The sequence below is a fragment of the Halomonas sp. GFAJ-1 genome (genome assembly GCF_000236625.2).
Lineage (GTDB): Bacteria > Pseudomonadota > Gammaproteobacteria > Pseudomonadales > Halomonadaceae > Vreelandella.
This window is the reverse complement of record NZ_AHBC01000029.1, coordinates 1-57,671: the sequence shown is the minus strand read 5'-3', so window position 1 is coordinate 57,671 and position 57,671 is coordinate 1. Positions and strand designations below refer to the sequence as shown.

The 57,671-nt window shown below is 53.9% G+C and carries 49 protein-coding genes and 1 pseudogene (1 of these 50 running past the window's edge); 38 read left to right on the top strand and 12 right to left on the bottom strand.

Annotation, left to right across the window (positions count from 1 at the left end; all coding sequences use genetic code 11):
- The 4 genes in view from MOY_RS08615 to MOY_RS08600 are tightly spaced (at most 36 nt apart) and all read left to right on the top strand, a layout consistent with a single transcriptional unit that may run on beyond the window.
- On the top strand, positions 1–230 hold the end of the coding sequence (locus MOY_RS08615; RefSeq protein ID WP_009098705.1) for a response regulator. Its footprint begins 472 nt before the window's first position; the window shows 230 of its 702 coding nt (coding positions 473–702); the start codon falls outside the window, past its left edge; the stop codon is at positions 228–230.
- Positions 227–1,567: an ATP-binding protein gene (locus MOY_RS08610; RefSeq protein WP_009098703.1), complete on the top strand. Its 1,341-nt coding sequence runs from the start codon at positions 227–229 to the stop codon at positions 1,565–1,567. Before MOY_RS08615 ends, MOY_RS08610 begins: the two co-directional genes overlap by 4 nt.
- Positions 1,568–1,603: 36 nt before the next feature.
- Positions 1,604–2,290, top strand: a complete 687-nt coding sequence (locus tag MOY_RS08605) for a c-type cytochrome (RefSeq protein WP_009098702.1) — start codon at positions 1,604–1,606, stop codon at positions 2,288–2,290.
- Entirely contained in the window at positions 2,287–3,342 is a 1,056-nt protein-coding gene (locus MOY_RS08600) for a c-type cytochrome (protein WP_009098701.1), read from the top strand. The genes MOY_RS08605 and MOY_RS08600 overlap by 4 nt, the downstream gene beginning before the upstream one ends.
- Before the next feature lie 80 nt (positions 3,343–3,422).
- Here the strand turns inward: MOY_RS08600 and dsbG are convergent, their stop codons facing one another.
- The 3 genes from dsbG to MOY_RS08585 all read right to left on the bottom strand — a co-directional run bounded on the left by dsbG (position 3,423) and on the right by MOY_RS08585 (position 6,995).
- A complete protein-coding gene (gene dsbG / locus MOY_RS08595; protein ID WP_009098700.1) occupies positions 3,423–4,217 on the bottom strand; it encodes a thiol:disulfide interchange protein DsbG in 795 nt (264 codons plus the stop codon).
- Positions 4,218–4,262: 45 nt separating this feature from the next.
- Positions 4,263–5,078: a TlpA disulfide reductase family protein gene (locus tag MOY_RS08590; RefSeq protein ID WP_009098699.1), complete on the bottom strand. Its 816-nt coding sequence runs from the start codon at positions 5,076–5,078 to the stop codon at positions 4,263–4,265.
- Between the two features lie 153 nt (positions 5,079–5,231).
- Positions 5,232–6,995 (bottom strand): sugar phosphorylase, encoded by a 1,764-nt coding sequence (locus tag MOY_RS08585; protein WP_009098698.1) that lies wholly within the window; start codon positions 6,993–6,995, stop codon positions 5,232–5,234.
- 138 nt (positions 6,996–7,133) lie between these two features.
- On the opposite strand from MOY_RS08585, the gene nrdR reads away from it, so the two are divergent.
- The 12 genes from nrdR (at position 7,134) to MOY_RS08525 (ending at position 22,094) form a co-directional block, all read left to right on the top strand.
- On the top strand, positions 7,134–7,634 hold the full coding sequence (nrdR, locus tag MOY_RS08580; protein ID WP_035540466.1) for a transcriptional regulator NrdR: 501 nt from the start codon (positions 7,134–7,136) through the stop codon (positions 7,632–7,634).
- Positions 7,634–8,803, top strand: a complete 1,170-nt coding sequence (ribD, locus tag MOY_RS08575; RefSeq protein ID WP_009098695.1) for a bifunctional diaminohydroxyphosphoribosylaminopyrimidine deaminase/5-amino-6-(5-phosphoribosylamino)uracil reductase RibD — start codon at positions 7,634–7,636, stop codon at positions 8,801–8,803. Before nrdR ends, ribD begins: the two co-directional genes overlap by 1 nt.
- A 73-nt stretch (positions 8,804–8,876) precedes the next feature.
- Positions 8,877–10,043: a bifunctional 3,4-dihydroxy-2-butanone-4-phosphate synthase/GTP cyclohydrolase II gene (gene ribBA, locus MOY_RS08570; protein ID WP_009098694.1), complete on the top strand. Its 1,167-nt coding sequence runs from the start codon at positions 8,877–8,879 to the stop codon at positions 10,041–10,043.
- 4 nt (positions 10,044–10,047) lie between these two features.
- The gene (ribH, locus tag MOY_RS08565; protein ID WP_009098693.1) at positions 10,048–10,536 is read left to right on the top strand and encodes a 6,7-dimethyl-8-ribityllumazine synthase; all 489 of its coding nucleotides are present in this window, start codon (positions 10,048–10,050) and stop codon (positions 10,534–10,536) included.
- The gene (nusB, locus tag MOY_RS08560) at positions 10,533–11,036 is read left to right on the top strand and encodes a transcription antitermination factor NusB (RefSeq protein ID WP_009098692.1); all 504 of its coding nucleotides are present in this window, start codon (positions 10,533–10,535) and stop codon (positions 11,034–11,036) included. The genes ribH and nusB overlap by 4 nt, the downstream gene beginning before the upstream one ends.
- Before the next feature lie 34 nt (positions 11,037–11,070).
- The gene (thiL, locus tag MOY_RS08555) at positions 11,071–12,048 is read left to right on the top strand and encodes a thiamine-phosphate kinase (protein WP_009098691.1); all 978 of its coding nucleotides are present in this window, start codon (positions 11,071–11,073) and stop codon (positions 12,046–12,048) included.
- Entirely contained in the window at positions 12,045–12,518 is a 474-nt protein-coding gene (locus MOY_RS08550) for a phosphatidylglycerophosphatase A family protein (protein WP_009098690.1), read from the top strand. The genes thiL and MOY_RS08550 overlap by 4 nt, the downstream gene beginning before the upstream one ends.
- Positions 12,519–12,649: 131 nt before the next feature.
- On the top strand, positions 12,650–13,903 hold the full coding sequence (locus tag MOY_RS08545) for a DUF945 family protein (RefSeq protein ID WP_009098689.1): 1,254 nt from the start codon (positions 12,650–12,652) through the stop codon (positions 13,901–13,903).
- A gap of 122 nt (positions 13,904–14,025) precedes the next feature.
- Positions 14,026–16,503 (top strand): endopeptidase La, encoded by a 2,478-nt coding sequence (gene lon / locus MOY_RS08540; RefSeq protein ID WP_009098687.1) that lies wholly within the window; start codon positions 14,026–14,028, stop codon positions 16,501–16,503.
- A 185-nt stretch (positions 16,504–16,688) separates the two neighbouring features.
- Positions 16,689–18,848: a methyl-accepting chemotaxis protein gene (locus tag MOY_RS08535; protein ID WP_009098685.1), complete on the top strand. Its 2,160-nt coding sequence runs from the start codon at positions 16,689–16,691 to the stop codon at positions 18,846–18,848.
- Positions 18,849–19,117: 269 nt separating this feature from the next.
- Positions 19,118–20,962: a dihydroxy-acid dehydratase gene (gene ilvD / locus MOY_RS08530; RefSeq protein WP_009098684.1), complete on the top strand. Its 1,845-nt coding sequence runs from the start codon at positions 19,118–19,120 to the stop codon at positions 20,960–20,962.
- A gap of 76 nt (positions 20,963–21,038) precedes the next feature.
- Positions 21,039–22,094: an oxidoreductase gene (locus MOY_RS08525; RefSeq protein WP_009098683.1), complete on the top strand. Its 1,056-nt coding sequence runs from the start codon at positions 21,039–21,041 to the stop codon at positions 22,092–22,094.
- A 76-nt stretch (positions 22,095–22,170) separates the two neighbouring features.
- Here the strand turns inward: MOY_RS08525 and nudE are convergent, their stop codons facing one another.
- Positions 22,171–22,785: an ADP compounds hydrolase NudE gene (gene nudE, locus MOY_RS08520; protein WP_009098682.1), complete on the bottom strand. Its 615-nt coding sequence runs from the start codon at positions 22,783–22,785 to the stop codon at positions 22,171–22,173.
- A 70-nt stretch (positions 22,786–22,855) separates the two neighbouring features.
- Between nudE and yrfG the strand changes: the two genes are divergently transcribed.
- The 13 genes from yrfG (at position 22,856) to MOY_RS08455 (ending at position 36,238) form a co-directional block, all read left to right on the top strand.
- Positions 22,856–23,518 (top strand): GMP/IMP nucleotidase, encoded by a 663-nt coding sequence (yrfG, locus tag MOY_RS08515; protein ID WP_009098681.1) that lies wholly within the window; start codon positions 22,856–22,858, stop codon positions 23,516–23,518.
- A gap of 26 nt (positions 23,519–23,544) precedes the next feature.
- Positions 23,545–23,934, top strand: coding sequence for a ribosome-associated heat shock protein Hsp15 (gene hslR, locus MOY_RS08510; RefSeq protein ID WP_009098680.1), 390 nt, complete (start codon positions 23,545–23,547; stop codon positions 23,932–23,934).
- 66 nt (positions 23,935–24,000) lie between these two features.
- Positions 24,001–24,876, top strand: coding sequence for an Hsp33 family molecular chaperone HslO (gene hslO / locus MOY_RS08505; protein WP_009098679.1), 876 nt, complete (start codon positions 24,001–24,003; stop codon positions 24,874–24,876).
- A 312-nt stretch (positions 24,877–25,188) separates the two neighbouring features.
- Positions 25,189–26,745 carry a phosphoenolpyruvate carboxykinase gene (locus MOY_RS08500; RefSeq protein WP_009098678.1) on the top strand — a complete coding sequence of 519 codons (1,557 nt, stop codon included), beginning with the start codon at positions 25,189–25,191 and terminating at the stop codon, positions 26,743–26,745.
- A gap of 125 nt (positions 26,746–26,870) precedes the next feature.
- A complete protein-coding gene (gene msrB / locus MOY_RS08495; RefSeq protein WP_009098676.1) occupies positions 26,871–27,368 on the top strand; it encodes a peptide-methionine (R)-S-oxide reductase MsrB in 498 nt (165 codons plus the stop codon).
- Between the two features lie 112 nt (positions 27,369–27,480).
- Positions 27,481–29,847: a Tex family protein gene (locus tag MOY_RS08490; RefSeq protein WP_009098674.1), complete on the top strand. Its 2,367-nt coding sequence runs from the start codon at positions 27,481–27,483 to the stop codon at positions 29,845–29,847.
- A 142-nt stretch (positions 29,848–29,989) separates the two neighbouring features.
- Positions 29,990–31,630 carry a glutamate--cysteine ligase gene (gene gshA / locus MOY_RS08485; RefSeq protein ID WP_009098672.1) on the top strand — a complete coding sequence of 547 codons (1,641 nt, stop codon included), beginning with the start codon at positions 29,990–29,992 and terminating at the stop codon, positions 31,628–31,630.
- Entirely contained in the window at positions 31,627–32,127 is a 501-nt protein-coding gene (locus MOY_RS08480) for a disulfide bond formation protein B (protein ID WP_009098670.1), read from the top strand. Before gshA ends, MOY_RS08480 begins: the two co-directional genes overlap by 4 nt.
- Before the next feature lie 139 nt (positions 32,128–32,266).
- Positions 32,267–32,755 (top strand): Rsd/AlgQ family anti-sigma factor, encoded by a 489-nt coding sequence (locus MOY_RS08475; RefSeq protein ID WP_009098668.1) that lies wholly within the window; start codon positions 32,267–32,269, stop codon positions 32,753–32,755.
- Between the two features lie 258 nt (positions 32,756–33,013).
- The gene (locus MOY_RS08470; RefSeq protein WP_009098666.1) at positions 33,014–33,634 is read left to right on the top strand and encodes an anthranilate synthase component II; all 621 of its coding nucleotides are present in this window, start codon (positions 33,014–33,016) and stop codon (positions 33,632–33,634) included.
- A gap of 36 nt (positions 33,635–33,670) precedes the next feature.
- Positions 33,671–34,690, top strand: coding sequence for an anthranilate phosphoribosyltransferase (gene trpD, locus MOY_RS08465; RefSeq protein ID WP_009098665.1), 1,020 nt, complete (start codon positions 33,671–33,673; stop codon positions 34,688–34,690).
- Between the two features lie 8 nt (positions 34,691–34,698).
- Complete coding sequence (gene trpC, locus MOY_RS08460; RefSeq protein WP_009098664.1) at positions 34,699–35,502, top strand: indole-3-glycerol phosphate synthase TrpC; 804 nt, start codon at positions 34,699–34,701, stop codon at positions 35,500–35,502.
- Positions 35,503–35,674: 172 nt separating this feature from the next.
- Entirely contained in the window at positions 35,675–36,238 is a 564-nt protein-coding gene (locus MOY_RS08455) for a hypothetical protein (protein WP_009098663.1), read from the top strand.
- Between the two features lie 98 nt (positions 36,239–36,336).
- On the opposite strand, the gene ydiJ is transcribed toward MOY_RS08455, so the two are convergent.
- Positions 36,337–39,438 (bottom strand): D-2-hydroxyglutarate dehydrogenase YdiJ, encoded by a 3,102-nt coding sequence (ydiJ, locus tag MOY_RS08450; protein WP_009098662.1) that lies wholly within the window; start codon positions 39,436–39,438, stop codon positions 36,337–36,339.
- A gap of 88 nt (positions 39,439–39,526) precedes the next feature.
- Entirely contained in the window at positions 39,527–40,117 is a 591-nt protein-coding gene (locus MOY_RS08445; protein ID WP_009098661.1) for a DUF4202 domain-containing protein, read from the bottom strand.
- A 393-nt stretch (positions 40,118–40,510) separates the two neighbouring features.
- Here MOY_RS08445 and serS point away from each other — a divergent pair, with 393 nt between their 5' ends.
- Positions 40,511–41,788: a serine--tRNA ligase gene (gene serS / locus MOY_RS08440; protein WP_009098660.1), complete on the top strand. Its 1,278-nt coding sequence runs from the start codon at positions 40,511–40,513 to the stop codon at positions 41,786–41,788.
- Here the strand turns inward: serS and MOY_RS08435 are convergent.
- Positions 41,733–42,560, bottom strand: a complete 828-nt coding sequence (locus MOY_RS08435; protein ID WP_009098659.1) for an SIMPL domain-containing protein — start codon at positions 42,558–42,560, stop codon at positions 41,733–41,735. The two genes, serS and MOY_RS08435, sit on opposite strands and share 56 nt — an antisense overlap.
- Before the next feature lie 213 nt (positions 42,561–42,773).
- On the opposite strand from MOY_RS08435, the gene MOY_RS08430 reads away from it, so the two are divergent.
- Positions 42,774–43,877: an AI-2E family transporter gene (locus tag MOY_RS08430; RefSeq protein ID WP_009098658.1), complete on the top strand. Its 1,104-nt coding sequence runs from the start codon at positions 42,774–42,776 to the stop codon at positions 43,875–43,877.
- An 85-nt stretch (positions 43,878–43,962) separates the two neighbouring features.
- Here MOY_RS08430 and trxA read toward each other — a convergent pair.
- Positions 43,963–44,301: pseudogene (gene trxA, locus MOY_RS08425) on the bottom strand (thioredoxin); the annotation flags it as partial.
- Between the two features lie 327 nt (positions 44,302–44,628).
- On the opposite strand from trxA, the gene cysB reads away from it, so the two are divergent.
- Positions 44,629–45,603, top strand: a complete 975-nt coding sequence (cysB, locus tag MOY_RS08420; RefSeq protein ID WP_009098655.1) for an HTH-type transcriptional regulator CysB — start codon at positions 44,629–44,631, stop codon at positions 45,601–45,603.
- Positions 45,604–45,687: 84 nt separating this feature from the next.
- Here cysB and MOY_RS08415 read toward each other — a convergent pair whose 3' ends face one another.
- Positions 45,688–46,308, bottom strand: a complete 621-nt coding sequence (locus tag MOY_RS08415) for a phosphoadenosine phosphosulfate reductase domain-containing protein (RefSeq protein ID WP_009098653.1) — start codon at positions 46,306–46,308, stop codon at positions 45,688–45,690.
- Between the two features lie 143 nt (positions 46,309–46,451).
- A complete protein-coding gene (gene pabB / locus MOY_RS08410) occupies positions 46,452–47,831 on the bottom strand; it encodes an aminodeoxychorismate synthase component I (RefSeq protein ID WP_009098651.1) in 1,380 nt (459 codons plus the stop codon).
- A gap of 254 nt (positions 47,832–48,085) precedes the next feature.
- Here pabB and MOY_RS08405 point away from each other — a divergent pair, with 254 nt between their 5' ends.
- The 5 genes from MOY_RS08405 to prpF all read left to right on the top strand — a co-directional run bounded on the left by MOY_RS08405 (position 48,086) and on the right by prpF (position 54,986).
- Entirely contained in the window at positions 48,086–48,814 is a 729-nt protein-coding gene (locus MOY_RS08405) for a GntR family transcriptional regulator (RefSeq protein ID WP_009098649.1), read from the top strand.
- A gap of 76 nt (positions 48,815–48,890) precedes the next feature.
- Positions 48,891–49,796 (top strand): methylisocitrate lyase, encoded by a 906-nt coding sequence (gene prpB, locus MOY_RS08400; protein ID WP_009098646.1) that lies wholly within the window; start codon positions 48,891–48,893, stop codon positions 49,794–49,796.
- Between the two features lie 60 nt (positions 49,797–49,856).
- The gene (gene prpC / locus MOY_RS08395) at positions 49,857–50,984 is read left to right on the top strand and encodes a bifunctional 2-methylcitrate synthase/citrate synthase (RefSeq protein ID WP_009098645.1); all 1,128 of its coding nucleotides are present in this window, start codon (positions 49,857–49,859) and stop codon (positions 50,982–50,984) included.
- A 32-nt stretch (positions 50,985–51,016) separates the two neighbouring features.
- Positions 51,017–53,656, top strand: a complete 2,640-nt coding sequence (acnD, locus tag MOY_RS08390) for a Fe/S-dependent 2-methylisocitrate dehydratase AcnD (RefSeq protein ID WP_009098643.1) — start codon at positions 51,017–51,019, stop codon at positions 53,654–53,656.
- A gap of 151 nt (positions 53,657–53,807) precedes the next feature.
- Positions 53,808–54,986 (top strand): 2-methylaconitate cis-trans isomerase PrpF, encoded by a 1,179-nt coding sequence (gene prpF / locus MOY_RS08385; protein WP_009098639.1) that lies wholly within the window; start codon positions 53,808–53,810, stop codon positions 54,984–54,986.
- 136 nt (positions 54,987–55,122) lie between these two features.
- Here the strand turns inward: prpF and MOY_RS08380 are convergent, their stop codons facing one another.
- Entirely contained in the window at positions 55,123–55,407 is a 285-nt protein-coding gene (locus tag MOY_RS08380; RefSeq protein ID WP_009098637.1) for a ComEA family DNA-binding protein, read from the bottom strand.
- A 274-nt stretch (positions 55,408–55,681) separates the two neighbouring features.
- Here MOY_RS08380 and pyrF point away from each other — a divergent pair, with 274 nt between their 5' ends.
- A complete protein-coding gene (gene pyrF, locus MOY_RS08375) occupies positions 55,682–56,383 on the top strand; it encodes an orotidine-5'-phosphate decarboxylase (RefSeq protein WP_009098634.1) in 702 nt (233 codons plus the stop codon).
- 19 nt (positions 56,384–56,402) lie between these two features.
- Here pyrF and lapB read toward each other — a convergent pair whose 3' ends face one another.
- Positions 56,403–57,602, bottom strand: a complete 1,200-nt coding sequence (gene lapB, locus MOY_RS08370; RefSeq protein WP_009098632.1) for a lipopolysaccharide assembly protein LapB — start codon at positions 57,600–57,602, stop codon at positions 56,403–56,405.
- Positions 57,603–57,671: the final 69 nt, after the last annotated feature.

The following is a 57,671-nucleotide window of genomic DNA, read 5'->3' as shown; positions in this document are numbered from 1 at the left end:
TGGAAGCGTTTTTACACGCGCCGCGCAGCGTGCTGTCGGCGGATCAGTTGAAGGATAGCCTGTACGGCTTAAATGACGAAGTAGAGAGTAATGCGCTAAATGTGCATATCCACCATCTTCGCCGCAAGCTCGGCAGCGGGGTGATCGAGACGGTACGTGGCCTAGGGTACCGGCTTGGTAAGCCCGAAGCAGTGCATTTGCCTGGCACACCCTACAAAGGTCAGCAATGAGCTTGCGTGCCCGCCTACTGCTAACGCTAGGCTTAACCCTGGTGGTGTTATGGGGTGTGGCAGCGGCGTGGTTACTAAATGACCTAGAAAAAAAGTTTGTAGAAACCCTTGATCAGCGCTTAGCCCAGTCGGCGCGCATGGTCGCTGGGCTAGTGCTTCAGCTACCCGAAGAGGTATGGGCCCAGAGCGCAACAGCGGCGCTCTCAATTCCCCCGATTGAAGGCTTGGCCTGTCAGGTTCATTCGCCACAAGGCAACATCATTGCTCGCACCCATGCCAACCTTGAAGCGGTACTCTCCCCGGGTGCTAGGGGGCACACCTACCGCCAAGAGGGCGATACCACCTGGCGCGTGTTTACCTATGAGCGTGGTGATTTGGTGATCACCACCGCCGACCGTATGGATGAGCGCGATAAGTTGCTTAGCGATGTCGTTCGCGTGGCCGTGGTGCCTTTTATTGTCGCGCTGATCGGCAGCTTTATCGCCCTGTGGGTGGGGGTATGGCGTGGATTGTTGCCTTTAGCGCGTCTGCGAGCGGCATTGGCTAGCCGCCATCCTGAAGCGTTAGCGCCAGTGTCTACTTATGGCGTGCCTAAAGAGATCAAACCGCTTATTGAGACCCTCAATGGGTTGCTGATCCGCGTGCAGCACACGCTCGTTCGTGAGCAGCGCTTCACGAACGACGCCGCCCATGAACTGCGTACCCCGCTAACGGCGATTAAAACTCACCTGCAAGTCGCCCAGCGTGCCCAAGGGGCCGCGGCTGAAGCGTCGCTGCACCATGCCGAAGCAGGAGTTGTGCGGCTAGCACATACCCTAGATCAGTTACTCACATTGGCCCGGGTGGAAGGACGAATGCGCTTTGACGATGGCGAGCCGAGTCAGGTGGCAGAAATTGTTGAGTATGCGATAGCCGACAGCGTGGCGGCGCCGGGGCAGTGCCTGTCGCCAGAGACGCTTCCCAATGTATGCCTTGCTATGCCCAGAGAACTTGCGATCACAGCGCTGCGAAACTTGCTGGATAACTCGCTGCATCACGGCCCACGTGGCGCTGCGGTCTCCTTGGGTGTGCAGTGCGTGGATGGCCAAGCGACCTTCAGTGTGCATGACCAAGGCCCCGGGGTAGATGAGGCAACGCTGAAGCAGCTCACCCAGCGTTTTTGGCGAGCCAGCAAGCAGCAGGGAAGTGGCTTAGGGCTTGCCATTGTGGAAGCCATTGCTGAGCGCTTTGGCGGCAGTGTGGCGTTTGAAAATGCTGAAGCAGGCGGTTTTAGCGCGCACTTAACGGTGCCTACGGTAACGCTAAACACGCAGAAAGATGGAAGGCGAGACCCTTAATAAAAGAGTGATAACGACCAAGCGATCGGGGGAGACATGAATAAAAAACAGTGGGGCAAGGTGAGTGTGCTGATCAGCGCTTGCCTAGCAGCAGGGGCTGCGTTTGCCGAGGTACAAGAGGGCGATGCGCAGCGTGGCCAGGCCGCAGCGGCAACCTGTACCGCATGCCACCAGGCAAATGGTGGTGGCATGAATATTCCCGGCGGTGAGTCCTGGCCACGTTTGGCAGGATTAGATGCGGGCTATATCGTCAAGCAGCTGCACGATTTTAAAGAGGGGCGCCGACAAAACGCCTCGATGATGCCGTTTGCCAGTATGCTCAGTGACGAGCAGATTGCCGATGTGGCGGCTTACTACAGCCAAATGCCCATTACGCCTGCCCAGGGTGGCGAGAGCGCTAGCGAAGCGGTGCTAGCCCGTGGCCAGCAATTGGCCGAGCGCGGCGATTGGGATGCGTATATCGTGTCGTGTAAAAGTTGCCATGGCCCAGGGGGAAATGGCGCAGGAAGTGATTTTCCAGCTATTACCAGCCAGCATGCGGGTTACCTCAGTAGTCAGCTGCTTGCTTGGAAAAATGATGAGCGCAGCAACGACCCGCAAAACTTAATGGGCGCCATTGCCAAGCGCATGAGCGAGGAGGATATCCAGGCCGTATCCGCATGGTACGCCACGCAAACGGTCAGTGAGCAACCGGTTAATTCAGCAGGGGAGGCAGCGCAATGATGTTTCATAAAAAGCGTCTCGTGTTAGCGCTAGTCGGTAGTTCGTTAGCGACAGGGTTAGTCATTAACGCCTTTGCTGATAGTGGTGCCACCCAGGCAGATGAAGCGCCTTACCAAGGTTTGGTTGAGCTTGGCTTTCCAGCCCCTCAAGAAGGGGAGCTTGTGCATGTGCCGCCTACCATGGAAGACCTTGACGCGGCAGATATTCACCCCGAGCTGAAAAAAGTCATTCGCTACGGCTACGAGCTATTTACCGATACCCAGCAGCTGCGTGATGAGTATGTTTATAACGACATGAACTGCTCTAGCTGCCACTTAGGTGAGGGTCGCCAGCCATTTAGTGCCCCCGTGTGGGCCGCAGCCATCACCTTGCCGGATTTTCGAGGTAAAAATCAGCACGTCAACAACCTTGAAGAGCGTATTGCAGGCTGCTTTGCTTACTCGATGAATGGCACACCGCCTGAATACGGTAGTGATGAGATGCTGGCCCTAAGTGCTTACCACCAGTGGTTAGCGAAAGGGGCGCCCATGTACCCCAGCCAGCCAATTTATGGGCGCGGTTTCCCTGCGCCGGATGAGCCGGAACAGGAGCCCAATTACGCCCGGGGCGAAGCGGCCTATCAGGAGCAGTGTGCCATTTGCCACCGCGACGATGGTTCGGGGCATTATGAGAACGGTGAGTACGTATTCCCCGCGCCGTGGGGCGATGGCTCGAACAACTGGGGCGCAGGCTTGGTGCGGGTCGATACGGCCGCAGGCTTTATCTACAACAATATGCCGCTTGGGCAGCCTCGCTCGCTTAATGAGCAAGACGCATGGGACATCGCGTACTACATGAGCAGCCAAGAGCGGCCCCAAGACCCGCGCTATACGGGCGATGTGGCCGAAACATTAGAGCGCTTTGGCCCCACCTTCCATAATCGCTCGCTCTATGGGCAAACCCGCGAGCACGACGGCCATGTACTGGGCGATCACGCGAATATGGGTGAGAAAGGCAACATTATCCCTTGGAATGTAGGTATGCCTCGCTTTGAGCAGCTTTCTGAGGAGTAAACCGTCAAGCACAGTGATAATCCTAGTAACATGCATCGTAAGTAGGGGCAGCCAAGTGGTTGCCCCTACTTGTTCATCTGTTAGGGTGCTTCGCTGCCCATCATCTCAATCAGGCGTTCTTCGCTAGGCATTCCTTGAATGCGGTCAATACGAATGCTGCCGCTCTCTGTTTCGCGCTGAAAAGCGCTGGTAGGCGTGGCGTACAAGCCTAGCTCTTCAAACAGCTGATTATTGGCATAGACCTGTTCTTCAATATCTCGCGGCTGAGCGCTGGCGCTGACGCGCGTACCTTTACTGTGCGCATTAAGCGCGGCGCTGGGGTCGTCTGCGCCTAGCATTGTGGCCGCTAATGCAGGGCTGTTGGTGGCTAAAATGCCGACCATAATATGGCGCAGTTGGACTTTACCTGCCTCTACCCACGGGCGTGCTTGCTCCCAAAGCTGATGGCAGTATGGGCAGTTGGCATCTGTAAACGTGTAAATAATGCGTGGTGCTGCGGTGTCGCCATCCTGTATCCAGTGGCTCTCTTCCAGCAGTTGCCACGTTTCAGCTTCCAAAGGAACACGGACGTGCTCATCAAGCTGTGCTTCGGTGAGGTCGTTACCGTCGCTATCCATTAACGTACCCACAATCGCGTGCTCACCATCGGGTGTTAAGTAGATCGCCATGTCCTGGCCCTGTACGCTGGCGCCATAGCCTCGTATTCCGCCGGGTGCCTCGAACTGACCGTGAATCGTTAACCCCTGATTGCTCAACGCCTGAACCGGCGCGGGAAGGTCTTCGGCATAGCTTAGCGGGGCAGCGCCAAGACCCGCTAACATCACAAAGCGGCCTAGGGAGGGAAGCCTTAAATGGGAAAGAGTAAAACGTTGCATAACCGTATCCTTAATTAATGTTCAGCATCGTGGCGCTGAAAAACGCTATCTTAAACGCTCTAACCCTTGTTCTAGGGTGGCGCGGGAAAGCTCACCGAAGTGGGTGTTCACCAGTTGGCCTTCGGCATTGTAGTAAAGCGTGGTGGGCATGGCATTGGCGCCAGTAGCTTGACCCAGAGCATTGGCTGGATCTTGCCAAACATTTTCCAACGAAAACGCATATTGGTTCATAAATGACGCTATTTGCTGGGCGCTTTCCCCTTGGTTTACGAACACAAAGGTAATGTCCTGTTCAGCTTGTTGGGCTTGCTCAAACACGGGCATTTCACGGATACAGGGAGGGCACCAACTTGCCCAGAGATTCACCACCATTGGCTGCTGTTCTTGCTGTGCAAAGTGGGGAAGACTGGTCGTGATGCCTTCCTGAGTGGTTAAAGCAATGTCAGGTAAAGGACGGGACTGCTGCTCAATCAGGGTCGACCCTCCGGCAATTAGGCCCCAGGTGAGACCGCCCACCATTAACGCGCCGCTAAGCGGGATGCGTTGACGGGGGGAGCGCCACAGCGCCCAGCCCGCGTAGCCTAGCGCAGCAACGAGCCCTCCCAAAATATCAAAGCCACCGTCGCGAATGTCCAGGCGGGCTAGAAGACTGTCGTACTCTCCCCAATAGCGAATAACAAAAACGCCCCGTGCGGCAATAATCGCGACAAACAGCACGGTAAATAGCGTATCGCTCACTGCGACGCGGTGTCGCTGGCCGATGAGTGCCCCCGCCAGAAGCGCGAGCAAAAAGGCTAACCCAATGACGAGTTGATGAAGGCTAAACCCCATAGGGCCAATCGCAATGCTTTGCTGCAGCATAATTAACTACAATCCTTAGTAATGATCCGTGCCACAGTGTGTCACTGCGTGATTATTTGGCGATTATGTTTTTCTGCACTGAGACGTTATGCCGCAATGCAAGCTTGAAGATTTCTATCCAAGTGCTGGTTTTGTTTTATCAATTGGCCTTGGTCAGTTAATAGCCACCAGCCAGCGTACCGCATAAGGGGATAAAGCGGCTTTTTCCTCTCCTTGGCTATTGGGATTCAAGTCTTGCCAATCATGTAGGCTGAGCGCTTGGTTAACCGCTTCACCCGCGCGCTCTAGTGGAAGCTGTGTGTCGGTAACATTGAAGAGTGCTAGCAAACGACGGCCGTCGCTAAGCGGGCCACGCTCAACCACTAATAAGTCAGGCGGGCTTGGCAGTACACGCTGAGCAGCATGCGGATGGAAGCAGGGCTCGCTGCGGCGCAGTTCCAGCAAGTGGTTAAGCGTATTGAAAACTTTATGGGTGGGTGTAGAGGGGTTTTCAAGCAGCAGTGCCAGCTCATCACGCTTCCAGCGCCGCCGATTAATTGAGCGAAGACGCCCGCTGCGTTCCACGCCTTCTACGTCATTCAGTGTGCCGGTCAGCGTATGCAGGTAGAGCGCGGGAATGCCCTGTAGGCTCAGCATAATGGCTTGGCTGCATATGAAACGGGCAATTTGCCATGGGTCTGGCCCCCGCCGCGTGCCACGCATGGCTTCAAACCAAGTAATGTTAATTTCATAGGGGGTATCGCTGCCGTCGGGGTTGCTGCGCATGCTGACGAAGCCGCCAAAGCGGTGCATTAGTTCTAATAGGGCATCCCGCTCATGGTCAGGCAGCAGACCTTCCAGCGGGCGTACGCCAATACCGTCATGGCTGGCAGTAAAGTTTAAGTAGGTGCACTGCTTGGGCAGCACTGGCAGGTTGGCGAGCCAGTGTTGGAGAGTGGATGCTTCACCTCGGGTTAATGTGTGCAACAGCAGTGGCGGCAGGGCGAACTGATACACCATATGGGCTTCGTCGGGTGCCCCCTCGGGCAAACGCTCTAAGCCAAAATAGCTGATATTTTCTGCATGAGGCACGTTGGTTTCGGTAATCAGCAGGGTGCCGGGGGCTATTTCGTCCACAATGGCTCGCAACAGGCGCACTACCGTATGGGTTTCCGGTAGGTGAATGCAGGACGTGCCCAGACGCTTCCATAAAAACGCCACTGCATCTAAGCGAATAATGCGCACGCCTTGCTGAAGATAAAAAAGCAGGATACCGACAAACTCGAGTAATACATCGGGATTCTCAAAATTTAAGTCGATTTGATCTTCCGAGAAGGTTGCCCACAGGTGGCGGGTTCCCCGCCGCGTAGAAACGGGCACTAAAAGCGGGCTGCTGCGTGGACGTGTCACTTGGGTAACGTCGGTTTCCGGGTCTACTTCAATAAAGTAGTCCCGCCCGGGTAGGCTGCCAGCTAAGTAGTCCACAAACCAGAGCGATTCTCGTGAAACATGGTTAAGCACCAAATCTGCCATCAGGTCATAGTGGCTGGCCAGCTCGCGAATATGTGTCCAGTCGCCCAGCGTTGGCTCTACTTCCCGGTAATGGATCACTGAGAAGCCGTCATCGCTGCTCCAGGGGAAAAAGGGCAGCACGTGCACCCCGCTAATCCGATCGCCCAGATAGCGCTGGAGAAATTCACTTAGCACCGCAAGGGGAGGGGCGTCTTCAGCGACAATTGTGTCGCCGTAACTGATCACCCACTGGTCTTTCTCGCTCCATGTTGGTGCGTCGGGGGCGGCTGTTGCTGTCTGCAGCGCCGCTGGTAGCCTAGGTCGAAAATGCGCAAGATGCTGCTCTAAGCGCCGCTGAACCTCGCCTGCTCGCGGGCCGTAAAGGTGCGTTAAATAGTGATGTACCGTCTGCTCGAAAGGGGTCATGCGGGCGCTCTCCTAAACAACGTGCGACAAACGCTGCAGCTTGTGTGCCAAATCGTTACAATGCTAGGTTAACGCCGCGTTGAATAAATATGCTTTTTTGTGCTGTTAGCTGCACGTACTGATAATAGGTTGACTGCCATGCATTGCCCTTTTTGTGGTGCTAATGATACTCGAGTGTCCGATTCTCGGCTGGTAGCAGAGGGTGACCAGGTGCGTCGGCGTCGCCAGTGTGCCAGCTGCCATGAGCGCTTTACGACGTATGAAACCGCCGAGCTCATCATGCCCCGGGTGGTTAAGTCGGACGGATCTCGGGAGAGCTTTAACGAAGCCAAATTACGGGCAGGAATGCTGCGCGCGCTGGAAAAACGTCCCGTAAGTGCCGAAGCGATTGAGGCCGCGGTTGAGCGTATTCGTCAATCGCTGCGCGCCAAGGGGGACCGAGAAGTTAACGCCCGAGAGATTGGCGAGGCTGTTATGCAGGCGTTAAGCAATTTAGACCAAGTTGCCTATATTCGTTTTGCCTCGGTGTACCGTAAATTCCAGGATTTAGACGAATTTCGCGCTGAAATAGACCGGCTTTCCCAGGAGCCTGATCAAGAGCGATCGGTGGCCACACCCAATAATGGCGGAAAACAGTAATGGGCGCTGAGCCACGCCACGCTGCGTTCTCCCTACAAGATCATAAGTACATGGCGCGGGCGCTTCAGCTCGCCAAGCAAGGGCTTTATACCACCGACCCAAACCCCCGCGTGGGCTGCGTTATCGTCCGCTATGATGAAAGCGATGAGGGGCGAGTAGTGGGTGAAGGCTTTCACATCAGTGCCGGCGGCCCTCACGCTGAAATACACGCACTAAACGCAGCGGCTGGCTTAGCCCGCGGGGCAACCGCATACGTTACGCTGGAACCCTGCTCCCATACCGGCCGCACTGGGCCATGCGCGGTGGCGTTGGCAGAGGCCAAGGTCTCCCGTGTGGTTGTCGCGATGGTCGATCCCAATCCACAGGTAAGTGGGCAAGGTATTAAGCGGCTACAAGCCGATGGGGTAACAGTTGATGTAGGCCTTTTGGAAGCGGATGCACGGGCGCTAAACCCTGGTTTTATTTCCCGTATGCAACATAAGCGCCCCTTTGTGCGGCTTAAAATGGCGATGAGCCTTGATGGGCGTACGGCGATGGGGTCAGGTGAGTCCCAATGGATTACCGGCCCCGAAGCGCGTAGTCAGGTACAGCGGTTACGGGCGCGTTCCAGCGCTATTTTAAGTGGCGTTGAGTCGTTGATTATGGACGATTCACGGCTAACCTTGCGGGCCGACCAGCTGGCGCTGGCGAATGCCGATGAGGTGGTTAAACGCCAACCGCTGCGCGTTATTTTAGACTCCCGGCTCCGCTTGCCGCTGGCCGCCGCTTGCTTACGCGAGCCAGGACGCACGCTATTGATTACCACCGAGCAGCACAGTGAAGAGAAACGCCACAAACTAGAAGCGGCGGGCGCGGAAATAGTGGTGTTTCCTGCCGACCAAGGGGGGCGTATTGCCCTGGCTGACATGCTGCACTGGCTAGCCGATAATGAGCAGGTTAATGAGCTGCTGGTGGAAACAGGCGCAACGCTGGCTGGCGCGCTGTTAGATGCCAATTTAGTTAACGAACTGCAGTTATTTGTCGCCCCCACGCTGCTTGGTGGTGAAGCCAGGCCGCTGTTTGCCCTGCCGGGGTTAACCCGCATGGCAGACCAAAAGCGGCTGACGATTAAAGAGATGCGCGCGGTTGGGCGTGACTGGCACATTATTGCCGAACCTGATGCTGACTAGCGCAAGAATGCATAGCAAGGTACCCTGACGCGCGAAATCGCATGCAATGCGACCACTTTATTTTGGAGATTCCATGGCGCACTTCTCTTCTGAGGGGCTATCCCCTATCGCTGAGCTGGTGGAAGACATTCGCCAGGGCAAAATGGTGATTCTCATGGATGATGAGGATCGCGAAAACGAAGGTGATATCATCATGGCGGCCGAAAAAGTCCAGGCCGAGCATATCAACTTCATGGCGCGTTATGCGTGTGGCCTTATCTGCATGCCCATGACCCGCGAGCGTTGCGAGCAGCTTAATCTGCCGCTCATGGTGCGGGACAATGGTTCCGGTTTCGGGACTAAATTTACGCTCTCTATCGAGGCAACAGAAGGCGTTACAACGGGCATCTCTGCGGCAGATCGTGCTCGCACCGTGCAAGCGGCTGCAGCCCCCCACGCCAAGCCGACCGATATCGTACAGCCAGGACATATTTTTCCGCTGATGGCCGAGCCGGGTGGGGTTTTACGCCGCGCTGGTCATACTGAAGCGGCCTGTGATCTTGCGGCGTTGGCAGGCTGTGACCCCAGTGGGGTTATCTGCGAAATCATGAATGATGATGGCAGTATGGCGCGTCGCCCCGAGTTAGAAGTGTTTGCCAAGAAGCACGGTATTAAAATCGGCACGATTGCTGATTTAATTCACTACCGTATCGTCAATGAGCAAACCATTGACCTGATCGAAACCTCAAGCGTTAATACTGCCCACGGCAAGCTGGCGCTGCATGTATTCCGCGACCGTATACAAGGCGCACACCACTTAGCACTGGTGAAAGGGCAGCCCACCCCAGAGCAAGCTACCACGGTTCGCGTGCATTTGGCCGATACGCTGCGGGATGTGCTCGGCTTACTGAAGGGCGAGCAGTGCCGCTGGGACGCTCAGCGTGCGATTAGCGAAATTGCCCAGGCACCCGCTGGAGTGTTTGTTCTGATCGATGATGGACGCCCGCATCAGGATTTCAAAAATCAGCTGGATATTTTCCTCGACCGCGTGCGTCAACCGCGCACCAGCGATTCAGACGGTTCCGGCAACTACTTAACGATTGGTACCGGCTCGCAAATTCTGCGCCATTTGGGCGTGGGTAAAATGCGGCTACTTAGCTCCCCGTGGAAGTTCTCGGCCCTCTCCGGGTTTGATCTCGAAGTCGTCGAGCGCCTGGGGCCTAATGACACGGCGTATGAGCCAATTTCTCAGCAGGAATAAATTGATGCAATCCCTTTCGCAAGTTGAAGGCACTTTTGTAGATGTTGATGGCCGCTATGTCATCGTCGTTGGGCGGTTTAACCACCATGTGGTGGATAGCTTGGTGGAGGGTGCGGTCGATAGCCTGACCCGCCACGGTGTTGATGCTGAAAACATCCACATTGTTCACGTGCCCGGCGCCTGGGAACTGCCGCTGGCGGTAAAGCGCGTGCTTAAAGTCATGCAGCCTGATGCGGTGATTGCCTTGGGCGCGGTGATTCGTGGTGGAACGCCTCACTTTGAATACGTAGCGGGTGGCTGCAACACAGCGATGAACCATCTCCAGCTTGAGTTTGATACACCGGTGGCAAACGGTGTATTGACGGTTGAGTCTATTGAGCAGGCCATCGAGCGTGCGGGTACCAAAGCCGGTAATAAAGGTACTGAAGCAGCCATGGCCGCGATGGAAATGGTCTCGCTGCTGCGTGCGCTGCCGTTAGGAGACAACCAATGAGCGAGCGTAGTGAGCGTAAGCCCTCTGCTGCGCAGCAAGGGCGCCACGCCGCACGTGAGTTGGCGGTTCAAGGGCTTTACCAGTGGCAAATGACCGGTAAATCCATCACCACTATTGAAGCTGAGTTCCGTAGCCAAGTGGCTGATGACGATCTGGAAGATCACGAAAACTGGGTCAAGGTAATGGAAATTGCCGACAAAGCGCTTTTCCATGAGCTGTTGCACAATACGGTGCGTTTTAAGGCAGAACTCGATCGTGAAATATCCCCGTTGCTGGATCGCCGTTTAGAGGATCTGGACTCGGTGGAGCTAGCGATTCTGCGTTTGGGTGCTTACGAGCTTTCCCACCGGATGGAAGTGCCGTACCGTGTAGTGATCAACGAAGGCGTTGAGCTGGCTAAGTCATTTGGCGCCACCGACGGCCATAAGTACGTGAATGGCATTCTTGATAAGCTGGCAAACCGCTTACGTAGTGCCGAAGTCAGCGCTCGCCGTTTGTAAGCGAGCGGCCTGATCAAGCGTTTAAGGGGCCTTTGTGCTTGCCGAATTTGAATTGATTCGACGCTATTTTATGTCGCCGCAGGAGGCGCAAGCGACTGACGGCGTTGCTCTTGGAAATGGCGACGATGCCACGCTATTGGTGCCCAAGGCAGGGCAGCAACTGGCGGTCAGCGTCGATACGTCCGTTATCGATGTCCACTTTCCCAGCGATGCCCCCGCCTATGCGCTAGGGCACCGCGCTCTTGCCGTTGCGTTAAGCGATTTGGCCGCGATGGGGGCAACCTCGCGCTGGTGCCTAATGGCGCTAACCCTCGATCAGCGGGTATTTGCAGAGCATGCCGCCGCTGAACAGTGGCTAGCGGACTATGCAAAAGGGTTTCATAACCTTTGTCATCAGCATGCTACAACGCTGGTGGGGGGCGATGTTACCTCTGGGGCGCTAACCATCGGCGTTACCGTGATGGGTGAAGTGCCCGCAGGTGAAGCGATGACCCGCGCCGGTGCTAAGCCGGGTGATGTGATTGCGGTAACCGGCGCATTAGGCGGTGGTGCGGGCGGTTTGGCGTATTGGCAACAGGGGGAGCGAGACTTATCGCACCCCTTACTGCAGCGTTATTTGTTGCCTGAGCCCCGGCTTGCAGCAGGCGCTGCGCTTCGTGGCATTGCCACGGCAGCCATGGATATCTCCGATGGGCTGCTGGCAGATCTCGCCCACCTGCGTACTGCCTCAAAGGTGGGTGCGGTACTTGATTTAGAGGCGATTCCGTTAGCGGAAGGGTTGGTAGAGCAGCGTGGGCTTGATGCTGCTCGTCAAGCGGCTCTTTCAGGCGGCGACGACTATGAACTTCTGGTAACGCTTGCCCCTGATGACGTAACGCGTGCCCAGGCATGCCTTGCCAGTATAGGCCTGCCGCTTACCGTGATAGGGCGCTGCTGTGAAACGCCGGGGGTGAGAGGAATTGATGCCACCGACTATGCAGGCTGGCAGCACTTTAGTGGGGGTGAGGTATGAACCGTGCGCCCGCCAGTGTTTGGCGCAGGCCAACCCACTTTTTTGCTTTCGGTCTGGGGAGTGGCACCGCTCCGTGGGCGCCCGGTACCTTCGGTACTCTAGCGGCAATTCCTTTTTATTGGATAATGGCCGATCTACCCCTGGTATGGTATTTAAGCTTGGTGATGGCCGCCTTTGTTGTAGGCGTTTGGCTCTGTGAGAAAACGTCGCAAGACTTAGGGGTACATGACCACTCGGGTATTGTGTGGGATGAGTTTGTTGGTTACTGGATTACCATGGCGGCGGTGCCTTTTTCCTGGGAAGCCGCACTTTGGGGCTTTATCGTCTTTCGCATTTTTGATGTCTTTAAGCCTTGGCCTATCCGCTGGGCAGACCGACGGGTAGCGGGCGGTTTCGGCATTATGATTGATGACGTAATGGCAGGGATTTACGCCTGGAGTACCATGCACCTCTGGTTTTGGCTGCACTAGGTTTGGCTGCAAGAGCTTGGGTTGTACTGGGTTTACATGTACTTTTTGGGCTGATTGTTTTAACTGTGCTGGCCTGAACAGATAGGTAACGTTGGCTCTGCTCGCCATTTTGGGCTGTTAAAGGAGAGGGCATGCGCAAGGAACGTCTGATCGCTCCCGTTCTCGCCGTCATCGCTGTTGCATGGATGGTGGCGCAACTGCTTTCGAGCGTGCTGTTTGAGCGCAGCCTTCGCCAAGCGCTTGAAGACCTCGAGGCACGGGGGGAGTGGCGGGTGAGCCGTACGGAAAGCCACCAAGGATGGTTAACATCGCAGGGAAGTTTATTGCTTTCGCCGCTGCTTGGTCGTCCTTGGCGACTAGAGATAAGCTACCGTGCGCGCCATGGAATTTTAAGTACCGATGTGGAGGGCACAATACTGCCGCGCTTAGATAGCGTTCTGCAAAAAGCGGTGGGTGAAGTATCAGCGCCTTCAGTGCCTCGCTGGCAGGGCCGTTATCATACGCTCAGCGGTTATAGCGAGCTGCGGTTAGCACTGGCCCCGTTTGTTATTCAACAAAATGGCCGCGAGCTAGACGTGCGCGGTGCGCGCATACGTCTTGAAGGCGTATTTGGTGATTGGCATACCCGCGTGCTGCTGGATCAATTAACCTTAACGGATGGGCTGGCCCAGCTAACCCTTGGCCCTAGCGTATTGGAAAGTCGCTATACCTACATTGAAGATGCCTACCATTTTGCCCAGCGCGACCATCTGCATATCGAAAACTTAGCGATGCGTTATCCCGCTTATGATGTTCAGGTAGCGCCTCTGGATGTGCACAGCTATATGGTGCTTGATGAGAGTGAGCTGCGCCTTAAAGGCGAGCTTATTGTGGGTGAAGTGCGCGTGCCCAGTGAAGCCCCTGAAACACCTCTGTTTAGCGGCAGAGTGGAAGCAGAGCTTTCTCGCCTTAACGCGGATGCCGTGCGGCAAACTATTCGGCGTTTACGCCAAGAGGCTGCCTGGGGAGATACCAGCTTGCCGATGGCAGAAGGATTACTGGCCCGTTTGGAGCCAGACTTGCTGCAAGTATTAAGCGATTCGCCTCGCTTGGATGTGCCGGTCGTCATCATTGACAGCCCGTTATTGGGGCTGAGCGTTGAGGCGGATGGCGCGCTGTTTTTTGATGCTCGCAATCTTAATGAACTAAGTATTGCGGCCCTAGAAAAGCCTGAGGAGCGAGCACGTTGGCTTGAGCGTATCGACGGCGATTTTATTTGGCATGATGCCCCTACCGTAGCTGCGCTATGGCTAGGCCTGCCGCTGGGAACCCGAGAGCTGCAGTTTGACGTGGTACGAGGGGGGTGGCGGGTAAACGGTCGGCCGATACCCGCTTTATGGCCGTAACTGTATTGCTTTAAGCCATCGTAAAGGGTTGAAGTTTTGGCTTTGTGCCCGCATTCCACAAGGCATATCAAGCAGTGACAGTTGCTAGTGACTGTTGCTTGTTACTGTGGATTGGAGGGCGCATGAGCGACCAAGATTACGACCGCGATCACGAAGATCTTGATTGGCTAACCGATGGCGAGCCACAAGAGTCCCACCAAGAGCCCTCTGAAAGTGAAACGCTCTCTGAAAATAAAGAGCACCGTTCCGACGGCGAACGGGTAAATTCGCTGGTGCCTGCCAGCGAAATGCTGCCAGAGCGTATTTATCTCCTACCGATTCATAATCGTCCTTTCTTTCCTGCTCAAGTCCAGCCGTTGGTTATTAACCGTGAGCGCTGGGAAGAGACCATGCGTCGAGTGGGCAACACACCGCACCACACCATTGGGGTTGCGTTTGTCGGTGAGCAGGGCGTGGATTCGCTTGACCATGACCGTTTTCCCGCGATTGGGACTGCCGTCAAAGTACATAAGCTCAAGAGCGAGGATCAGCAGATCCAGTTTATCGCTCAGGGGCTGCAGCGTTTTAAAATTACCCGCTGGCTTTCCAAAGAGCCGCCCTATTTAGTTGAAGTGACTTACCCAAAAGAGCCGGTTGACGCGGAGAATGAAGAGACCCGTGCTTATGCCATGGCGATTATCAACGGCATTAAAGAGCTGCTGCCGATTAACCCGCTCTATGGCGAAGAGTTAAAACACTATCTCAACCGCTTTAGCCCTCATCAACCAGGGCCATTGACCGATTTTGCCGCTGCCATTACCTCCGCTAAAGGCCCAGAGCTTCAGGATGTGCTGGCCACCCTGTCGGTGGAAGAGCGGATGCAGAAAGTGTTGCCGCTGCTGCGTAAAGAGATTGATGTGGCGCTGTTGCAGGGCGAGATCAGTGAGCAGGTGAATGCCCAGATGCAGGAGCGCCAGCGAGAGTTCTTCCTGCGTGAGCAGCTGAAGGTCATTCAGCGCGAGCTAGGCATCTCAAAAGACGACCGCGAAAACGATGTTGATACCTTCAAGCAGCGCCTGGAGTCGCTGGTCGTGCCTGAACGCGTCCAGAGCCGCATTGACGACGAACTAAATAAGCTCAGCGTGCTGGAAACCGGCTCTCCAGAGTACGGCACAACGCGTAACTATTTAGACTGGCTAACGTCACTGCCTTGGGGTGTCACCAGCCAGGATAAGCTAGACCTTGCTACAGCCCGTGAGGTGCTAGACCGCGATCACGATGGTTTGAAAGACGTTAAAGAGCGAATTATTGAATTCCTCGCGGAAGGTACTTTTAAAGGCGATGTAGGTGGCTCTATTGTGCTGTTGGTTGGCCCGCCAGGAGTGGGTAAAACCTCAATAGGACGCTCGATTGCTGAAGCGCTTGGCCGTGAGTTTTATCGTTTTTCAGTGGGTGGTATGCGCGATGAAGCTGAAATTAAGGGCCACCGACGCACCTATGTAGGTGCCATGCCCGGCAAGCTGGTGCAAGCCTTTAAAGAAGTTGAAGTTGAAAACCCAGTGATTATGCTGGATGAGATTGACAAGCTCGGCCAATCGTTTCAGGGTGACCCTGCCTCTGCGTTGCTTGAAGTGCTAGACCCTGAGCAAAACGTCGACTTTCTTGATCACTATCTGGACGTGCGAATGGATCTTTCCAAGGTTCTGTTCGTGTGTACGGCCAATACCTTGGACTCTATCCCAGCCCCGTTGTTGGACCGTATGGAGCAGATACGCTTGTCAGGCTATATCGCTGAAGAGAAGCTGCAGATTGCTAAACACCACCTTTGGCCTAAGCTGCTTAAGCGCGACAATTTGCCGAAAAAGCGCATTAACTTAACCGACGCTGCGCTTAAACAGGTGATTGACGGCTACGCCCGGGAAGCGGGTGTTCGTCAGTTAGAAAAACAGCTACACCGTATTGTGCGTAAGGCGGCAGTTAAGCTGTTAGAAGAGAAGCTAGAGACGGTAAAAATTTCGGTTAAAAACCTGGAAGAATTTTTAGGTGCGCCCCTTTTCCGTAAAGAAAAAGTGCTTAAAGGTGAAGGGGTGGTCACCGGGCTTGCCTGGACCTCCATGGGAGGCGCCACATTGCCGATTGAAGCCGGTAAAGTGCACGCCCTAGACCGCGGGTTTAAACTCACCGGTAAGCTGGGCGATGTAATGAAAGAGTCCGCTAATATCGCCTATAGCTACACCTTGGGCCATTTGGCTGAGTATGGCGCGGATGCGGACTTTTTTGACTCCGCATTTGTGCACCTTCACGTACCTGAAGGCGCCACACCCAAAGATGGCCCCTCTGCCGGGGTAACGATGACGACGGCACTACTTTCGCTGGCCAAGCATCAGGCAATTAAGCGGCCGCTAGCCATGACCGGAGAGCTGACACTAACTGGGCAGGTGCTACCCGTAGGAGGAATCCGTGAAAAAATCATTGCCGCACGGCGTAGCGATATTTTCGAGGTGATTTTGCCTGACGCTAATCGCCGGGACTATGAAGAGTTACCCGACTATTTAAAAGAGGGCATGACGGTACACTTTGCCAACCGTTACCGTGATGTCGCTAACGTAGTGTTTAGCTAGCTAAGACTTAGTTTATAATTCGACCGTTTAAATCAAGCGCCATTCTATAAAGAATGGCGCTTTTTTACATTTGTTTACTAGTTAAATTAAGAGAAGACACAGGATAATACCTGCCAATATAAAAGAGCTCCTGATTCGCGAAAAAGCTTTCAGCAGTTTCTAAATTATAACCCTGGGGAACCTGAATGCGTAATAATCAACCCATCACGCAACGTGAATACGCGCTGGACGATGAAACGGTTTTAATTTCTCGTTCTGACTTAAAAGGCAATGTGACTTACGCAAACGCTGCGTTTGTGGAAGTTAGTGGCTATACGCGAGATGAGTTGATGGGGGCGCCTCACAACCTGATTCGCCACCCAGATATGCCAGAAGCGGCCTATGCTGATTTTTGGAAAACTATACAGGCTGGTGGTACTTGGCAGGGGACAGTCAAAAATCGTCGTCAAAACGGCGATCACTACTGGGTTAATGCCACTGTCGCACCACTAAGGGATGGAGATCGCATTGTTGGTTATACCTCATTACGGCGCAAAGCTTCGCCGAAGCGTATTGCTTTGGCCGAAAGAGTGTACGCCGAGATTCGTGAGAAGGGTAAGTCTCGCCGCTATACGCTTTCAGAAGGGCAGCTAAAACGCCGTGGGATTGGCGGTTTTTTTACGCGTTTTCAGCTAACCAGTTTAAAAGCTAAGCTCACCGGCATGGTTATTGCCTCGCTGCTACTGCTGGCATTGGCTGGTGGGTTAGGGATTTTTGGTTTGGTGCAGTCAGGGGATCGCTTGGAAACACTGAACCGTTCTGGCCTCGAGGCCGTAACGAATCTTCAGCGTATCGAGCGGCATGTAGGGCAGGCGGTTGAAGTGATTGAACCTGCTATTCGCAATCCAAGGCGGGTTGATTTAGAGGCTGTTGCCGACACAACGGGTGGGCATACCCAAGTCATTGAAAGGTTGTGGGGTGAGTACCTTGCTGACAATGATTCGGGGGAAGAGAGTGTACAAGCGTTTGATGCTGCGGTGGTCACTTGGCGCAGCGGTATTGATAGAGCGCTTGCTGCTGTCATGGAAGCCAATGGGTTTGCAGCGTTTGAAGCTTTTAACGACAGCGTTCAGCCAACCACCGAAATACTTCGCGAGGCGATTAGCCAGCTCGTTAGCCAAGAGCGCGTTAATGCCGAAGCGCTAGTGGCTGAGGCGAAGCAGGGGCGTCAGCAAATGCTGATTGCTCAGCTGGTGTTGATGGCGGTAGGGCTATTGGTGATGGTGGGGCTTAGTTTTGTCATTCTCAAATCGGTATTTCGCAGTTTAGCAGGCGCGCGGCACATGACGTTTCAAATTGCGGCGGGCAACCTTGCCGCGCGGGAGCGTCGTCAAACGAATGATGAGTTAGGCGAGCTGCTCTATTCCTTGGATACCATGCGCTTTAGCTTAGCGAGCATTGTCGGCGATGTAGAAAACCGTGTTTCAGTGGTGACGCCAGCAGTTCAGCAAATTGCCACTGAAAACGAAGAGCTTGCCTCGCGCACGGAGCAGCAGGCGTCATCGCTTCAGCAAACCGCCTCAAGCATGGAGGAGATGACCTCAACGGTGCAGCAGAATACCGAAAATGCCCGTCAGGCTACCGAGCTTGCTGCGCAGAATGCTGTCAGTACCCGCGATACCCAAGCGCAAATGGAGCAGCTGGTTGAACGGATGCAGCGCATCGCACAGCGTGCCGAAAAAATGACCGAAATGATCGGGGTGATCGACGGTATTGCCTTTCAAACTAATATTTTGGCACTTAATGCGTCTGTTGAAGCAGCCCGTGCGGGTGAGCATGGCCGAGGGTTTGCGGTCGTTGCTAGCGAAGTACGTATGCTTGCTAGCCGGAGTGCGGACGCTTCACAAGAAATTCGTAAGATGATTGATAGCACCACTCAAGAGGTAAGCGGTGGCCGTACCGCCGTTGAGCAGGCGGAAAAAGCGATCGAAAACGTTATGCAGCAGGTGAGTCGCGTAAGTGAGTTGATGGAGTCGATTAGCACCGCTTCCAGTGAACAGAGCAGCGGTATTGGGCAGATTAATACAGCAATTGCCGAAATGGACAACGTCACTCAGCAAAATGCGACGAAGGTACAGAGCATTGCCGCCTCCGCAGATAACTTGGCGATAGAAGCCTTCGAGTTGGCAAACGTTGTTGACGCGTTCCGGTTAGAAGGTGCCCAGGAAGAAAGCATTCAAGCCGCACGTGAAAAGCTTAACCAAGTTAACCAAGCGCTGCGTAAAGCATCGCTCAACTTGCCTGCCGCCAGATCCTCGTCTGCGCCCGCCCGCTCTCAAAGCACGCAGAACTGGGACGAGTTTTAATTAATGAATGTGCCGCTCAACGTTCATAGGAGGAGCCTGAAGGAGTAACTTAGCGCTGGTACTTTTTGTTTAGAAGATCGACTACGTTCATGCCACCTTCGGGTGGCATGTTTTATGCAGTGTATTAGGCCGAAGGTGTGTAAAAGTGAGTGTTGGTTGCCCTCACCATCTAGTCTCTACGGTTCGCTCATGCCACAATTCAAAGCCGCTGGATTCATTTGCCTGCTGCCACGAATGTGGCAGGCCACGATAAAGATGTAGAGGACACCATGCCCGAGTATCGCTCCCGTACTACCACTGCTGGCCGTAATATGGCCGGTGCCCGTGCCCTTTGGCGTGCTACGGGTATGAAGGATGACGATTTCCATAAGCCCATTATTGCAGTGGCTAACTCGTTTACTCAGTTTGTACCGGGCCATGTTCACTTAAAAGACATGGGGCAGTTAGCTGCCCGTGAGATAGAAAAAGCGGGTGGTGTTGCCAAAGAGTTCAACACCATTGCGGTGGATGACGGCATTGCCATGGGCCACGATGGCATGCTCTATTCGCTGCCAAGCCGAGATATTATTGCCGACAGCGTTGAGTACATGTGCAACGCACACTGTGCTGATGCCTTGGTGTGTATTTCCAACTGCGACAAAATCACCCCCGGAATGCTGATGGCCGCGATGCGCCTGAACATTCCGGTCATTTTTGTTTCCGGTGGCCCCATGGAAGCGGGTAAAACAAAGCTGTTAGATCACGGCCTTGACCTGGTTGATGCGATGGTAATGGCGGCCGATGACAGCGTGGATGATGAAACCCTTGCCGAAGTAGAGCGCAGCGCATGCCCCACGTGTGGCAGTTGCTCCGGTATGTTTACAGCTAATTCCATGAACTGCTTAATGGAAGCGCTTGGGTTAGCGCTGCCCGGCAATGGCACGGTGCTGGCTACTCACTCAGACCGCCGTCGACTGTTTGAAAATGCCGGACACCGGATTGTCGAACTCGCTAAACGTTTCTACGAAGGTGAAGAAGTCCACCTGTTGCCCCGTGCCATAGGTAACAAAGCCGCCTTTAAAAATGCCATGACGCTGGATATCGCCATGGGTGGCTCCACGAACACTATTCTGCATCTTCTGGCCGCCGCCCAAGAAGCCGAGGTGGACTTCTCCATGGCGGATATCGACCGTCTTTCTCGCGAAGTGCCGCAGCTGTGTAAAGTGGCGCCCAATACCCAGAAGTATCATATTGAAGATGTTCACCGCGCCGGGGGCATCATGGCGATTCTGGGCGAGCTCGACCGTGCGGGAGTATTGGATACATCGGTTCCCACCGTTTATGGCGACAGTCTGAAAGCAGCATTGGATGAGTGGGATATCATGCGCTCACCAAGCGCAGAGGTCGTGGAGTTCTTCAAAGCAGGCCCCGGAGGCGTGCCCACCCAAACGGCGTTTTCGCAAAGCGCTCGTTGGCCAAGTTTGGACGGTGACCGCGCCACGGGCTGTATTCGTGATTTGGAACATGCCTTTTCCCGCGAAGGCGGCTTGGCCGTGCTATATGGCAATATTGCGCTCGATGGTTGCGTCGTGAAAACGGCAGGCGTTGATGACTCTCTTCTGGTGTTCGAGGGCAAAGCCCACGTGGTGGAGTCACAAGACCAAGCCGTTGCCAACGTATTAGATGGCAAAGTGAAAGAGGGCGATGTGGTCGTCATTCGCTACGAAGGCCCCAAAGGTGGCCCCGGTATGCAGGAGATGCTTTACCCGACCTCCTACCTTAAGTCGAAAGGTTTGGGTAAGGCCTGCGCGCTGCTGACCGATGGCCGCTTCTCCGGTGGTACATCCGGTCTCTCGATTGGACATGTCTCTCCTGAAGCCGCGGCAGGTGGTGCGATTGGTTTGGTCGAGCAAGGTGACACCATCCTGATCGATATTCCTAACCGCACCATCAACGTACAGCTCAGTGATGCAGAGCTGACCAAGCGCCGGGAAGCCATGGACGCTAAGGGCAAAGACGCCTGGAAACCGGTTGAAGAGCGCCCTCGGAAGGTGACTCCCGCGCTAAAAGCCTATGCGCTGCTCGCCACTTCCGCCGATAAAGGCGCGGTGCGCGACCTCTCCAAGCTAGATTAATTGCGTCATAACAGCCCGTCTCGTACGGGCTGTTCTTTTTGCCAACCGTGAACCGTCAAATCAACTAAGGATTGTAATGAAGGCGATCATCAACGTTGGCCTTGTTGGCTATGGCTTCGCAAGCAAAACCTTCCATGCCCCGCTGATTCAAGCGACTGAAGGGCTGGATCTAGTGGCGGTTTCCTCAAGCGATGCGGACAAGGTGAAGGCGAATCTGCCCAATGTGGAAATAGAAAGCCAAGCGCTGGCGCTATGTAAGCGACCAGACCTTGATCTAGTTGTGATTCCCACCCCAAACGATACCCACTTCCCCTTAGCTAAAGCGGCACTCTTAGCGGGTAAGCATGTCGTGGTCGATAAGCCATTCACCGTGACACTCTCAGAGGCAAAACAGTTAAAAGCCCTAGCGGTGGATAAAGAGAGGCTGATATCGGTCTTTCACAACCGCCGCTGGGATAGCGACTTTCTGACCATTCAGGCGCTGCTAAAGGAAGGCACGCTGGGGCGTATGATAGGGTTTGAGTCGCGCTTTGATCGCTTTCGCCCTGAAGTACGCGACCGCTGGCGTGAAAAAGCCACGCCAGGTGGCGGTATTTGGTACGACCTAGGCCCGCACCTGTTAGATCAGGCTTGCGAGCTATTTGGGATGCCTAGCGCCATTTTACTGGAGTTAGCCATGCGACGTGACGGTGCCAAAGCGGATGACGATTTCCTCGCTTTGCTGGAGTACGACGGCTTTCGGGTTAGCTTAAGTGCCGGTACGCTAGTAGCCGAGCCGACGCCGCGTTTTCGCATCCACGGCACCAAAGGTAGCTACACCAAATATGGTCTTGACCCCCAAGAAGAGCGCTTAAAGGGTGGCGAAATACCTACCCCGCACTGGGGAGTGGATGCTCCTGGTGCATTGGTGCTCAACGAAGATGAAAGCGAGTCCGTGTCTATTCAGCATCGCGAGCACCCCACGCTGCCGGGGAACTACCTTGCTTACTATCAAGGGGTTGCGGCCGCCTTACGTGATAGCGCTCCGCTGCCGGTAAATATCGACGATGCCCTGCGTACTATGATGCTTCTGGAGGCGGGCCTGGATAGCCATCGGCAGCGGCGTTGGATAGCGCTCAAGCACCATTTGTAAAAAAACGTTTGTAAAAAAAGCGTTTGTGAAAAGCTCAGGGTGGCCGATGGCGCCCTTGTTTTAATCCCTTTCCGCCTCAGAGTAAATCCATCGCGCTGTCACGCTTCTCTTCGCGCAGTTTGTCTCTAGCGATGTACAGTGCAGCGATGGCACGGGCCTCGTGGAAATCCTCCCGGAGCAGCAGCGCGGGTAACTCTTCAAGGGCGTGGGTTTCGACAATTAGTGGCTCGGGTTCATCCCCCGGTAGTCGTTTAGGGTATAAGTCAGTGGCGAGCAGTACCTGCATGCGGTGACGCATATAATTAGGCGCTAAGGAAAGCTCTACCAACGGTTCAATGCAGTGGGCACCGAATCCGCACTCCTCCATAAGTTCGCGGTTGGCCGCGGTGACGATATCTTCGCCAGGGTCTACCAATCCTTTAGGTAGCGTTAGTACATAATCTTCAAACCCGGCGGCGTATTCACGAATAAGCAGCACGTGCTCTGGGTCGGGCATGGCAATAATCATAACAGCGCCACGGTCAGCGCCGGTCAAGCGTTCAAACTGGCGCTCTTCACCATTTGAGAAGCGTAAGTCTAGAGATTCAATATGAAATAAACGGCTTCTTGCCACGCTCTGGCGGGCCAAAATCTGTGGCTTGCGCGGGTAGCCGGTTAGGGTCTCGCCTGACGATTGATCGCTATTAGACATCGTGCCTCCGTGGCTGCAAAAAACGGGTTACGCTACAATAGCACGCTTACTCTTTAAGACTGGAGCGGCAATGATTGATTGGCGCGGGATCGATACCGTCCTACTCGATATGGACGGCACCCTGCTGGATCTGCATTTCGACAGCCATTTTTGGCTGGAGCATTTGCCCCGGCGCTATGTGGAGCTTCACCAGCTTGATATCGCCAGCCAAGAAGAGCTGCGGGCACGCATTATTGGTGAGCAGGGCACGCTCAATTGGTACAGCCTAGCGTATTGGAGTCGTGAACTAGGGGTAGATATTGTAGCGTTAAAGCAGGAAGTGCAGCATTTGATTGGCCTGCGCAGTGACGCGTTAGACTTTCTAAAATGGCTAAAGAACGCCCATCCACGCGTGGTGCTTGCCACCAACGCTGACCGTGCTAGCTTAGCCTTAAAGTTACCGCTCACAGGGTTGGAAAACTACTTAGATGCCATCATCTCCTCAGAAGATGTTGGGGCTGCCAAAGAAGAGCAGGCCTTTTGGTTTGCCCTTCAAGAGCGGGAGCCTTTTAACCCGTCGCGTACACTGTTTATCGATGACAATGCGAGCGTACTGGAAAGTGCCCGCGAGTTTGGTATTAAGCACCTGTTAGGTATCAAGCAGCCCGATAGCCGGCGGCCTGAAAAAGAACTACAGGAATTTATCGCCCTAGACCGGTTTGCCCAGCTACTGCCAAATAATTTGCCGGGGTAGGGTTCATAAACCTTTGGAGAGCGTTAATGAGTGATAGCGTTCGCTTGGATAAGTGGCTGTGGGCCGCCCGTTTTTTTAAAACCCGCGCCTTGGCTAAAAAAGCGATTGAAGGCGGTAAGGTGCATTATGACGGCGCACGGGTGAAAACCAGTAAAGCCGTAGAACTAGGTGCTTTAATACGCGTGCCGCAAGGGTGGGATATCTATGAGGTGGAAGTGACTTCGCTGTCCGACCAGCGTCGTGGTGCCCCCGAGGCGCGCAAGCTCTATGCAGAAACCGAAGAGAGTTCTCAGCGCCGGGCTAAAGAAGCCGAAGCGCGACGCCTAACCAACGAAGCTATGCAGCACCCTCTTAAGCGCCCTGATAAAAAGCAGCGTCGTGATATTCAACGCTTTCAGCGTCACGGGAGTGACTGAGAGGTTCAGCCAATACGCTGATTTCCTCAGGCACTTTTATTCTTTTTCCCTTTCATACGGTTTTTTATGTCTGATCAAATCCAGCGTTTCCTGTTTGACCAAACCAACGTGCGCGGCGAAATTGTTACGCTTGCCGAAGCCTATCAAGAGGTGCTTGACCGCCACGCTTACCCTGCCGCTGTTAATGAGCTACTTGGCGAGCTGTTGGCTGCCGTGGCGCTGTTAACCGATACCATTAAACTAGATGGCACGCTAAGCATTGAAGTCCGCGGACAAGGGGCGTTGGCACTGTTAATGGCAGAGTCTAACCCTGGTGGTGAACTGCGCGCCATTGCTCGTATTGGAGAAGATGCAGCGCTGCCGAGTGAGTACGCAAGCTTCCGTGAGCTGGTGGGTGAAGGCCAAATTGTGATTACCCTCGACCCACGAGAAGGGCATCGCTACCAGGGCATTGTCGCGTTAGACCACAGTACTCTGGGCGGCTGTCTTGAGGCTTACTTTGGTCAGTCGGAGCAGCTGCCGACGCGGTTATGGCTTGCGGCGGACGGCAAGCGGGCTGGGGGGCTGTTACTGCAGCGCTTGCCCGATGCTTCGCAGAATCAGGACGTGGATGCTTGGGAGCGCAGTGTTGTGTTGGCTGACACGATTAAGTCCGATGAGCTGCTTGGCCTTGAGCAGCGTGAAGTGCTTTATCGGCTATATCATGAAGAGACCGCACGGGTCTTCGAGCCTAAAGCGCTACGCTTTGGGTGCACCTGCTCTCGAGAGCGGATGAGCCACGCGCTTTACACCTTAGGACAAGAAGAGTTGCTTGATATTTTGCGCGAGCAGGGCGTCATTGATACCCAATGCCACTTTTGCCATACGAAATATCACTACACGGCAGCGGATATTGAAATTTTGTTAGATGACCCAGGTGCGTCCCCTCCGGTGATTCACTAGTTATGTAGTCGCCCTGGTAGATAGGTGTGCAAAAGATGTTTAACTGCCATGCTAGGCACAGCAATGGATATAGCAAGCCTGCTAAACGGTTGTTTGAATAAATATTGCGGTGCAGCACAAAATAGTACACAAATGTAGTAGTTTAACTACAAGACATTTGCTCAAAACCCCCGTTTCCCGGGGGCTTTCTTTTTGTCATAATGCGCCGGACTTAAGCGCGTCCAGCCCCCTTTATCGTGGCTGGGCTGACCATTTAAGGCGTCGGTGACGCCCGGTAAACGAGAGAAACGGCCTTAAGGCCCAGGAATCGACATGACCACGACTCAAGCCGCTCCCCAAGCCCACGTCAATCTCAGCAGCGCCGAACTGATCGAGCGCGCCGTGGCCCGTGGTGAAGGCCGCCTGTCGGCTAACGGTGCCCTGGTGGTTAACACCGGCCTACGCACAGGGCGTTCACCGAAAGACCGCTTTATCGTCGATGAACCTTCTACCCGCGACAGCATTGACTGGGGTAGCGTTAACCGTCCGTTCGACGCTGAAAAATTCTCAACGCTGTGGGCACGCGTAGAAGACTACCTGGGTAGCCGTGAGCATTTCGTTGCTGAACTACACGTAGGTAGTGACTCGACTCACTATCTGCCAGTGCGTGTTTCCACTGAGACCGCTTGGCAAAACCTGTTTGGTCGCACCATGTTTGTGCGTCCTCAGGCCTACAACCAAGCGGCCAAAGATGAGTGGACAATTCTTAACGCAGCCGGTTTTGAGTGTGACCCTAGCCGTGATGGTACTAACTCAGACGGCTGCGTAATTATCAATTTTGCCGAGCGCAAAGTGCTAATTGCCGGTATGCGTTACGCCGGCGAAATGAAAAAAGCCATGTTCTCGGTGCAGAACTTCCTGCTGCCTGCTGCTGACGTGCTGCCGATGCACTGCTCTGCCAACGTTGGGGAAGATGGCGAAACCTGCCTGTTCTTCGGCCTTTCTGGTACGGGCAAAACGACGCTTTCTGCCGACCAGGCTCGCTACTTGATTGGTGACGACGAGCACGCTTGGGGCGACGGTATCGTCTTTAATATGGAAGGCGGTTGCTACGCTAAGTGTATCGACCTTTCCGAGAAGAACGAGCCGGTTATTTGGAATGCTATTAAGTTCGGCACCGTACTGGAAAACGTTGTACTCAACGACCGCCGTGAGCCGGCTTACGCTGACGACAGCCTGACCCAGAACTCCCGTGCCGCCTACCCGCTGGAGCACGTTGAAAAACGCGTACCGGAAAACCTGGCCGGCGAGCCGAACGCAATTGTCTTCCTAACGTGCGATATGTCGGGCGTGCTGCCACCGGTATCGATTCTTTCCAAAGAAGCGGCCGCGTACCACTTCCTTTCGGGCTATACCGCGAAGGTCGGTTCTACTGAAATGGGCTCTTCTGAGGGCTTAGCTGCCACATTCTCGACCTGCTTTGGTGCGCCTTTCTTCCCACGTCCTGCGCGTGAATACGCTGATCTTTTGATCAAGCGCGTTGAAAAGAAAGATGCTCAGGTCTATTTGGTTAATACCGGCTGGACTGGCGGTGCTTACGGAGAGGGCGGCTCACGCTTCTCGATTCCGACTACCCGCGCGATTATCAGCGCGATTCAGTCGGGTATCCTGCGCGATGTGGAAACCAAACACATTGATGGTTTGAACCTGCAGGTACCGGTTGCCGTGCCGGGCGTAGACTCTAGTCTGCTCGACCCTCGTGAAACTTGGGCCGACCGTGATGCGTATGATCGCCACCTGCGCGATTTGGCAACCAAATTCGTCGATAACTTCAAGAAATTTGAGGGCGTTAACGATGCGATTCTGAAAGCTGGCCCGCAGCTGACCTAAGGTTTGCATAAATATTTGGCTTGTCGAACGTTTGGATAACTAAGCGGTCGTAGAAGGGGCAGTGCTGAGGCACTGCCCCTTTTTTGTGGTCTATTCATTTCATGTCTTCGATGGGAGCTGCGCTTATGAAACGGCGTCAATTTTTAGGTTTGGCTGGCCTAACCGGATTAGCGGGTGCACTTCCAGGTGTATCGTATGGTTTTCCACGTTTGAATCTTGAGGCAGCCCCCGGTATTGAAAAACTGACACTGAGTGAAGAGGCGTGGCGAGAGCGTCTTTCCGACGATGCCTTTTATGTGCTTCGTAAAGAGGGCACTGAGCCCTCTTTCTCTAGTCCATTAGATAGCGAAGTGAGGGATGGGGAGTACCGCTGCGCTGGGTGTGATTTGCTGCTTTTTACCAGTGCCATGAAATATGATTCAGGCACGGGTTGGCCAAGCTTTTACACCCATATAGAAGGTCATCTTCTCTCTAAATTAGATTTCAAGATGATATGGCCCAGAACCGAATATCACTGCGCCCGCTGCGAAGGTCATCAGGGGCACGTGTTTAACGACGGGCCAGAGCCTACAGGCCTACGCTGGTGTAACAACGGCGTAGCCCTGCGTTTTGTGCCTACTTAAAGGCTTGTTGCTTGCTTTAAAGTAGCGTCACTCGTGGCCAACCCATGCCGCCGCTGTGGGTTTGTGATACCTTGTTGGCACTTAAAAATGCTGCATGAGTTAGTTGCAATTTATGGATGTCAATCAGCGTATTATTTCCCGCCTAGCGACTGAGCTAAGCGTACGTCTCGAGCAAGTATCCGCCACGGTCGCACTTTTAGATGGCGGCGCTACCGTGCCTTTCATTGCCCGCTACCGTAAAGAAGTCACCGGCGCATTAGACGATATCCAGCTTCGCCAACTCGATGAGCGTCTGCGCTATCTGCGCGAGCTTGAAGAGCGCCGCACGGCGGTACTCTCTGCCATTGATGAGCAGGGCAAGCTTGATGCCACGCTAAAAGCCAGCATTGACGCTGCTGAGACCAAACAGCGCCTTGAAGATCTATACCTACCGTTTAAGAAAAAGCGCCGCACCAAAGCGCAAATTGCTCGCGAAGCAGGCCTTGAGCCGTTGGCGGATGCGCTACTTGCTAACCCATCCCTTAATCCAGAAAGCGAAGCAACCCACTATCTGCGTCCCGCAGAGGGCGATATCCCCGCCATTGAGGATGCTAAAGCCGCGTTAGATGGTGCTAAACAGATTTTGATGGAGCGCTTTGCAGAAGACCCCGAGTTGATTGGTCAACTGCGCGAGCGCCTCTGGCAAGAGGGCGAGCTAAGTGCCCGCGTGTTAGATGGCAAGCAGCAGGAAGGTGCCAAGTTCGCCGACTATTTCGAGCACGATGAAAAAATCGCCAAAGCGCCATCTCATCGCGCCTTGGCGATGTTCCGAGCGCGTAATGAAGGAGTGCTCAGCCTGTCGATACGTCTTCCCGGCGAAGAGGAAGCCCCGATACACCCTGCCCAGGTCGCCATTGCCAAACAGTTTGGTATTAGTGATCAAAGCCGCCCAGCGGATAAATGGTTAGCTGAAGTAGTGCGCTGGACCTGGCGAGTGAAGCTCTATACGGCGCTTGAGACCGAGCTGTTAGGGCGTCTGCGGGAACAGGCTGAGCTAACAGCGATTGAAGTATTTGCAGCTAACTTAAAAGACTTGCTGTTGGCAGCGCCAGCAGGTCAAAAAGTGACGCTTGCCATTGATCCAGGGTTAAGAACTGGTTGTAAGGTAGCGGTGGTTGATGCGACGGGGCAGTTCGTTGATCAAGCCACTATTTATCCCCATGCGCCGCAAAACCGCTGGGATGAGTCGCTGGGTGTCTTGGCGAAGCTTGTTAAGCAGCACGATGTTCAGTTGATTGCCGTGGGTAACGGCACCGCAAGCCGCGAAACCGATAAGCTGGCGGGTGAGCTACTGAAAGCATTAGCGCCGGCATATCGTTTGAGCAAAGTGATGGTGTCTGAAGCGGGTGCTTCGGTTTACTCTGCGTCTGAATATGCCTCCCGTGAGTTGCCGGATCTTGATGTGACCGTTCGGGGCGCTGTCTCTATTGCCCGCCGTTTGCAAGATCCACTCGCAGAGCTGGTTAAAATTGAGCCTAAATCCATTGGTGTAGGCCAATATCAACATGATGTTTCCCAGGTGCAGCTGTCACGTAGCCTGGAAGTTGTCATAGAAGACTGTGTTAACGCGGTTGGTGTGGATCTCAACACTGCGTCTAGCGCACTGCTTTCTCGCGTGGCAGGCCTGAGCGCGGCGATTGCCGAGAATATCGTGGCCCAGCGCAATGACCAAGGCGCGTTCAAAAGCCGTAAAGAGCTGTTAGAGGTTAGCCGCCTGGGGCCAAAAACCTTTGAGCAGTGTGCCGGCTTCTTGCGCATCAGCAATGCTGAAAACCCATTGGATGCCAGCGCTGTTCACCCCGAGGCTTATACCCTGGTGGAGCGCATTGCCAAGCAGAATCGTCGGGATGTAAAGGGCTTGATTGGTGACAGCGCTACCTTAAAAGCGCTTAAGCCCGCTGATTTTGCCGACGAGCGTTTTGGCGTGCCCACGGTGAGCGATATTCTAAAAGAGCTGGATAAGCCGGGGCGCGACCCGCGCCCTGAGTTTAAAGCCGCTGAGTTCCGCGAAGGCGTTGAAACTCTGAAAGACTTAAAACTGGGAATGGTGTTGGAAGGCACTGTGACCAACGTGACTCACTTTGGCGCCTTTGTGGATGTGGGCGTTCACCAAGACGGACTCGTACACATTTCAGCGCTTTCTGACCGCTTTATCGACGATCCGCGCAGCGTGGTTAAGGCGGGCGATATTGTCAGCGTCAAAGTAATGAGCGTGGATATTTCCCGCAAGCGGGTAGGGCTTTCCATGCGCTTGGACGATGAACCAGAACAGCAAGCCCAAGCTACGGCCAGCGGCACGGTTAACCACGAACCACGCAAACCACCGCGCAGTAGTCGACAGGGTAACCAGCAACAGGGCAGCCAGCCCAAGCCAAATGAGGCCCCCGCGGCCATGGGAGCATTAGGCGCAGCGCTGCTTAAAGCAAAGCAGGGCAAATAGTCGCGTGTCTTGAAAAAAACAGGATTGCCGCCATATCCTGCTTTCTGTTCTCGCTAGAAAGCATGAAAAACGACCATGGCAATGCCAGCTGATTTCACCAAGGCCTGCTTATGGCGGGCCTTACTGACAAGGAGTGTTCACCTTGCCTGAACCTCTCACTGTGCCATCTTCGCTAACTGCTCAGGTTGAGCGCTTGCTGCCTAGCGCTCGGCTAGGGCGGTTAGGTCGCCTGCGTCGCGGGCTGGAAAAAGAAGGGCTGCGGGTTGATGCCAATGGTCATATTGCCCAAACGCCGCATCCCCAGGCGTTAGGCTCTAAATTAACGCATCCGCATATCACTACCGACTACTCAGAAGCACTGCTTGAGTACATAACGCCGGTTTACTCAGAGCCACGTGAAGCATTGGCGTTCTTATCAGACCTGCATACCTTTACTTATCATCACCTAGACAATGAGTGGATATGGCCCGGCAGTATGCCTTCGCGGCTGTCGGGCAATGAAAGCGTGCCGATAGCTGACTATGGCAGCTCTAATGTTGGCACCATGAAGCATGTCTATCGAAAAGGGTTGGATGTGCGCTACGGGCGCATAATGCAGGCAATTGCAGGTGTGCATTACAACGTCTCGCTGCCAGAAGATATGTGGCACGCTCTGCGTGAGATGGAAAAAGCCACGAACATTCCCTTTAACGATTATCGCTCCACCCGTTATTTCGGCATGATTCGGCATTTTCGGCGTCATAGCTGGCTGCTGCTCTATCTGTTTGGTGCCTCACCGGCCATTGATAAGAGCTTTTTACCTGAAGGTAAAGTGCCTGAAAAGCTACAGTCACTCAGCGACGATACCTACTTTGCGCCGTATGCGACGACCCTGCGGATGTCGGATTTGGGCTACCAGAATAAAGTACAATCGCAGCTAAAAATTTGCTTTAACTCGCTGTCTAACTACGTTAACACGCTGCGTCATGCGATCTCTTCTCCGTGGCCTGACTATGAAAAGCTAGGCGTAAAAACCGGCGAAGAGTGGCATCAGCTAAACGCCAATATTCTGCAAATTGAGAACGAATATTACAGCGATATTCGTCCCAAACGGGTAGCCAAGCACAATGAAACGCCCAGTCAAGCGCTTGAAGCGCGTGGGGTTGAGTACATAGAAGTGCGCTGCCTGGATTTAAACCCTTTCGACCCGCTAGGCGTTACCGAAACGCAGATGCGTTTTGTCGACACTTTTTTGATGTGGTGCCTGCTGAGCGATAGCCCCTGGATCTCCGATGAGGAGTGCGACCGCCTGGATGACAACCGCCGTTTGGTGGTAGAGCGCGGCCGCGACCCGGCGCTAACGCTAATACATAACTGTGAAACCACCACCGTGCGAGCGTGGGGCGAACAGATATTTGCAGAACTAGGCGAAGTCGCACGCCTGCTGGATGCAGTGGAAGAGGGCACCCCTCATGCCGCCGCGCTAGAAGCGTTAGCGCCACGACTGAAGGATCCATCATTGACGCCGTCAGCGCAGATGCTGGCTCGTCTACAAGAGGGTAATGGTTCGCTGAGTGATGCGTTATTAAGCCTAGCGAAAGAGCAGGCGGATAAGCTTAAAGCAACGCCGATGCTGCGCTCCCGTGAGGCGCTGTTGGCACAGCTCATTGAAACCTCCCACCAGCAGCAGCGGGATATCGAAGCCGCTGATCAAGAAAGTTTTAGCGAGTTTCTAAGCAGCTATTTTGCCAAAGCGCGTGAGTCTCGTGCGCTTTCGGCTATCTCATCAGAGGATAGCCAATGAGCGCCGCTTCTATTCGCCCCGCTGCGCTAGTCGGTGTTGCATTCTGCGTTGTCATGATGGCGGTCGCCCTGGCCCTTGAGCATATTGCCGGGCTTGCCCCCTGCCCATTGTGTATTTTTCAGCGTGTAGCGGTGATAGCCGCTGGGCTAGTGTTGGCCGTCGCCGCGATACATAACCCCCGTGGTCGTATAGGTAAGAGCGTTTATGGCGCGCTTGGGGGAATCGCGGTAGGTGTCGGCGCGTTTATTGCCGGTCGTCACGTTTGGTTGCAGAGCCTGCCCGCTGACCAAGTCCCCTCATGCGGTCCTGGCCTGGACTACATGATGGATATCCTGCCTATGCAGGAAGTAGTCGCTATGGTGCTCACTGGTTCTGGAGAGTGCGCCGAAATTGACTTTATGCTGTTAGGCCTTTCGCTACCCGCGTGGACTTTGGTGGGCTTTTTAATCTTAGCTATCGCACCGCTGCGTATTTTGTGGGTGGCCATCAAGCGCTAGTTAAGCATTCATACGCGGCCAGCCTATAGATAGATTGGCCTTTAGTATCATGGAAACCGTACCTGCTGGGATTGACAGGGTTAGATGGAAAGGCGAGTCTAGCCTTATCAAAGGTGGTTATCTGCAAGGAGAAAACCCCATGCTCGAAGATTGCAAAAATGCCCTGGAGCGCTGGGGGGGCGTGCACAGTTTGATTGACCGTTGGCTGGATCAACGTCGCGCGCTTTTGGTTAGCTTTATCGAACTGAAAGACGCCTGCGATGCTGAATTGGAAGCGGTTAGCAAAGCGCGTGTTGATGTCTTCAGTGAGCTGTTAATGGATTATATCAGCGCCGGGCATTTTGAAATTTACCCTCAGCTAGCGGAAGAGGCCAAAGCGTTCAACGACGAAAGCGCTTTGCTAATTGCCTCGAAGCTGCTGGAGCGGCTAGAAATGTCTACTGCTATGGTGCTGGAGTTTGACGAAGACTTTGCGTCGCCGGTGCGTTGCCAGCAAAACTTGGCGCGCTTACCTGCCTGGATTGATCGACTGGCAAAAGGCCTTACCGAGCGCTTTGCGCTAGAAGACCAGTTAATTGCCCGTCTGCACGCAGCCCATAGCCCTAAGCAAGCAAAATCTCCCGCCTAAGCTTATCGAAGCAAATCAAAGCATCGTACGGCACGTTGTTGTGCGGTGCTTTTACCGCTCTATCTATGGCCGTTACTACTAATAGTCGGTTAGCCTCTTGCCTGCTTAAGGTTGCCATCTGTTTTGTTTTTATAAGTACAGGACTAGGCTTCTGGCCTAGCGATAGCGCGTGGCGGATGCATAGGTAGGGCGGTACAATCCCTGATCGGTGTTAAAGGATGAGCCTGGGTACTAGCCTGGGTAACTGCGAGTAGATAGATGGCTAATGTTGACGTTAATCAGTTGTTTAGCAAGCCTAAAGTTTTGATGATCGATAATTATGATAGCTTTACCTTCAATATCGTTCAGTACCTGAGTGAGCTTGGTGCGGAGGTAATGACCTACCGCAACGATGCGCTTACCCTTGAACAAATCGAGGCCATCGCGCCTACTCATTTGGTGATTTCACCGGGACCTTGTACGCCTAACGAAGCGGGTATTTCATTGGCAGCTATTACCCATTTTGCCGGTAAACTGCCTATTTTGGGTGTCTGCCTTGGGCACCAGGCGATTGGTCAGGTATACGGTGGTAAGGTAGTGCGTGCGCCAGAGGTTATGCATGGCAAAACGTCTGCCGTAGTGCATTGGGGGCAAGGCGTATTTAATGGGCTTGAAAACCCGCTTGAGGTAACTCGCTACCATTCGCTCGTTGTGGATGAAGTAAGCTTACCCGACTGTTTAGAGGTCACCGCCTTGACGGCAAGCGATGACGTAACGCCTGGGTTGATAATGGGTTTTCGCCATCGTAACTTGGATATTGAAGGGGTACAGTTTCATCCTGAGTCAATACTCACGCGCCAAGGTCATGCGTTATTGGCCAATTTTTTACAACGCGGCTGATCGCCAAATTCATACGCTTTAGAGGCTTTTCTGTTCATGCAAATGCGAGATGCAATTAACGCGGTGATGCGCCGCGAAGACCTCTCTTTCGATGCGATGCACGCGCTGATGCGCCAGATCATGACCGGCGAAGCCTCTGATGCGCAAATTGGTGGCCTGCTAGTGGGACTGGCCATGAAAGGCGAAAGCGCCGTGGAAATTAGCGCAGCCGCTCAGGTAATGCGCGAGCTAATGAAGCGGGTGACGCTTAGTACCGACAACGTGGTAGATATTGTGGGTACCGGTGGTGATGGCGCTAATCTGTTTAACGTCTCGACGGCAGCTAGCTTTGTGGCTGCTGCGGGTGGCGCTCATGTGGCTAAGCACGGTAACCGCAGCGTCTCTTCCTCCTCAGGTAGTGCAGATTTATTCGATATAGCCGGTATTTATCTTGACCTTAAACCGGAAGAGGTAACTCGCTGTATTGAGCAGGTGGGGGTTGGCTTTATGTTTGCTCCCAACCACCACCCCGCAATGCGTTACGCTATTGGCCCGCGCCGTGAAATGGGTGTGCGCACGCTATTTAACATTCTTGGCCCGCTGACTAACCCTGCCAGTGCACCAAACCAAGTGCTGGGGGTCTATGCTCCTGAGCTTGTGCCACTCATGGCTGAAGTGCTCAAAAAGCTTGGCAGCCGCCACGTAATGGTAGTGCATTCAGAAGATGGCCTAGATGAAATTTCCCTGGCGGCACCTACGCTGGTGGCGGAACTCAAAGAGGGCGACATTACCCAGTACACCATTACCCCGGAAGCGCTGGGTATTGAACGCCAAAGCTTAGCAACGCTGAAAGCGGCTAGCGCCGAAGACAGCCTGAGGCTGGTAAAAGCTGCGTTAAGTGGCGAAGGTGCGGCTGCGGATATGGTTGCCCTGAATGCGGGTGCGGCGCTTTACTGTGCGGGCGTTGCCGATAGCTTAAAAGAGGGCGTGATGGTAGCCCAGGATGCCCAAGCCTCCAAGCTGCCGCTTGAAAAGTTAAAAGAGCTTTCGCACTTCACCAGCGTTTTTAAAGGATAAATACTTCAATGAGCGACCAGGCAACACCGACAATTTTAACGCGTATTTTGGCCCGTAAAGACCAAGAGGTGGCTGAGCGCCGCCAAGCGGTCAGTGAAGCGGATTTGCTGGCGCTGGCTGAAAAGCAGAGCGCTCCCCGTGGCTTTATTGATGCGTTGAATGCCCGTATTGCTGCGGGTGATGCGGCGGTGATCGCCGAGGTAAAAAAAGCTTCGCCCTCTAAAGGGGTAATGCGCGAAGATTTTCACCCTGCGGATATTGCGCAAAGCTATGCCCAAGGAGGAGCTGCGTGTCTCTCGGTGCTGACCGATGCGGATTTTTTTCAAGGCCATGAAGATTACTTGATCGCCGCCCGTGACGCGTGCGAGCTGCCAGTGATTCGTAAAGACTTTATTACCTATGGTTACCAAGTAACCGAAGCCCGGGCCATTGGCGCAGACTGCATCTTGCTGATTGTCGCTGCCCTGGACGACTTTCAACTGCGCGATCTGCATCAGCAGGCTAACGCTTTAGGGATGGATGTATTGGTAGAAGTCCACGACGCCACTGAGCTAGAGCGCGCTTTGGCGCTGAACCTGAAGCTGGTGGGCATCAACAACCGCAACCTACACACCTTTGATACGAGCCTGAATACCACTCTTGACCTGTTGCCAAGCATTCCTGAAGGCGTCACGGTAATTACCGAGTCTGGTATCCATACCAGCGATGACGTAGAGCTAATGCGTGACCACGATGTAAACGGCTTTTTGGTCGGCGAAGCCTTTATGCGTGAAGAGAACCCTGGACTCGCGTTAAAAAGACTATTTTTTTAGAGCGCCTCTTAACTTCGCTTCTTGGTTAACTTTTAAGAGGTGTCAGTCTGATTGATGGCAAGAGCCTGCGTTCAAGTAGGTTTCTTAGCACGAAGGTAGACCGGCGTGCTAAGTAGAGCAGTGAAGCAAAACGTTCACTGCCTTTTTATATGTACTTAGGAGATCAATAGTAATGATTAAAGTACTTTTTACTAGCGCCGTGCTGGGTATGGGTATCGGTACTGCCTCCTTAGCAGGCGCCTATGAGGTAACGCATTTAGGCGGAGACATTACGGAAGAACAGGTGATCGAAGCGCAAAAAGCGTGGGGTGAAGCGCTGGTAAATATCTCAAACACCTATGAAAACGACGGCATTGAGGCCGCCAGTGAACTGGCCCAATTGGTTATTGATAGCGCTTATGGCTATGAGATGGGGCCGGTGCTATTTAAACCAACGTTAGCAGCCGCGCCGCAAACTTTCCGTACCACGCCCGAGGGCGCGCTGGCTTACTTTGTTGGGCATAGCGATGAATTCCCCAACGATAGCGGCTTCGCACTGAATGGCTGGCAGGAAGTGACCATTGATAACGCAGCTATCTTTATTAGCGGTGATACAGCGATGACTGTGGGCAATGTTTCTATCCTGGATAGCGATGGCAACACCACCACAGTAGATAAGAGCTGGGGCTATCAGCTAGACGATGAAGGCGAGCTGCGCATTGTGCTGCACCACTCCTCGCTGCCTTTCACGGAGTAACAGCTGGATAGTTGCTTAATCCGTGAAATAGAAAATGCAGTGTAATAAAAAAGGGGCTTACATCCGATGTAAGCCCCTTTCGTTCGCTTATAGCAAGCTTAACGGCTGTGCAGGCACCTAAGCAGCGCCTGAAGCGGATGCGGTAGGGTTTGCGCAGAGTAGCGTTTCACTTGGCTGCGGCAAGAGTAGCCTGTTGCTAGCAGCTTGCCCGTATTTTCCTCGGCCTCCACCTGGGGCTGCCAGGATTGGGCGTAAATGGTTTTTGACGTTGCCACATTGCGGGTTTCATGTCCGTACGTGCCGGACATACCGCAGCAGCCGGTATTGGCCAGTTCAAGTTTTAAGCCAAATGCTGCAAACACCTGCTGCCAGGCCTTGGGGCTGCCTGGGGCATTGGTTTTTTCAGTGCAGTGAGAAAGCAACTTATAGCCAGGATCAGCTAACGTCAGCTGACTCGGCGCTAACGTATTAATGCGGGTGGCCAGCCACTCTTGCAGCATCAGCACCTCGGGTACCTGCTCGGTACCTAAGGCTTTGACGTACTCCTGACGGTAGGCCAGTGTCATGGCGGGGTCGATCCCTACCATGGGCACCTCGAACTCTGCCAATGACCGCAACCGTTTGGCCTGTTTTTCTGCCGTGCGCTCGAAGGCGCCCAAAAAGCCCTGCACCTGCAGCGGTTTGCCATTGGCAGAAAACGGCATCACAAACACCCGTAGATTCAGCCGCGACAGTAGCTCTACCACGTCCATCACGAGTGTGGCTTCAAAGTGCGTCGTGAACGCGTCTTGAACGATAATCACGCTGTTGGCCCGCTGCTGCTCTGTGAGTAGCGCAAGCGACGTTGGTGTGGCTTCCGACACGCCCCAAGCCTTTAGCTGTTTCTTCACACTGGCACGGGAGAGCAACGGGGAGTCGCTAACCCCCAGGCCCTTGCTCATCAGCTTTTCCACCCAGCGCTGGCCAAGCAATGCGTTATACAGCGGCGCGATTTTGGCCAATGTGGGCAGCATAACCTCGGTGCCGCCGATCAGGTAATCCCGCAGTGGGCGTAAATAGCGGCCATGGTAGACCTCTAAAAACTGCGAGCGGAACTGCGGTACGTTGACCTTAATCGGGCACTGGCCCGCACAGGATTTACACGCCAAACAACCCGCCATGGCGTCATACACTTGGTGGGAGTAGTCGTGGTGTTGCTGTTTGCTAACGGTGTTCATGACACGTTTAGGGAAGCTTTTAACAAAGCCCCAGCTGCGCTCGGCCTTTTTCTTGCGCGACTCTTCCACCACATCGATACCCGCCTGGGACTGCAAGCGCAGCCACTCCCGAATCAGGCTGGCGCGGCCTTTAGGCGAATGCACACGGTCGCGGGTGGCCTTCCAGGAAGGGCACATGGGGTCGTCAACATCGTAGTTGTAACAGGCACCGTTGCCGTTGCAGTAGACCGCCGCGTCGTAAGCCTGCCACGCCCGCTCGTCAATCGTGCGATCAAGCTGACCGCGCATCGGTACGCCATCAACCGTTAACAAATCAGGGTCGCTGTCTTTAGCGATCAGTTCCTGGTGTTCAGCGGGAGATGCAATCTTGCCGGGGTTCAGCTGGTTATGCGGATCAAAGGCGGCTTTTACTCGCTGAAGGCTAGGGTACAGTTCACCAAAGAATTTGGGGCCGTATTCAGAGCGAACCCCTTTACCGTGCTCCCCCCACAAAAGTCCGCCGTACTTCTGGGTAAGGGCGGCTACTTCATCAGAAATTTCACGAATCAGCTTTTCCTGTGCGGGGTCTTTCATATCCAGCGCTGGGCGTACGTGCAGTACGCCCGCATCCACATGGCCAAACATCCCGTAGGAGAGCTTTCGGGCGTCCAAGGCAGCGCGAAACTCAGTGATAAAGTCCGCCAGGTGCTCTGGCGGCACGGCGGTATCTTCTACAAATGCAATCGGGCGTTTTTCGCCCTGCACGTTCCCCAGTAGCCCCACCGAGCGTTTACGCATGGCGTAGACTTTTTGGATCTGCGCTCGTCCTTCGGCCAGTGTGTAGCCTAAGCGCTCTACGGTAGGGTCTTGACTCAAATGTTCAGTGAACGCCCGCACACGCGCTGCAAGGGCGCTTTCATCGTCGTCATTAAACTCAATCAGGTTAATGCCGCGAATCGGCGTGCTGCCGGTGGCGGGGAAGAACTCAGCTACGCTATCCCATACAAAGTCCTGCATAGCCAGTTGTAGAACGGTGTCGTCGATGGTTTCGATTGAGGTGGGGCGTGCGCTGGCGCTCATTAAAGCTTTGGCATCGCGCAGTGCATCCATAAAGCTTGGGTAACGCACATTCACCAGCATAGAGTGCTTGGGAATTGGCAGCACGTTGAGTACTGCTTCATTCAAAAAGCCTAGCGAGCCTTCCGAGCCACACAGTAGGCTGTTTAAATTTAACTGACCTTCCGCTGCTCGCAGGTGAGCCAAGTCGTAGCCCGTTAAACAGCGGTTGAGCGGCGGGAATTTCGCCTTAATCAGCTCGCGCTGTTGGTCGATAATTGTGGCAGCAGTGGTATGCACGCGGCCGAGAATACCGTCCTGCTGGCACTCAGCCCGCTCTTCATCCGAGGTTAACGGGCGGCTGTGCAAGTGCTGACCACCCAGCAAAACTGTATCCAGCTCCAATACGTGATCGCGGGTTTTGCCGTACTCGCAGCTCCCCTGGCCGCTGGCATCGGTGGAGATCATTCCGCCAATGGTTGCACGGTTAGAGGTTGAAAGTTCCGGGGCAAAAAATAGCCCGTGGGGCTTGAGTGCGGCGTTGAGCTGGTCTTTCACCACGCCCGCTTGAACGCGTACTCGCCGGGCGTTCACGTCAATCTCTAAAATCTGGTTCATATGGCGGGAAACGTCCACCACAATGCCGTCCGTTAGTGATTGACCGTTGGTGCCGGTGCCGCCGCCCCGAGGTGTTAACACGATGTCGCGGTGGGGCAGCTCAGCAACCAACTTGGCTAGGCGCTCAAGATCTTCGGCATGCTTGGGGAACACCGCAGCTTGGGGCAGGCGCTGGTAAATCGAGTTATCCGTTGCCAGCACGGTGCGGTTGGCATAGTCGGGGGTAATCTCGCCTTCAAAGCCGCGTGCACGCAGGGCTTCAAGAAAACGCACGTAATGGCTGCTCAAGCGCTTAAAAGGAGCCGTGCGCGTATCCAAGGATGCAATCATAGTTGGTCGGGCCGTCACTGCTGGAAGCGGATAGGAAATAGCGCTACTTTACCGCAGCCACCGCTACTCTGCATCTTGGTGACAAGGTTTATGCGCTTTCTAACGCTTCTTTCACCAGTGCGGCGGAGGCGTCAGACATTGGCAGCGTGAGGGCGATTTTGTGGGCCTCGGGCGACATCTTGCCCCAGGTTTTTTGCACAATGCGTACCATGTGGTCATGGTCAATTTTGCGTGAGAAATCGGCAAAGTGGTTTTCTAAAAATACCAAGCAAGCGCAATCTTCCAGCGCCTGGACATCTGGGTCGCGGCCGAGGCCTTTCTTGCGAATAATCGCCGTTGCGCGTTCGGCGTCTGCGTCGCTATAGCCTGCGTCACGCATTAACTTAGCCGTGGTATCGCCTGCGCGCTCACCCTGGTCGCGCCGCCAGGTTAAATACCCTATGCGCCCTTCAGAGTACTCCTCACGCGGAACTAGCCAGCGCTGTAGGTGCTGTGCGCGTACTGCAAGGCGCAATACGTCATGGGGGGCGTTGTGTACTCTCTCTAGCCAGCGGCTCATGCGCTGGGCATAGGCAAGCTCTTGGGGCAATGAAGTGCCATCGCCCAGTGTCGTAGAGCGAGGATCTTCACCATGCAGGGCATCGATGGCGGCGAGTGTTTGGTCAAAAGCAGTCGGCATAAGAGGTCGCATAATTAAGAAGTATGGACAACATGCTAGCAGTTTAGCGGCAGGCTATAAAAAAGCGCCTGCTGTATAAAAGGCAGCCTATGCATCGGCGGACTGTATCTATCTTTTTGCCCAGGGTGAGGCGCGACTTACCTGTTTCCTGAAGCGAATGAGCAAAAAAGACAGGCGTATAGGGTGTCATTAGCATGCTGCAGGATGATTAATTATCTAACTACCTCAGCTTTGCTCCACGGTCTTACGTCAGAGCAACATGTTTACATCATGTAAGCCATCACTTCCCATCAAGGCAGCCATGGCTCCCCGCCGCGCTTTTGCCTACAATAGGCCTCTTTGTCACGGGCGGTGTGCGCCGTGTTTCACTGATTTCTGGCCAAGGGATAACTCATGCTCGATCCGAAACTGCTGCGCGGTGATCTTGATGCAACTGCGCAACAACTGGCCCGGCGGGGCTTCGTACTCGATAAAGCGGCATTGCAGGCGCTGGAGTCCCGACGCCGTGAGTTGCAAACCCAGACCGAGCAGCTGCAAAACGAGCGCAATATGCGTTCCAAAACGATTGGTAAGGCAAAGGCTAACGGTGAAGATATTCAGCCGCTGCTGGATGAAGTGAGTGACTTGGGCGAGCGCTTGGACGCTGCCAAGCGCGAGCTGGCTGAGGTGCAGGAAGAGTGGGATGACGTTATTAGCGGTATTCCTAACGTGCCCCATGAAAGTGTTCCAGAAGGCAAAAGCGAAGACGATAACGTTGAACTGCACCGCTGGGGTACACCCCGTGAGTTCGATTTTGAAGTGCTGGATCACGTCGATTTGGGCAAAAAGTCCGGTTATCTAGACTTCGAGCTGGCGGCCAAGTTAACCGGCGCGCGTTTTGCGGTAATGCGGGGGCCGATTGCGCGCCTGCATCGTGCGCTGGCGCAGTTCATGCTGGATACCCAAACCCTGCAGCACGGCTACGAAGAGTGCTATGTGCCCTATATGGTGAATCGCGATTCGCTGATGGGCACCGGCCAACTGCCAAAATTTGGCGAAGATCTGTTTAAGCTCAATGATGAGCGGGAATACCACTTGATTCCCACCTCTGAAGTGCCGCTAACAAACTTTGTGCGTGATGAAATCGTTGAGCAGGCAGCACTGCCGATGAAGCTTACCGCTCACACGCCTTGTTTTCGTTCTGAAGCAGGCTCCCATGGCCGTGATACCCGCGGTATGATCCGACAGCACCAGTTCGATAAAGTCGAAATGGTACAGATCGTGGAGCCAGAGAAGAGCTATGAGGCTCTGGAAGAGATGCGTGGCCATGCTGAAGCCATTCTGCAGGCGCTGGCGTTGCCGTACCGTGTAGTGACGCTGTGTACGGGCGATATGGGCTTCGGCGCGGCGAAAACCTATGATCTGGAAGTGTGGCTGCCTAGCCAGGAGACCTACCGGGAAATTTCGTCTGTATCTAACTGCGAAGACTTTCAAGCACGGCGTATGCAGGCCCGCTTCCGTCATCCGGATGCCAAGAAACCTCAGCTACTGCATACTTTGAACGGTTCAGGTTTAGCGGTAGGGCGTTGCCTGCTGGCGGTGCTTGAAAACCACCAGCAGGCGGATGGCTCGGTGACTATTCCTGCGCCGCTTCAGCCCTATCTGGGTGGTCTTGAGTGTCTTGCGCTTTAAGCAACCACTGGACGTTAACCTCGGCATCAATACGAATGGTGCCGGGGCGGTAGTCGCTGGCTGAACCGCTGCCCATTGCGTCGCTTTCGGCACGCATGGCCATCATGCGGGGTTGGAAAATAGGCGACTGGGTTTCTTCAATACGCTGCACGTGACCCAGTTCAGTCTCTAGGGTGCTCGCCATCAATTCTGCTTTGTGGCGGGCCTTTTCCAGCGCCTTGGACAGCGCTTCATCAGTGGCAGCATCGCGGTCTTGCAGGTCAAATTGAACGCCATCCAGAGCGTTCACGCCTGCGCTAATCAGCGCGTCAAACACCTCGCCCAACTGGTCTAACTCGGTCAGCTCAACGCTAAACGGGCGCTCTAAACGCGTGCGCGTAAGCGTGTCGTGTTCACCATTTTCATTGCGTGGGCCAGCAACGCGATCTGGATAAACATTAAGCGAGCCTGCGTTGATGGCGCGCTGTTCAATGCCAATCGCCTCCATGGCCTCAATTAACTGACTGGCGCGGTTTTCAAGCCGTTCGCGGGCCTCGCTTAGCGCGTCACTGTCGGTCTCTTCAAGCGAAGAGACGGCAGGGGTGTTCTCCCACAGACGCGCATTAAGCGTTGCTTTGTCGGGTGCTACCTCAACCCACGATTGGGCCTGAACAAACAGGCTAGGCGGTGTTGATGATGCTGCTTGAACCGCCGGGGCTGCGAGCAGTGCGAGTAATGCGCTGCCGAGAACGCCATAGCGTAACCGTTGTAGGTGATTCGATAGACTATTCATAGCTAACTTCCTTGCAAGCGAGGCATTTGCCTAGCGGTATGAAAAATAATTGCGAATGTGACGCTGGTTGGAAGTGAGTGACGGGATAAAGTTCACTGACTAAGAGTTGCCAAAAAACAGTTGCTTATTGTTTGCATGGTTTGGGTGTGGGGCAGTTTGTGCAATGTGCCGCTAGCAGCCATTATGTAGGGATAACACGCTAAGGATAGAGTTATGTCGAAGTTGTCGGATGAGGATTATCGCAGTATCCCTTTAAACGCTACCTTAGCTATTGCGGCGTTGGTGGTCATTATTGCAGGTATGAAGGTGGGTGCAGACCTGCTGGTGCCTCTCTTGCTCGCGGTATTCATTGCCGTAGTGTGTACGTCGCCTGTGCAGTGGCTAAACCGCTGGGGGGTTAATGTACGCGCTGCGGCGTGCATTATTCTGTTGGTGCTGTTGGGGTTTATTTCACTTATCGGCCTGCTGGTGGTCAATAGCTTCGGCACCTTTGTGGAGGCGTTGCCGGAGATTGAGGAGCGTCTTAATGAGCACTATTGGGATCTGCTTAATACGTTGGCTGCCCACGGCATGGCGATTAACCCTGATCAACTTGGTCAGCTATTCAACATGGAAGAGGGGGATTCTTGGGTACCTAAAGTCCTGGGCGAGCTTGGCAGTCTATTTATGCAAGCCAGTATTGTTGCGCTGCTGGTCATTTTTATGCTCTTTGAGACGCTAAACTTTCGAGATAAAGTGTCTCGGGCACTGGAAAATCCGGCGCCTAGCTTGAAACGTTTTAGCGAGTTTAGCTTAACGCTGAAGCGTTATCTGGCGGTTAAAACGATGATTAGTCTGGCCACAGCAGTGCTAGTGTGGCTCTCCTGTTTATTAGTAGGTGTAGACTTTCCGCTGCTATGGGGCGTGCTGGCCTTTGCGCTTAACTTTATTCCTAACATCGGCTCGGCATTAGCGGCTATCCCTCCGGTGCTTCTATTGCTGGTCGCACAGGATGGCGGCGTATTTCAGGCGCTATTGCTAGCCTCAGCTTATTTAGCGATCAACTTTATTCTAGGTAACCTGATTGAGCCACGGGTAATGGGCCAAGCGCTAGGGCTTTCGACGTTTGTGGCGTTTCTTTCACTGGTGGTGTGGGGGTGGATCTTTGGCGCTGCCGGTATGCTGTTATCGGTGGTGTTAACCATGACGCTTAAAATTGCACTCGACAGCCACCCACAAACACGCTGGATTGCGCATCTTTTAGGGCCGGGAAAGCGTCGAATAAAGGATATACGGCTGGAAGATGCGCGCAAGCCACCTTCCAAGCGTGAAGTCTAACTACCGTCAACAAGGTCGACGGTAGCTAAACGTGATCTACGCATAAAACGTCGTTTCTGCTGATGAAACGCCGCGTTTAGCGAGATTAGGCGTTTTGGTCGATGAATTGAGTCAGCTGTGACTTGGACTGTGCGCCCACGAGGGAAGCCACTTTGGTGCCTGACTTAAACAGCATTACCGTTGGTACGCCGCGCACGCCTTGCTCGGCAGCAATTTCTGGCGCGTCGTCTACGTTCACGCTTACCACTTTAATATTGTCGCCACGCTCAGCAGCCACCTCATCAACGACAGGCGCCATTACTTTACAGGGGCCGCACCAGGGGGCCCAGAATTTCAGCAGGACAGGCTGTTCGGCGTTAAGAACTTCTTGCTCGAAATTGGCGTTGGTGACATCAATATTAGTAGCCATTTGATTCTCCCGTTTGCGTTGCTCTTGCTGTTACGTTGCCTCAAGTGGAGCAACGGTCTTTACGCGGTTTGTTAGCGCACTCTCACCGCGCCAAGTGGGCAGATGTTAGCGGGCGCGGAGGATACTGGCAAATTTACTACGATGGCTCGGTGTGGGGTAGGGAAAATTAAAAGATGCTCATGGACGCTATTTTTTATACTATAAGTGAATTATAGAATGTTTTTTTATTCATATTAGTGCTCTTGAGGCGAGTGGGTACAAGCGCTTCGAGAAAAGCACAAACCCATAGCGGCGCGAGGATGCGCTTTAGCGTGCTTCCTGCATAGATAATCAGGTGAGGATATGAAGCTACAGCAACTTCGCTATATCTGGGAAGTCAACCGACACAATCTGAACGTTTCGGCCACTGCCCAGAGTCTGTTTACCTCTCAGCCGGGTATTTCCAAACAAATACGTTTGTTAGAGGATGAGTTGGGCGTTGAGATTTTTGCCCGCAGCGGTAAACACTTAACCCGCGTCACGCCTGCTGGGCAGTCGATTATTGAGCTTGCTGGGCAAGTGCTTAAGCTAAGTGAAAATATTAAGCAGGTAGCACAAGAGCATAGCGACGAGCGCCGTGGCAGTTTAGCCATTGCTACAACGCATACCCAAGCGCGTTACGCACTGCCGCCCATTATTAGCGAATTTACCCAAAAGTACCCGGAAGTTGCGCTACACATGCAGCAGGGTACGCCTAAACAAATTGCCCAGATGGTGAGCGAAGGCTTAGCGGATTTTGCCATAGCGACAGAGTCGCTGGAGCTTTTTACCGATTTGGTGCTGCTACCTTGCTACCGTTGGAATCGCTGTGTGCTGGTGCCAAAAGAGCACCCTCTTGCCTTGCTCAAAGGGCCGCTTACTTTGGAAGCCTTGGCCGAGCATCCGCTGGTCACTTATGTCTTTGGTTTTACCGGCCGTTCGCAGCTGGATGACGCCTTTAAAGCGAAGGGCTTAACGCCTAACGTGGTGCTTACCGCAGCAGATGCGGATGTTATAAAAACCTATGTGCGCCTGGGTATGGGAGTGGGTATTGTCGCCCATATGGCGGTTGACTCGGCGTTGGATAGTGACCTAGTAGCCCTGGATGCCAGCCATCTATTTGCTAGTTCAACCACTAAAATTGGCATACGTCGTGGCACCTTTATGCGCGGCTATATGTATGACTTTTTGGCGCGGTTTGCACCGCACTTAACCCGCGAGCGAGTCGATGAGGCGCTACTGGCTGGCCCCCGCTATGAGCAGGCGCTGTTTGAAGGTGTCGAGCTTCCAGAGCATTAGGCCTAGTGAAGCAAGTGCGCCCAGGCTAAAAGCCTGGGCGCACGCATTTTTTTCGCTCTCTACTCTTGCAGACGTACTTTAACGTTAATGCTGTAGATGCAGCCCACATTCCCGTTTCTCTTCCACCTTAGTGGGGTCGAAATAGTCGAAATTGTTTGGTAGATCATGGGCTTGTAAGTATTCATACATATCTTTCGCAGTCCACTGAAGCAGTGGAGCGACTTTTAATAGGCCATCGCTGTTGCGACTAGCGACCTGCATTTTAGCGCGCTCAGGGGTGTCTTCGGCCCGTAGCGCGGTGAACCACACATCAGGCTGCATTTCTCTCAGTGCGCGCTCAAACGGCTCAATCTTCACTTCTTGGGTGAAGCCTGCATGGCGCGGGTCGTCAATGCCGGGCATTGGCCCTTCTAACGCTTCCCGGTGCGCGCGGGTACGTGTCGGTAAAAAGCTCACCATATTCAGGCTAAGGCGCTGGATTAATGCATCGGCAAATTGATAGGTGGCATCGGTGTTGTAGCCGCTGTCCATCCACACAATTGGGGTGTCGGGGCGCACCTGGGTCACCATGTGCAAAATGACCGCTTCGAACGGACGAAAATTGGTGGTGCAAATGGGGCGACTGCCTTGGCTAAAAGCCCACTCAATTAGGCCCTGAGGGTTATTGGCAAAATCGCGGTTAATGTCGTCAAGTACCGAGGACATGCAGCCTCCCTTTAATAAATGGTCTGTAAAAACGTGCCATTAAACCTCTGCTGTTAGCGCTAGACTAACAAAGGGTGGGCCTTTCTCCCCAATACCGTTTGGTTAGGCTTTTATATTTCTTTTTGATTTAAGTGGCTGGTTTTTTATTCCAAAGCGCCTATCAGGTGACGAATTTTATCCAGCGTTTCTGCGTACTCCTCCTTGGCTTTCGAGTCGGCCACGAGGCCGCCGCCGGCCCATACGTGTAGCGTACCGGCGTCTGCCACCATTGTGCGTATCGCAATAGAGGTATCCATGCTGCCCCGGGTGTCTAAATAACCTAAGCTGCCGCAATAGACACTGCGCTGGCAGGGTTCAAGCTCGTCGATAATCTGCATGGCACGTATTTTAGGAGCGCCGGTAATCGAGCCGCCTGGAGACGCCGCCGTAAGTAGTGATAAAGGCGAGTGATTTTCGGCAAGCTGGCCCTGCACCACGCTGACCAGGTGGTGCACGTTAGGGTAGCTCTCTAGCTGGCAGAGTTGCGGTACGCGGATAGTGCCAGGGGTGCACACGCGGCCTAAGTCATTGCGCAATAAATCCACAATCATGACGTTTTCGGCGCGGTCTTTGCTGCTGCTGAGGAGCTCTTCAGCCAGCGCACGGTCTTCCTCTTGCGTACTGCCTCTGGGGCGCGTGCCTTTAATCGGGCGAGTTTCTACCAGGCCGTCTCTACACTGAATAAAGCGCTCTGGCGAGAGAGACAGCACCGCTTGGTTTTTCCACGCCATAAATCCCGAGAAGGGTGTAGGCGTCGCCTTCCTCAGCCGCTGGTAAGCCTGCCACTCATCCCCTTGGTAGCTGGCTGAAAAGCGCTGGGCCAAGTTGATTTGATAGCAATCCCCTGCGCGTATATAGCGCTGAACGGCATGAAAGCGTTCGGTGTAATCAGCTTGGCTGAGCTCTGCTCGAAAAGGGCTGGTTAAATAAAAGTGTTCGTCATCCTCTACAAGGGGGTGTGTGAGCCATTCGGTGACCTGCTGTTGCCGTAATGGGGGGGCTACCAACCATGTTTGTTGGCGCTCATGATCAATGGTTATGCACCAGTCGTATAGGCCAAGACGTGCCAACGGTAGCGCAGTGGCACTGGCATGCTGGCTAGGGGTGGCTAGATTATTACGGCCTAAATCGTAGCTCCAGTAGCCTATCAGTCCGCCTAGGAAGGGCAGCTCGCTCTCTTCATGGGTGCCGGGCAGCTGCGCTAGCATCCACTCTTGCAGGGCGGTGGTGCAGCCTGCCGTATTGCTATTCATGTCGTTAAACGTAGCGGGCAGCTGGAGCTGGGTAGAGTTGAACATCGAATGGCCGCTTGGCGTAATTTCAAGCGTTGCCAGCGGGTCGCTGCTCAGTATGTCATAACGCCCGGTGGCTACCGGACGGCCGCTATCGAGCAGCACTGCGCCGGGGCGCTTTCGCAAACGAGCAAACAGCGCCAGTGGGTCAGGTGAATAAGGCAGGGCTTTGATGGTTAACGCCGTTGTCATGATGCAAATGCCAGGCCGGTACAAGGGCGACATATTTTAGGGGTCGTTAATCATGCACACCAGTTAAATGCGTCGACGCCTTTCTCACGCTTTCATTTAAAGGCATTAGGATTACTGTATGATTGTTGACAGCTTAAGTTTATTTTACTTGTTGTTTGCAACGAAAGACGAATAACGTCGGGCATTTTGCCTGGTTGACGGCACAAAAATGACGAGCTAAAGTTCCCCTATTCACTAATTGTCGACAATTACACATGACCCTATTCGTTTCTCCTTCACATCAGCTTGCTGATAAACCCGCTGAACAGGTGTCGCCGGAAGTGCGCACCTTGGCTGAGAGGGTTTTCCATCAGCTACAAGACGCTATTGTGCGTGGTGAGCTGGCGCCGGGAAGCAAAATCACCGAGCCGGGGCTGTCTAAAACGTACGGCATTTCACGTGGGCCGTTGCGTGAAGCCATGCGCCGCTTAGAAGCGCACCGCCTAATCGAACGCGTGCCCCATGTAGGTGCGCGGGTTGTTAAGCTTTCCATGAAAGAGCTTTTAGAGCTGTTTGACGTGCGTGAAGCGTTAGAAAGCATGGCGGCACGCTTGGCCGCTGAGCATATGTCTGCCGAAGAGATAAAGGGGCTGCGCGAAGTATTAGCCCTCCATGAAGGCCAGGCCGATCTCAAGCGAGGCGAGGCTTACTACCAGCGTGAAGGCGACCTTGATTTCCATTACTGCATCGTTCAGGGCAGCCACAATAAGATGCTGATGAACCTGCTCTGTGATGATCTCTACTATTTGGTTCGTCTTTACCGTACTCAATTTAGTGCAAGCGGCACGCGTCCTCAGCGCGCCTTTGTGGAGCACCACCGTATTGTGGATGCCATTGAAGCAGGGGATGCCGAGCTTGCCGAGCTGCTCATGCGTCGCCATGTCAGCGCTTCACGCGCAAATGTTGCTGACCGCTACGCCGCCATTCTTGACCAGCAGTCTTGATCACTGTCTTGATAAAAACCAACGACGCGCAGGCTAGCTAAGCCTCTGGGGTCGAATGCTAAAGGAAACAACGCCCATGTCTCACACTCTCTCTGGTTCTACTCTGTCACCCGGTGCTCGCTTTCGTGCTGCGCTTGAAGCAAACCGTCCATTACCGATTTTAGGCACGATTAACGCGTATACCGCGATGATGGCCGAGCGGGTGGGGCATCAAGCGATTTATCTGTCGGGCGGTGGTGTGGCTAACGCTTCTTTTGGCTTACCTGATTTGGGTATGACCAGCATGAACGACGTGGTGGAAGATGCACATCGTATTTGCGGTGCTACGGACCTTCCGCTGCTGGTGGATATCGACACCGGTTGGGGCGGCGCTTTTAATATTTCGCGTACCGTTAAAGAGATGCAGCGCGCAGGCGTGGCTGCCGTTCACCTGGAAGATCAAGTAGCTCAAAAGCGCTGCGGCCACCGCCCCAATAAAGCTATTGTGTCCCAACAGGAAATGGTTGACCGCATCAAGGCCGCCGCTGATGCCAAGTTAGACCCCGATTTTTATCTGATTGCCCGTACCGATGCGTTTCAGAAAGAGGGCTTAGACGCTGCTATCGAGCGTGCTAATGCCTGCGTGGAAGCAGGGGCAGACGCCATCTTCGCCGAAGCCGTGCACACCCTGGATGATTATCGTGCGTTCTGTTCGCGCGTGAATGCGCCAATCCTGGCCAACATCACTGAATTTGGCGCGACGCCGCTATTCTCTCAGCAGGAGTTAGGCGACGTTGGCTGCCGCATGGTGCTCTATCCGCTTTCCGCCTTCCGCGCGATGAATGCTGCCGCTCTGCAGGTTTACCAGAGCATTCTGGATAACGGTCACCAAAAAGAGGTGGTCGACATTATGCAGACCCGCGATGAGCTGTACGACTTTTTGAATTACCACGATTTCGAACAGAAGCTCGACGCGTTATTCGCCGAGCAAAAAGATGCGTAATAGTCGTTAACGCACCTATTCAAATTTAAAACATATAAAAGAGTTAACAGGAGACACGACATGGCTGATAAACCTCAAAACAGTGCAGGGCTGCGTGGTCAAAGTGCCGGTAGTACCGCGCTGTGTACGGTGGGTAAAACAGGTTCTGGATTAACCTACCGTGGTTTTGACATCAAAGAGCTGGCGGAGAAGGCGAAATTTGAAGAAGTGGCTTACCTGCTCTTGAAAGGCAAGCTGCCTAATCAGGCGGAGTTGGATGACTATATTACTAAGCTGAAAAGCCTGCGTGGCTTGCCAGAAGCGCTAAAAACCGTGCTAGAGCAAATTCCTAAAGATGCCCACCCAATGGATGTAATGCGCACCGGCGCTTCCATGCTGGGTAATCTGGAAACAGAAGAGAGCTTTGACCAGCAGCAGGATGTCTCTGATCGTTTGCTGGCGGTGCTGCCTTCTATTATTTGTTACTGGTATCGCTTTAGTCACGATGGCGTGCGCATTGAGACTGAAACCGACGATGCCTCGGTAGGCGGTCACTTCCTGCATATGCTGCGCGGTGAACCTGCTTCTGAGCTGCATGCGCGGGTTATGAATGTCTCGCTGATCCTTTATGCAGAGCACGAATTTAACGCATCAACCTTTACCGCACGGGTCTGCGCATCCACGCTTTCGGACATGCACTCCTGCGTGACTGGCGCGATTGGTTCGCTGCGCGGCCCGCTACACGGCGGTGCCAATGAAGCGGCCATGGCGATGATCGAGAACTGGGCGTCGCCGGAAGAAGCTGAGCGTGAAATGCTCGGAATGCTTGAGCGCAAAGAGAAAATCATGGGCTTTGGCCATGCGATTTATCGCGAGTCTGACCCACGTAATGAAATCATCAAAGAGTGGTCGAAGAAGCTCGCGGACGACGTAGGTGACAGCGTGTTGTACCCCGTTTCTGTGCGCTGTGAAGAAGTCATGTGGCGTGAGAAGAAGCTTTTCTGTAACGCGGACTTCTTCCACGCCAGTGCTTACCACTTCATGGATATTCCAACCAAACTGTTTACGCCGATTTTCGTGATGTCTCGTCTAACAGGTTGGGCGGCGCACGTGTTCGAGCAGCGTGCTAACAACCGCATTATTCGCCCCAGCGCCGACTACACTGGCCCTGAGAAGAGCGAGTGGGTACCTATCGACGCGCGTGACTAACGTTAGCGGGCCGTGACTAAGTGAGAGACGCTATGAACACGAATTATCGCAAGCCTCTGCCGAGCGTGACGGCAGAAGGTGCTCCGGTAGATTTCTTCGATGCGCGCCAAGCCGTTGAAGACATCAAGCCTGGTGCCTACGCAGCGCTGCCCTATACTTCCAGGGTGTTGGCCGAGCAGCTGGTGCGCCGCTGTGACCCAGCGCTGCTCACCGATGCGCTGAAGCAGCTTATAGAGCGTAAACAGGATCTGGATTTCCCTTGGTATCCGGCGCGGGTAGTGTGTCACGACATTCTTGGCCAAACTGCATTGGTTGATCTTGCTGGCCTGCGCGATGCTATCGCTGAAAAAGGCGGCGACCCCGCTAAAGTTAACCCAGTAGTGCCCACGCAGCTGATCGTTGACCACTCACTGGCTGTTGAGCACGCTGGTTTTGAAAAAGATGCCTTCGACAAAAATCGCCAAGTAGAAGATCGCCGTAACGACGACCGCTTCCATTTCATTAACTGGACCAAAGTGGCTTTTGAGAACGTCGATGTGATTCCTCCGGGCAACGGCATTATGCACCAGATCAATCTGGAGAAAATGTCGCCGGTAGTGCAGTGCCGCCCCGATGAAAAGGGCATGCGTATTGCTTACCCAGATACCTGCGTAGGCACCGATAGCCACACGCCTATGGTCGATGCGTTAGGTGTGATTTCCGTTGGCGTTGGTGGCCTTGAAGCGGAAAGCGTCATGCTGGGGCGTGCCTCAATGATGCGCCTACCGGATATCGTCGGTGTGGAGCTCTCTGGCAAACTGCAGCCGGGTATTACCAGCACCGATATGGTGCTTGCGATTACCGAATTCCTGCGCAAAGAGCGCGTTGTGGGGGCGTACCTGGAGTTTTATGGCGAGGGCGCCGATGCGCTGACCGTAGGTGACCGCGCGACCATCTCCAACATGACGCCAGAGTACGGTGCTACGGCGGCGATGTTTTACATCGACAATCAAACCATTGAGTACCTCAAGCTTACAGGGCGTGAAGATGAGCAGGTAGCGCTTGTCGAGGCCTATGCCAGGCACACCGGGCTGTGGGCAGATAGCCTCAAAACGGCCGAGTACGGTCGGATACTGCGCTTTGACCTTTCAAGCGTTACCCGTACCTTGGCAGGGCCTTCAAACCCTCACGCGCACTTGCCCACCTCGGAACTTGCCCAGCGCGGTATTGCGATCGACCTGGATAAAGCACGGGCCGACGAGCAGGCGGGTAAAATGCCCGATGGCGCGGTCATTATTGCTGCTATTACCAGCTGCACGAATACCTCTAACCCACGGAACATGGTGGCAGCAGGCTTAATCGCCCGCAATGCCAACCGCTTAGGGTTAACCCGCAAGCCGTGGGTGAAGTCGTCGCTAGCGCCGGGTTCGAAAACCGTCAAGATGTATCTTGAAGAAGCCAAACTGATGGATGAGCTGGAAAACCTTGGCTTTGGTGTGGTGGGTTACGCTTGTACGACCTGTAACGGTATGTCTGGCGCTTTAGATCCGACGATTCAGGAAGAGATTATCGACCGGGATCTTTATGCTACGGCGGTACTTTCCGGTAACCGTAACTTTGACGGGCGCATTCACCCCTATGCCAAACAGGCATTTTTGGCTTCACCGCCACTTGTGGTGGCCTATGCGATTGCGGGGACTATCCGTTTTGATATCGAGAAAGACGTGCTGGGTACCGACCAAGATGGCAATCCTGTCACGCTGAAAGATATCTGGCCCGACGATAGTGAAATCGATGCCATCGTTAAAGCCTCGGTGAAACCGGAGCAGTTCCGTCAAACCTATATTCCGATGTTTGATCTCGATAAGAGCGCCCGTAACCAGGTAAGCCCGTTATACGACTGGCGGCCTCAGAGCACCTATATTCGTCGCCCACCCTACTGGGAAGGCAATATGGCTGCCGAGCGTGACTTGAAAGGCATGCGCCCACTGGCGATTTTGCCTGACAACATCACCACGGATCATTTGTCGCCTTCTAACGCAATTATGATGGACAGTGCGGCAGGCGAGTATCTGCACAAAATGGGCCTGCCAGAGGAGGACTTTAACTCCTACGCGACCCATCGCGGCGACCATTTAACCGCCCAGAGGGCGACCTTGGCGAACCCCAAGCTGTTTAATGAAATGGTGCATGACGAGCAGGGCAATGTTGTGCAGGGGTCGTTGGCGCGTGTTGAGCCGGAAGGCACTGTAACGCGTATGTGGGAAGCAATTGAAACCTACATGGCGCGTAAGCAGCCGCTAATCATCATTGCCGGCGCTGATTATGGTCAAGGCTCCTCCCGTGACTGGGCGGCGAAAGGCGTTGCGCTGGCGGGTGTTGAAGCCATTGTGGCTGAAGGGTTTGAGCGTATTCACCGTACCAACCTAATTGGTATGGGGGTGATGCCGCTGCAGTTTGAAGAGGGCACCACACGGAAAACCCTAGCGCTGGACGGTACGGAAGTCTTCGACGTAGAAGGCCAGCCGCAGCCACGTGCCAAGCTAACATTGGTGATTCATCGTCAGAGTGGTACGACTGAGCGTGTGCCGGTGATCTGCCGCATTGATACTGCCGAAGAGGTCACGATCTACTCTGCCGGTGGGGTATTGCAGCGTTTCGCCCAGGATTTTCTTGAATCCACCACGGCGTAGCCAAGCAGGCGTTAACCTTTAGCGCCAAGGCGAGCACCCAAAGAGCCCGACGCTAAGCGCCGGGCTCTTTTTTCGGCATATTGTTATTGAGTATGGTTATTGAGCGCAGTCATTAAGAATAATCATTGAAAAAGGTTAGGGAGTGTTATTTATGTCTCATGCTGCACAAATCAGTATTCCTGCCACCTATATGCGTGGTGGTACCAGCAAAGGGGTTTTTTTCACGCTGAGCGATTTGCCTGAAGCAGCCCAGGTTCCCGGTGAAGCCCGAGATAAGCTGTTAATGCGTGTGATCGGCAGTCCAGACCCCTACGAAAAACAGGTTGATGGCATGGGCGGGGCGACGTCCAGCACGAGTAAGACCGTGATTCTTTCCAAAAGTGAGTCGTCGGATCACGATGTCGATTATCTGTTTGGTCAAGTATCGATTGATAAACCCTTTGTAGATTGGAGCGGCAACTGCGGTAACTTATCCGCAGCCGTTGGGCCATACGCGATAGCTAACGGTTTGGTAGACCCGGCCAGGGTGCCAGAAAATGGGATGGCTGAAGTGCGTATTTGGCAGGTCAACATCGGTAAAACGATTGTGTCTCAAGTGCCGATTGTTAATGGCCAAGTACAGGAAACCGGTGATTTTGAGTTAGATGGCGTCACCTTTCCCGCCGCTGAGATCCCCGTGGCTTTTATGGATCCCGCTGATGGTGAAGGAGCGATTTTCCCAACGGGTAATTTAGTCGACGACTTAGAAGTACCTGGGGTAGGCGTTCTAAAGGCAACGCTGATTAATGCGGGTATTCCGACAGTGTTTATCAACGCCCAGGATATTGGCTATACCGGCTGTGAACTGCAAGAAGCAATTAATAGCGATGCCAACGCGCTGGCTATGTTCGAGACTATTCGCGCTCACGGTGCCGTACGTATGGGGTTAATTAAGAGCGTTGAGGAAGCATCAAACCGGCAGCACACACCGAAAGTGGCGTTTGTGGCTCCCGCCGCCAGTTACACGTCTTCCAGCGGCAAAGCCGTTGATGCGAAAAATATTGATTTAGTGGTGCGGGCGCTTTCAATGGGTAAATTACATCACGCGATGATGGGCACTGCAGCGGTGGCGATTGGTGCGGCGGCGGCTATTCAGGGGACGTTGGTGAATCTGGCGGCAGGCGGCACTGAGCGGGAGGCTGTCACATTCGGGCATCCATCGGGTTCCCTGCGAGTTGGAGCAAAGGCAAGCTTTGTTGAAGGGCGATGGCAGATTGATCAAGCCGTTATGAGCCGAAGCGCGCGGGTATTAATGGAAGGTAAGGTGCGTATCCCGGGTGATACGTTTTAAAAGCCCCTGACTCATCACGGTGTTGATCAGACGCTTTTACGCTATCTATGTTATTACTTTCAACCGCTCGACGATGGCCGTCAAGCGGTTGAAAGTGTTGCTTTATTCGTCAACCGTTACTACGTGTTAAAAGTGACTACTCGTCAAAGGCTACTTGGTCGCGCATACGATCAACAGTGGCGGGGCCAATGCCGTTAACGCGGGTTAGGTCATCCGCGTTTTCAAATGCGCCGTTGGTTTCCCGCTCTTCAATAATGGCAGCCGCACGGCTTGGGCCTACGCCCGGAAGCTCAGCCAGTAGCTCTTCATCTGCGGTATTTACATTGATGGGTGCCACTGCTTGGGCTAGGGCGGCACCTGATAGGCCTAAACTGAGGCTAAGCAGCAGTGCCGTTAGCAATCCTTTTAACGTTGTTTGCATGGATTAGCATCCTTTGAGTTGTTGGTTGGGCCGCCTATGCGCTTTTCACTAAGGCATGCTGCTTGCCTGGAAATAGCATTGCGGCCATGTGTTTTAAGCGGTGAAGTTTTATTAAGACGCCGCCTTGGTAAACTTAAGCGCTTCATCATGAAAATGCTGTAAGCCATGTACGACTGTTTTTGTAAGCATTTTGCTACGGGTTATGAGCAAATCGCTTACACAGCAAGGCTGGTTGGGCTGTTACAATGCGCCAAAATGAACATGGAGTACGCCCGTGGCTACTGATTCTCCCTTGATTATCGCCCTTGATTACCCCTCCCTAGATGCTGCTTTATGCATGGCCGATCAGTTAGATCCTTCGCGCTGCCGTGTAAAAGTGGGTAAAGAGTTATTTACGCGCAGCGGCCCAGCTGTGCTGGAAGCGCTGCATGGACGTGGGTTTGAAGTGTTTCTTGACCTGAAATTTCACGATATTCCCAATACGGTCGCAGGCGCGGTGCAAGCGGCGGCTGAGCAGGGTGTTTGGATGGTTAATGTGCATGCCTCAGGGGGCCGCCGCATGATGGAGGCTGCTGCTAAACGCTTAATAGACCACAACCTATCAACGCATCTAATTGCAGTGACTGTATTGACCAGTATGCAGGCTGAGGATTTACATGAGGCAGGGGTGGCGGCCACGCCGCAGGATCAGGTTATGCGATTAGCAGCGCTCACCCAGCAAAGCGGCTTAAACGGAGTGGTTTGTTCTGCACAGGAGGCTGCTCAGATTAAAGCGCAGTGTGGTGCTGAGTTTTTGAAAGTAACCCCTGGTATTCGACCGAGCTTTGCTGCTGCGAACGATCAACAGCGGATTATGACGCCTTCTGAGGCGATGCGGGTAGGTAGCACCCATTTGGTAGTGGGGCGGCCAGTTACCCAAGCCGAGGACCCTATGGCGGCGCTGGCGGCCATTGAAGCGGAGTTGGCGGCTTCTTGATGCTTGTTTGAGTCTTGCGCTATTCGCCTTCGATGCCAGTAATAGGCTTGATAGTGCCCCATCGGCGGCAGCTGGGGCACTGCCATATTAGGCTGTCGCTGGTAAATCCACAGCGTCGGCAGCGGTGACGAGGCCTGCCTTCCATAAGTGCCTCGGTATGATGCTTTAAAAGCAGTAACCGCGTATCGGGTGGGGTTTTACCGCTAAGGCGTTGGCTTTCCAAATAGAGATCGACCAAGTAATCAAGCCCGCCTAGGCTAGGGGCTTCACGAAGCCATTCTCCGGTGCGCTCTATCGCGCTATCAACACCTTCGCGGTGATGAATTAGCTCGCCCAGCGTGATAATCACACTGGTATAAGGTGCCTGGCCAAGCAGTTGGTAGAGCTGGGTCTCAAAGCCATGTAAGTCGTTATTGCGCTCATAGGCGCGCTGGAGAGCCGGCAGCATCGTGGGGATATGAGCAATATCTTGGCGAGGTATGCGTTCAAGGCCGTCAATGGCGCGACGGTAGTGCCCGTTTTCCATTTCTAACTCAGCTAAAAGAAGGGTGGCGCGAACGCAGCGCTCGTCTAGTTGCAGCGCTTTTTTTAAGTGTTTTCGAGCCAGCGCACGGCTGGACTGTTGAATTTCTTCTAAAGCCAGTTCGCATAACCAATGAGCTGCCGGTCGGCGCATGCCGGGCTGTTGCTTTAGGAGAGGCTGAGCAATATCCAGTGCAGACTGCCACCCTTTCTCACGTTCTAGTATATCGATCAGTAAGCGTTTGGCTTCTTGATGGTAAGGAGAATTAACAGCGTTTTCTAAAAGGTCGCTTAGCAAACGCTGCGCGCGGTCATGGACGCCTAGCGCCATAAAATCACGGGCTAGTTCGAACTGAATATGCTGGTTGGTAGACGCAGAGAGTGCTGGGCGAGCAAGTAAATTTTGGTGAATACTGACGGCTTTGTCGGCTTCGCCGCGTGCCCGAAACAGCTTGCCTAAGGCAATGTGAGTGCCCACGGTATCACTGTTAACTTCCAGTGCATGGATAAAGGTATTGATTGCTTCGTCAGGCTGCTCATTCAGAAGATAGTTCAGCCCGACGAAGTACTCGCGCGATATGTCGGGAGCGCGCGAGTCTGGCGTGCGCTGCTTGCGGAGGGAGGCGTGTCGGTATCCCAGGCCAAAACCAATGGCGATGGCTGCCAATAGTACACCCAGCAGCGCGAGATCAAACATTTACGCCACTTCCTTTAGCTCCTGGGTACGTAAACGGTCCAGCTCTTTGCGCTGCTGGGTGTACTATTG

Coding starts and splice junctions, on each gene's coding strand:
- MOY_RS08610 (WP_009098703.1), top strand. CDS start 227: ATGAGCTTGCGTGCCCGCCTACTGCTAACGCTAGGCTTAACCCTGGTG.
- MOY_RS08605 (WP_009098702.1), top strand. CDS start 1,604: ATGAATAAAAAACAGTGGGGCAAGGTGAGTGTGCTGATCAGCGCTTGC.
- MOY_RS08600 (WP_009098701.1), top strand. CDS start 2,287: ATGATGTTTCATAAAAAGCGTCTCGTGTTAGCGCTAGTCGGTAGTTCG.
- dsbG (WP_009098700.1), bottom strand. CDS start 4,217: ATGCAACGTTTTACTCTTTCCCATTTAAGGCTTCCCTCCCTAGGCCGC.
- MOY_RS08590 (WP_009098699.1), bottom strand. CDS start 5,078: ATGCTGCAGCAAAGCATTGCGATTGGCCCTATGGGGTTTAGCCTTCAT.
- MOY_RS08585 (WP_009098698.1), bottom strand. CDS start 6,995: ATGACCCCTTTCGAGCAGACGGTACATCACTATTTAACGCACCTTTAC.
- nrdR (WP_035540466.1), top strand. CDS start 7,134: ATGCATTGCCCTTTTTGTGGTGCTAATGATACTCGAGTGTCCGATTCT.
- ribD (WP_009098695.1), top strand. CDS start 7,634: ATGGGCGCTGAGCCACGCCACGCTGCGTTCTCCCTACAAGATCATAAG.
- ribBA (WP_009098694.1), top strand. CDS start 8,877: ATGGCGCACTTCTCTTCTGAGGGGCTATCCCCTATCGCTGAGCTGGTG.
- ribH (WP_009098693.1), top strand. CDS start 10,048: ATGCAATCCCTTTCGCAAGTTGAAGGCACTTTTGTAGATGTTGATGGC.
- nusB (WP_009098692.1), top strand. CDS start 10,533: ATGAGCGAGCGTAGTGAGCGTAAGCCCTCTGCTGCGCAGCAAGGGCGC.
- MOY_RS08550 (WP_009098690.1), top strand. CDS start 12,045: ATGAACCGTGCGCCCGCCAGTGTTTGGCGCAGGCCAACCCACTTTTTT.
- MOY_RS08545 (WP_009098689.1), top strand. CDS start 12,650: ATGCGCAAGGAACGTCTGATCGCTCCCGTTCTCGCCGTCATCGCTGTT.
- lon (WP_009098687.1), top strand. CDS start 14,026: ATGAGCGACCAAGATTACGACCGCGATCACGAAGATCTTGATTGGCTA.
- MOY_RS08535 (WP_009098685.1), top strand. CDS start 16,689: ATGCGTAATAATCAACCCATCACGCAACGTGAATACGCGCTGGACGAT.
- ilvD (WP_009098684.1), top strand. CDS start 19,118: ATGCCCGAGTATCGCTCCCGTACTACCACTGCTGGCCGTAATATGGCC.
- MOY_RS08525 (WP_009098683.1), top strand. CDS start 21,039: ATGAAGGCGATCATCAACGTTGGCCTTGTTGGCTATGGCTTCGCAAGC.
- nudE (WP_009098682.1), bottom strand. CDS start 22,785: ATGTCTAATAGCGATCAATCGTCAGGCGAGACCCTAACCGGCTACCCG.
- yrfG (WP_009098681.1), top strand. CDS start 22,856: ATGATTGATTGGCGCGGGATCGATACCGTCCTACTCGATATGGACGGC.
- hslR (WP_009098680.1), top strand. CDS start 23,545: ATGAGTGATAGCGTTCGCTTGGATAAGTGGCTGTGGGCCGCCCGTTTT.
- hslO (WP_009098679.1), top strand. CDS start 24,001: ATGTCTGATCAAATCCAGCGTTTCCTGTTTGACCAAACCAACGTGCGC.
- MOY_RS08500 (WP_009098678.1), top strand. CDS start 25,189: ATGACCACGACTCAAGCCGCTCCCCAAGCCCACGTCAATCTCAGCAGC.
- msrB (WP_009098676.1), top strand. CDS start 26,871: ATGAAACGGCGTCAATTTTTAGGTTTGGCTGGCCTAACCGGATTAGCG.
- MOY_RS08490 (WP_009098674.1), top strand. CDS start 27,481: ATGGATGTCAATCAGCGTATTATTTCCCGCCTAGCGACTGAGCTAAGC.
- MOY_RS08480 (WP_009098670.1), top strand. CDS start 31,627: ATGAGCGCCGCTTCTATTCGCCCCGCTGCGCTAGTCGGTGTTGCATTC.
- MOY_RS08475 (WP_009098668.1), top strand. CDS start 32,267: ATGCTCGAAGATTGCAAAAATGCCCTGGAGCGCTGGGGGGGCGTGCAC.
- MOY_RS08470 (WP_009098666.1), top strand. CDS start 33,014: ATGGCTAATGTTGACGTTAATCAGTTGTTTAGCAAGCCTAAAGTTTTG.
- trpD (WP_009098665.1), top strand. CDS start 33,671: ATGCAAATGCGAGATGCAATTAACGCGGTGATGCGCCGCGAAGACCTC.
- trpC (WP_009098664.1), top strand. CDS start 34,699: ATGAGCGACCAGGCAACACCGACAATTTTAACGCGTATTTTGGCCCGT.
- MOY_RS08455 (WP_009098663.1), top strand. CDS start 35,675: ATGATTAAAGTACTTTTTACTAGCGCCGTGCTGGGTATGGGTATCGGT.
- ydiJ (WP_009098662.1), bottom strand. CDS start 39,438: ATGATTGCATCCTTGGATACGCGCACGGCTCCTTTTAAGCGCTTGAGC.
- MOY_RS08445 (WP_009098661.1), bottom strand. CDS start 40,117: ATGCCGACTGCTTTTGACCAAACACTCGCCGCCATCGATGCCCTGCAT.
- serS (WP_009098660.1), top strand. CDS start 40,511: ATGCTCGATCCGAAACTGCTGCGCGGTGATCTTGATGCAACTGCGCAA.
- MOY_RS08435 (WP_009098659.1), bottom strand. CDS start 42,560: ATGAATAGTCTATCGAATCACCTACAACGGTTACGCTATGGCGTTCTC.
- MOY_RS08430 (WP_009098658.1), top strand. CDS start 42,774: ATGTCGAAGTTGTCGGATGAGGATTATCGCAGTATCCCTTTAAACGCT.
- cysB (WP_009098655.1), top strand. CDS start 44,629: ATGAAGCTACAGCAACTTCGCTATATCTGGGAAGTCAACCGACACAAT.
- MOY_RS08415 (WP_009098653.1), bottom strand. CDS start 46,308: ATGTCCTCGGTACTTGACGACATTAACCGCGATTTTGCCAATAACCCT.
- pabB (WP_009098651.1), bottom strand. CDS start 47,831: ATGACAACGGCGTTAACCATCAAAGCCCTGCCTTATTCACCTGACCCA.
- MOY_RS08405 (WP_009098649.1), top strand. CDS start 48,086: ATGACCCTATTCGTTTCTCCTTCACATCAGCTTGCTGATAAACCCGCT.
- prpB (WP_009098646.1), top strand. CDS start 48,891: ATGTCTCACACTCTCTCTGGTTCTACTCTGTCACCCGGTGCTCGCTTT.
- prpC (WP_009098645.1), top strand. CDS start 49,857: ATGGCTGATAAACCTCAAAACAGTGCAGGGCTGCGTGGTCAAAGTGCC.
- acnD (WP_009098643.1), top strand. CDS start 51,017: ATGAACACGAATTATCGCAAGCCTCTGCCGAGCGTGACGGCAGAAGGT.
- prpF (WP_009098639.1), top strand. CDS start 53,808: ATGTCTCATGCTGCACAAATCAGTATTCCTGCCACCTATATGCGTGGT.
- MOY_RS08380 (WP_009098637.1), bottom strand. CDS start 55,407: ATGCAAACAACGTTAAAAGGATTGCTAACGGCACTGCTGCTTAGCCTC.
- lapB (WP_009098632.1), bottom strand. CDS start 57,602: ATGTTTGATCTCGCGCTGCTGGGTGTACTATTGGCAGCCATCGCCATT.